This is a genomic window from Pseudarthrobacter sp. 01T43 (genome assembly GCF_056398665.1).
Map to the genome: position 1 here is coordinate 113,138 of NZ_JBFTPV010000008.1, position 56,248 is coordinate 169,385.

Below are 56,248 nucleotides of genomic sequence, written 5' to 3' on the forward strand. Positions count from 1 at the left end.
TTCCCGGGCCACTTGCTTCTGGCTGCCACGGCGGACGTCGCCGTCCTCGAGGGCGCGCAGCCGGTCTACCACTCGCCACTGCGCAGCTGTGCGCTGCTGCACCACGCGTCCGATCAGGCGGAGCACCGCCTGCGCGTTTGCACTGCTCATGGCTCCTTCCCTGGCACCGGGTGGGAGGCCCCGGCCACGTCCAATACTGCCGGACACCACCGACAGTGGCACCTGGGCTGCCGCGCCCTTGGCGAGTTCCACCGCCTTTCGCGCTGCCACAAAACCGCTCCCGCTCCCCTCCCTCGGACTTCCGCCGGGAGCCAGCTGCACGGCACCGATCCCGATTCCGACATACCAATGGCCGTCTCGGAGGGCATGGAGGGCGACGTCCACGACGTCTGCAGCCTGCTCGACGACGCCTTGGAGTTCGTCGCCCACGGAGCGCTCAAACGGGTCCGGCGTGAGGCTGCGCAGTGCGTCGATCAGGCCCGGCACCCGGTCCACGTCAGTGGTGCTGCCGCGCTGGTCGATGGTCAGTACGTACATGCCTTAACCGTACGGAGGTGATGGCTAATAATCAATCGAAATTAGCTGATTATTGAATATCAGCCGAAATAGGCTGATCTACCGAAATCACATGATGTGTCTCTTGCCCGGATCCGAGGCCTTCACGGCCGGCCGGGACCGGCCCCACGCCATCCATGCCGCAGCACCAGCCATGAGTAGTGCACCGGCAGTCTGGGTTGGCAGGCTGCTTCCCGTCGTGGCCTGACCCAGGACCACGCCCAGAACGAAGAACAGCACGGCACCGGCCGCCCAGAGTGCGCCGGCCCAACGCGGCAGGACAGAGGAACGCCATATCGCGAGCCCCAACAGGACGTTACCGGCGAACGCAAGCAGGAGGCCAAGTAGGAATGCCCCGGTCATGGATCCCGGGAATTCCAACTGCATCACGTCCTGGTTTCCGGCCAGGTAAGCCTTTCCAATGGCCGGGGTGGCAAAGGTGGAAATCACGGCCGGCACCAGCAGCAACGCCGTCCCGGCCACGGCTGTGACCATCGCTGTCAGGGCAAGCCGTACCGTCCGGCTGCCGGCCAGGCAGCAGCCCAGGGCGAATAGCCCGAAGATGGCAAGGATGGTGCCTCCAGTGCTGCCAAACAAGTGACGGAACTGGTAGGAGTCTGAACTGACAAAGCGGGCCCAGGCCTCCGGGTCCTTCGTCTGGTCCGGCTGCGGCTCCAGCGTGGAAAAGGCGGTGACGAGCCATGCGACCGCCAGCACCCACAGCCCCGCCCGGATCCAGCGCCTGATCTTCTGCGGGTCCATTGATGTTCACCTTTCTCCACGAGGGCACAAGGCAGCGGCGACGTCTCAGCCGAAGAGGTTTACCGGCTTCACGATGTCGGCGTAGATCAGCAGGACACTCATCCCCATCAGCAGGGCAGCCACGACATAGGTAACGGGGAGCATTTTGGCGATGTCGAAAGCTCCCGGATCAGGCTTACCGAACAGCTTGGCAACCCGTCGCCGTGCACCCTCGTACAGCGCTCCAGCCACGTGCCCGCCGTCGAGTGGAAGGAGTGGGATCAGGTTGAAGACCGCGAGCGCAAAGTTGAGACCGGCCAGGAGCCCCACCAGGGTGGCCAGCCGCGCCTGGAGGGGCACCGCTTCCATAGCCGCCACTTCGCCGGCCACGCGTCCAACGCCCACCACACTGATGGGCCCGTTCGGATCGCGCGGTTCTTCGCTGAAGGCGGCCTTGGCGACCCCCACCACCCTCGCGGGCAGGTTGAGGACGACGCCAGCCACCTGCTTGATGTTCTCCCCCGCCATGGGCAGGACGGACGACGCCGGCTGGGGAACCAGTGCGGTCTGCGCACCGATGCCGAGGAACCCGACGTCCTGGTACAGCAGGTTCCCCGCGTCGTCCTTGGCCTGCCGTCCATCGACGCCCACGACCGGGCGGGAGGACAATACCGGGGTGACAGTGGTGGTGACCGGGCCGCCGTCGCGCTCCACAGTGATGCTGACTTCCCGGCCAGCGGACGCGCGGATCCATTCCGTCAGCTGGTTCCAGTCTGTGACGGCTTTCCCGTCGAAGGAGGTGACCACATCATTCGGCAGGAGTCCGGCGGATGCGGCGGGGGTCAGCTGGCAGTCGGCGGAATCGGGGTCCACCGTCTGGCCGGCGGCCACCTGGCATTTGGACACGTCAGAGATGGTGGTGGTGGCCGTGGCTACGCCGAAGCCCATAAGCAGCACGGCGGTCAGCACCACGCCGATCAGCAGGTTCATGGCCGGACCGCCGAGCATCACGATGACTTTCTTCCAGACCGGCAGGCGGTAGAAGACGCGGTTCCTGTCCTCCGGGCCGACTTCTTCGTGGGCCATGGAGCGGGCTTCGGTGGCCAGGGTCTGGAACATCCCGGTGCTGGAAGGGCGGACGGTCCCGTCCTCCTTGTTGGGCGGGTACATGCCGATCATGGACACGTAGCCGCCCAGCGGGATGGCCTTCACACCGTATTCGGTCTCGCCTTTCCGCTTGGACCACAGGGTGGGGCCGAAGCCGATCATGTACTTGGTAACGCGTACTTTGAACAGCTTGGCGGGTACCAGGTGCCCCACTTCGTGCAGCGCGATGGACACAGCTATGCCGATCGCCACAAAGACGACGCCGAGGATAAAAAGGAGGATGGGGCTCATGCGTGGATCTGCTGCTTCCTAGAGACTGCTTACTGCCAAACGTTCGTGGGCGCGTGTTCGTGCCCAGTCTTCAGCATCCAGCACTGACTCAAGGGTCAGCTCCGAGGATCCTGGGTGTTCGCTGAGGACAGCGTCGATGGTGTCAACGATGTCGGTGAAGCGGATGCGCCCGGCGTGGAAAGCCAGGACTGCTTCTTCGTTGGCCGCGTTGAACACGGCGGGGTACGTGCTCCCCTGCTTGGCGGCATCCTTGGCCAGGTCCACAGCCGGGAACGCCGTGGTATCCAGGGGCTCGAAGGTCCAGCTGGTGGCCTGGGTCCAGTCACACGGGGACGCTGCCTTTGGCACCCGGTCCGGCCAGCCGAGCCCCAGTGCGATGGGCAGGCGCATGTCCGGCGGCGAGGCCTGGGCGACGATGGACCCGTCATAGAACTGGACCATGGAATGGACCACCGACTGCGGGTGGACCACAACGTCTATCCGGTCCAGGGGCACGTCGAACAGCAGATGGGCTTCAATGAGCTCAAGGCCCTTGTTGACGAGGGTTGCTGAATTGGTGGTGACCATCAGGCCCATGTCCCAGGTGGGGTGGACCAGGGCTTCCTGCGGGGACACGCCGTGCAACTGTTCCCGCGTGCGGCCGCGGAACGGACCCCCGGATGCCGTCAGGATGAGTTTCTCCACTTCGGCCGCTGAGCCGGAGCGCAGGCACTGGGCGATGGCCGAGTGCTCTGAGTCCACGGGAACGATCTGGCCCTCGCGTGCCGCGGCCTTGACCAGTGCACCGCCGACGATCAGGGATTCCTTGTTGGCCAGCGCCAACGTTGCCCCGGATTTCAGTGCGGCCAGCGTGGGGGCGAGTCCGATGGATCCGGTGATGCCGTTGAGGACCACATCGGCTTCCACCGCCGCGATGCGCGCCGAGGCGTCGGGGCCGGCGATGATTTCCGGGCGGTAATCCTGCCGTCCTGCGGTGCGGGCGGCCCGGGCGATCAGGTCCTGCAGCAGATTGGGATCGCCGGAGGCGATGCCGACGGCGGCAGCGCCCGTGTGGACAGCCTGGCGGGCAAGGAGCTCCAGGTTCCCGCCGCCCGCGCTGAGTGCGACGACCTCAAAAAGGTGCGGGGCGCCGTCGACGACGTCAATCGCCTGGGTGCCGATGGAACCGGTGGATCCGAGGAGGACGATTCTGCGAGGCTGCATGGTTTAAGTATCCCGCACGCCCGGCCCAGTCCGGATCTGCAGGCCGGCTCTGCCGTTCAGATCTAGGAGCAGGGACGGGCCAGGCGTAACGTTGATGGCGTGGACTGGGTTTCCTGGTTCGATGCTCCGGACTACGAATTCGCTCGGCTGGTGCTGCAGCGAGGCATCGCAGCGCTGTACTTTGTGGCGTTCCTGTCCACCCTGAACCAGTTCCCGGCGCTCCTTGGTGAACACGGGCTGCTTCCAGTGCCCCGTTACCTGGAGGGGTTCAGCGTGCTGCGCCGTCCCACCCTCTTCCGGTGGCGCTACTCGGACAGGCTGCTGCGCTGGGTCTGCGCCGCGGGACTGGCCATCTCAGCGACGCTGGTGGCCGGCCTTCCCCAGCGGGGCCCGCCATGGCTGCCGCTGATTGCGTTCCTGGCCCTGTGGCTGCTGTACATGTCGATATCCAACGTTGGCCAGACGTTTTACGGCTTCGGCTGGGAAATGCTGCTCCTGGAGGCCGGGTTCACGGTCGCATTCCTGGGCTCAGACCAGACGGAACCGCCCCGCACCATCCTGATTTTGGTGGCGTGGCTGGTGTTCCGCCTGGAGTTCGGCGCGGGCATGATCAAGATCCGCGGCGGCAGGGAATGGCGTGACCTGACGGCGCTGTATTATCACCACGAAACCCAGCCGATGCCCGGACCCTTGAGCCGGCAGGCTCATCTGCTGCCAAAGCCGTTTCACCGGCTGGAGGTACTCGGAAATCACTTCGCCCAGCTGGTAGTCCCGTTCTTCCTCTTCGCCCCGCAGCCCCTGGCCAGCATCGCCGCGGCCATCGTGATCTTTACCCAGTTGTGGCTTGTGGGCAGCGGCAACTTTGCGTGGCTCAACTGGATGGCCATTGTGCTGGCCTTCGCCGCTGTCAGCGACCCGGTGGCCCATGCCGTGGTCCCGTTCCTGCCCCTGGACTGGGACCCCGAGTCGGGGACGCGTGGAAATCCCCCGTACTGGCTGGCAATTTTCCTCGCCGCGACCTTGCTGCTGGTGGTCCTGAGCTATTGGCCGCTAAGGAACCTCATCTCCAGGGGTCAACTGATGAACGCCAGCTTCAACCGCTGGCAACTCGTCAACACGTACGGTGCGTTCGGGACGGTGACCAAGCGGCGTATCGAGATCGTGGTCGAGGGAACCCTGGACGCGGAACCGGACGATGCTGCGGACTGGCGAGAGTACGGGTTCAAAGGCAAGCCCGGCGACGTCCGCCGCCTGCCGCGGCAGTGGGCGCCTTACCACCTGCGGCTGGACTGGCTGATGTGGTTCCTGCCCCTGCGCACAGTCCATGAGGAATGGTTTTATGCCTTCCTCGGCAAGCTCCTCGAGGCTGATCCCCGGACCCTGCGGCTGCTTCGTGAAGACCCGTTCGACGGCGAACCGCCGCACTGGGTGCGCGTCAACAGCTACCTGTACCGTTTCGCTACCCGCGCCGAGTTCCGGGAAAACGGTGCCCGGTGGGTGCGGACACTGCTCTATGAGGCCATTCCGCCGCTGTCGCTGCGCGGTACCCACGGGCGGCGGCGTTAAATCGGACCCCCAGTTTCAGGGCCGCGGGTTCAGGAGCCAGGGTTCAGGAGCCAGTGACCCGGGCGTGCGCTCCGGCCCTGCGGAGGGTTGATTCGGCGTGCTTGAGGATGGGGCCGTCGATCATTTTTCCGTTGTGCTTGAAGACGCCGGACCCGGCCGCGGCGGCAGCCCGCAACAGTTCCTGGGCGGCTTCTATGTCGACGGCGGCCGGGGCGTAGGCGGCACGGACCACGTTGGCCTGGGTGGGGTGGATGCACGCCTTGGAGCTGAACCCTGACGCCACGGCATCGGCGGCCTCCACCGCGAGTCCGTCAAGGTCGGGGATGTTGACGTAGACGGCGTCCACGGCTTCCTTCCCGAAGGCGCGGGCGGCGAGCAGTACCGTCGATCGGGCCTGGAGCGCTACCGCGCGGTAACCGCCGTCGTCCGTTCTGCTGGAGGTTCCGCCCAGGGACGCCAGCAGGTCCTCGGCACCCCACATCAGGGCCACCACATTGGGCGCCGCTGCGATGGCAGGCGCGTTGAGGACTCCGGCGGCGGTTTCGCACAGGGCAATGACGTGGAAGTCCTTCAGTGCGTCCAACTGTTCGGCGCTCTCCGCTTTGGCAAGCATGACCGTGCGGTACGGGGTGTGCGCCAGACAGTGCAGGTCCCGGCCAAACTCTTCGGTGCCGGCCGGATTGATTCTGATGATGGTCCGGCTGGGGTCCAGTTCGGGTCCTTCGCCCGCCGCACCGAGTTGGGCGAGGATGGCGCCGCGGGCCCGCTGCTTGTCCGCGGGGGCCACGGCATCTTCCAGGTCCAGGATGACGGCGTCCGCACGCTGGGCGGCCTTTTGGTACCGCTCTGGACGGTCGGCGGGGCAAAACAAGAGGGCGGGTCCCATCACAAATGTCATAGGGATATTGTCCCCTTTTCGCTGCCCTGTTGACTCCCCTGTCCGCTGACCTGTCCGCTCCCCTGTTGGCTCCCCCGGTGGGGATCTGCCGGCTGCCCGCTGTGAGCCTCACGGGTCCACATCAGGCAGCTCCGGGTCGCCAGGGCCACCACAGTGCCGTCCTGGTTCCTGCCGGTGTGCTGCATGGTGACAATGCCTTGGCCCGGCCGTGATTTCGAGAGCCGCTTCTGCGTAATGACGGTCTCTGTGTAGAGCGTGTCCCCGTGGTAGAGCGGATGGGGAAAGGACACATCCGTCAGCCCCAGCTGGGCGATGATGGTGCCTTGGGTCAGCTGCGACACGGACTGCCCCACCACCGTGGACAGCGTGAACATGGAGTTGACCAGCCGCTGGCCGAAGGGCTGGCTTTCGCTCCAGGCGGCGTCGAGGTGCAGCGCCTGGGTGTTCATGGTGAGGGTGGTGAACAGGACGTTGTCCGCCTCCGTCACGGTGCGTCCAGGCCGGTGCGCGTAGACGACGTCCTGCTCGAGCTCGTCGAAGTAGAGGCCCCGCTGTTCAATAACGCGTGGGCCCGTCATACGGTGAGCTCCTGGTCTTCTTCGAAGAGCTCGGCGCCCGTGGCCGCCGCGACCTCCTCGACGGACACGTTGGGTGCCAGTTCACGGAGCACCAGCCGGGACCGTCCGCCCTCGGTGACAATATCGATCACGGCCAGGTCGGTGATGATCCGGTCCACGCAGGCCTTGCCCGTCAGCGGCAAGGTGCAGTTCTCCACGATCTTGGGGCGGCCATTGCGGTCGACGTGTTCCATCATCACGATCACCTTCTTGGCGCCGAACACGAGGTCCATCGCCCCGCCCATGCCCTTGACCATCTTGCCGGGGATCATCCAGTTGGCCAGGTCCCCGTTCTGTGCAACCTCCATGGCTCCCAGCACGGCCACATCCACGTGGCCGCCGCGGATCATGCCAAACGAGGATGCCGAATCGAAAAATGCGGCTCCTTTGTTGACGGTGACAGTTTCTTTGCCGGCGTTGATCAGGTCCGGATCCACGGCATCCTCGGCAGGGTAGGGTCCGACGCCCAAAATACCGTTCTCCGAGTGCAGCACCACTTCAATCCCGGCCGGGATGTAGTTGGGGATCAGCGTGGGCATGCCGATGCCCAGGTTCACGTACTGGCCGTTGCTGAGCTCACGGGCAACCCTGGCGGCGAGTTCGTTGCGGGTCCATCCTTTGGTGTCCGGATTAGTGCCATCGGGGTGGCCGACGGCGGCACGCCGGTATTCGGGCCGGACGGCCTCCGGGCGGGGAGGCGCTCCCTGCGTGCTGTTGGACTCCATGGCTACGCTCCTGCCTGTTGGGTTGCCTGCGACCGGGTTGCCTGCGTCGCGCCGGGTTCAGCGCCGCCCGCCGCGTCCGAGGCCGCTGCCAGGGACACGGTCCGCTTTTCGATGCGTTTCTCCCCGTTGGGTGCAACCACCACCCTCTGGACGAAGATGCCCGGCACATGGACGTGCTCCGGATCCAGTTCACCCGGTTCCACGAGCTCCTCCACTTCGGCAATGGTGATCCTGCCTGCCATGGCGCACAGCGGATTGAAGTTCATGGCGGTGGCGTGGAAGACCAGATTGCCGTGGCGGTCACCCTTCCACGCGTGCACCAGGCCGAAATCGGGCGTCAGGGACTCCTCCAGCACGTAATCAACCCCGTTGAAGGCGCGGACTTCCTTAGGGGCAGATGCGATCGCAACCCCGCCGTCGGCGTCGTACTTCTGCGGAAGACCGCCCTCGGACACTTGGGTGCCCACGCCCGCTTTGGTGTAGAAAGCCGGGATCCCGGCGCCGCCGGCGCGGAGCTTCTCGGCCAGGGTTCCCTGCGGGGTGAGCACCACTTCCAACTCGCCGGAAAGATACTGGCGTGCGAACTCCTTGTTTTCGCCGACGTAGGAGCTCACGGTCCGCCGGATCCGGCCGTCGTGCAGCAGGACACCGAGTCCCCAGTCGTCCACGCCGCAGTTGTTGCTGACCGTCTCCAAGTCTTTGGTTCCATGCCGGTGCAGGGCATCAATCAGGGCCACGGGGATCCCGCACAGGCCGAACCCGCCGACCGCGAGCGACGCGCCGTCCGGGATGTCAGCTACGGCTTCCTCGGCGCTGGCAACAACCTTGTTGATCATCGTTGGTCCTTTCAAGGGTCTCGGCAGGCTCGACCATCGCGTATCGTTCCCGAACCGGCCGGCTTGCTATAGTCCGAGTTCGCGGGCGATCAGCATCAGCTGGACCTCCGTGGTGCCCTCCCCCACCTCCAGGATTTTGGAGTCGCGGTAGTGGCGTGCCACGGTGAATTCGTTGATGAACCCATAGCCGCCGAACACCTGGGTGGCGTCCCGCGCGTTGTCCATGGCTGCCTCACCTGCGACCATCTTAGCGATGGCCGCCTGCGTCTTGAACGGCTTGCCGGCCAGCATTCTGGCCGCGGCGTCGTAGTACGCGAGGCGGGCGGTGTGGGCGCGCGCCTGCATGCGGGCGATCTTGAACGCGATGGCCTGGTGCTTGCCGATGTTCTGCCCGAAGGCGCTGCGTTCCTTCGCGTATTTCACGGACAGGTCCACGCAGCCCTGAGCTGCACCCGTCCCCAACGCGGCGATGGCGATCCGGCCCTCGTCCAGGATGGACAGGAAGTTTGCGTATCCGCGCCCTTCCTCGCCGAGCAGGTTTTCCGCCGGCACGCGGACGTCCTTCAACGTGAGCGGATGGGTGTCCGAGGCGTTCCAGCCCACCTTGTTATACGCCTTTTCCGCCTTGAACCCCGCGGTGTCAGTGGGCACCAGGATGGTCGATATCTCCTTTTTGACGCTGCCGTCCGCGCGTTCTGCCTGGCCGGTGACGGCGGTGACGGTGACCAGGCGGGTGATGTCCGTGCCGGAGTTGGTGATGAACTCCTTGTTGCCGTTAATCACCCACTGCCCGCCCTCGCGCTTGGCGTGGGTTTTGGTGCCGCCGGCGTCTGAACCGGCTTCCGGCTCCGTGAGGCCGAAGCCCGCGAGCGCCTGGCCCGAGGCCAGGATCGGCAGCCACTCCTCTTTCTGCTTTTCGGTGCCGAAGCGGTACACGGGCATGGCGCCCAGCGACACGCCGGCTTCCAGGGTGATGGCCACGGACTGGTCCACCCGGCCCAGCTGCTCCAAGGCCAGGGCCAGGGCGAAGTAGTCTCCGCCCATTCCACCGTATTCCTCCGGGAACGGCAGCCCGAAGAGGCCCATGTCCGCCATCTGCTTCACGATTTCATAGGGGAAACTGTGTTCCTCATCGTGTTTGGTGGACACCGGCGCCACCACACTGTCCGCGAAGTCGCGGACGGTGTCGCTGAGGTCCTGGTATTCCTCGCTGAGTTCAAAATCCGGCATGGTTAGGCTCCCTCGCCTGTGGTGTTTGGTTCGTTGATTGCAATGTTGGTTAGAGCGTGGATAGTGGCCAATACTTGGTCGGCCTTCACCAGATCGCCCGCTTTGACGCTGGTGTGCACGGTGCCGGCCACTTCGGCCACCAGTTGGTGCTCCATCTTCATGGCTTCCACGGAGAGGAGGACTTGGCCGGCTTCCACGGTGTCACCGTTGCTGACGGCGACGGACACCACCGTTCCGGGCATGGGCGAACGGACCTCCGGGTCCGCAATACCTTCCTCGCGCTCGATCGCGGCGAGTACCCGGGCAAGCCGCGACTCCCGAGTCAGTACTTCCAGCCGGCAGGACCACCCGCCGTTGCCCACATACACCGTCTGCGGACTGCCCCGGCGCGGGTAGTCCTCCCAGAAACTGCCCAGTGCGTAGCGGACTTCGGCGCCGTCGATTTCCAAGTAGACGTTGTCACTGGACAGGCCGATCACCTCGACCGTGTGGGCGGGACCGTCATTGACACTGACAAGGGCGTGGCCCAGATCGAGGTTGCTCCGCCAGGTGAGGGCTACGGTGGCAGTCCCGCCGCCGGGAACGCCGAAGCTCATCCGCCAGGACGCCGGCGCGCCGAGTCGCCATCCGAGTGTGGTGTTCCAGGGGGATCCCACGGTGGACGGCCCTTCAGCCAGGACCCAGAACTGCACAGCGGCGGCTATGAGCTCGGCGTCTCCGATGCTCCGGAAGGTAAAGTCCGGCATCTTGCGCTCGATCAGGCCCGTGTCGAGCCGGCCGGCGCGGACGTCGGCGTCGTTGATCAGCAATCGCAGGTATTCCACGTTGGTGTCGATGCCCAGCGCCGTGTAGCGCGAGAGTGCCGTGTCCAGCTTGTCCAGCGCCGCAGTACGGTCCCCGCCCCAGGCAATCACCTTGGACACCATGGGGTCGTAGTCGCTGGAAATTTCGAGACCCTCGCGCAGCGAGGAATCAATGCGGATGTCCGGATCAGCGGACGCCGGGGTGAAAGAATCGGCGTCGTCCATGGCAGTGAAGATTGCGCCACGCTCGTCCAGGAGCACCACTTCGCCCGCCGACGGCAGGAAGTTCCGTTCCGGGATTTCCGCGTAGACGCGGGCTTCAACGGCGTGCCCGTTAAGTTCGACGTCGGCCTGCCGTATCGTAAGTTCCTCGCCGGCGGCGATCCGCACCTGCCATTCAACGAGGTCAATCCCGGTAATCATTTCGGTGACGGGGTGCTCCACCTGGAGCCGGGTGTTCATTTCCATAAAGAAGAACTCGTCCGGGGCTTCATCGGAGACCAGGAACTCCACGGTGCCGGCGCCGCTGTAGTGGACGCTGCGTGCCGCCTGGCAGGCAGCCTCGCCGATCCGCGCCCGGGTGGCGCCGCCGTCGTTCATTCCTTCCAGGAGCGGTGAAGGCGCTTCCTCGATGACTTTCTGGTGGCGGCGCTGCAGCGAGCACTCGCGCTCGCCCAGATGGATGACGTTGCCGTGGTTGTCCGCCAGGACCTGGACCTCGATGTGCCGCGGGGTACGCACCAGCCGTTCCAGGAAGAGCGTGTCGTCACCGAAGGCGCTGGCGGCAACGCGCCGGGCGGTGGCCAGCGTCGCCTCGAGTTCCTCGGGCCGTTCCACGATGTGCATGCCCTTCCCGCCGCCGCCGGCGGAGGGCTTGATCAGTAACGGGAAGCCGACGGCGGGCGCCGCCTCCATCAGTTGCGTGTCCGTCATCCCCGGCTCGGCAACGCCCGGCACCACGGGAACGCCGTAGCCCGCCACGTGGTTCTTGGACCGGATCTTGTCACCCATCACGTTCAGTGATTCGACGCCAGGGCCGATGAACGTGATGCCGGCCTTTTCCAGGGCACGGGCAAAGTCCACGTTCTCGCTCAGGAAACCGTAGCCAGGGTGGACGGCCTCGGCGCCCGTGGTACGGCAGGCCTGGATGATGGCCTCAATCTTGAGGTAACTCTCCGCGGCAGCGGCAGGGCCGATCCGCACCGCGGTGTCAGCCTCGCGCACGTGGCGGGCTGCGGCGTCGGCATCGCTGTAGACAGCCACGGAACGGATACCGAGGGCGCGCAGGGTGCGGATCACACGGCACGCGATTTCGCCGCGGTTGGCGACCAGGACTGTGCCGAAGCGTGGCTTGGCGGTCGCGGGAGTGGTGGGCGAAGAAGCAGTCACAGCGGGCTCACATCCGGAAGAGGCCGAAGGAGGTCTCCGGCAGTGGGGTGCGGGAGACGACGTCGAGCGCCAGTCCCAGGACGGTTCGGGTGTCAGCGGGGTCGATCACGCCGTCGTCCCAGAGGCGGGCGGTGGAGTAGTACGGGCTGCCCTGGTCCTCGTACTGCTTCTTGATCGGGGCTTTGAAAGCTTCTTCGTCCGCGGCTGACCATTCCTCGCCGCGGGCCTCGTACTGGTCGCGTTTGACTGTGGCGAGGACGCTCGAGGCCTGGTTTCCGCCCATGACCGAGATCCTGCTGGCCGGCCACATCCAGAGGAAACGCGGCGAGTAGGCCCGGCCGCACATGGAGTAGTTGCCTGCGCCGAAGGACCCGCCAATCACCACGGTCAGTTTGGGCACGCGGGCCGTGGCCACCGCGGTAACCATCTTGGCACCGTTCTTGGCGATGCCGCCCTGCTCGGAATCCTTGCCCACCATGAACCCGGAGATATTCTGCAGGAAAATCAGGGGGATGCCGCGTTGGTCGCACAGTTCGATGAAATGCGCTCCCTTCAGCGACGACTCACTGAAGAGGACGCCGTTGTTGGCCACGATCCCCACCGGGTGGCCGTGCAGCCGGGCGAAGCCGGTGACCAGTGTGGTGCCGTACTCCTTCTTGAACTCGTGGAATTTGCTGCCGTCCACCAGCCGGGCAATCACCTCGCGGACGTCGTACTGCGCGTTGACGTCGGTGGGCACCGCACCATAAAGCTCGGCCGGGTCCGCGACGGGCTCGACGGCGGCGTCCACCTCCCATGCGGGGGCTGCCGGCCTGGGGAGCGTGGCCACGATGTCGCGGATGATCTGCAGGGCATGTTCGTCGTTCTCGGCGAGGTGATCGGTGACCCCGGAAATCCTCGAATGAACGTCGCCGCCGCCCAACTCCTCCGCGGTAACGATCTCGCCGATCGCGGCCTTCACCAACGGCGGGCCGCCCAGGAAGATGGTCCCCTGGTTCCGGACAATCACCGTCTCGTCGCTCATGGCCGGAACATAGGCTCCGCCAGCAGTGCAGGAGCCCATGACCGAGGCGATCTGCGGGATCTTCGCCGCGGAGAGCCTGGCCTGGTTGTAGAAGATCCGGCCGAAATGCTCCTTGTCCGGGAACACCTCGTCCTGCTTGGGCAGGAACGCTCCCCCGGAGTCCACGAGGTAGATGCACGGGAGCCTGTTCTCCAGCGCGATTTCCTGCGCGCGGAGGTGCTTCTTGACCGTTATCGGGTAATAGGTGCCGCCCTTGACGGTGGCGTCATTGGAGATCACCAGGACCTGCCGGCCGTGCACCAACCCGATGCCGGCGATGACCCCGGCACCTGGCGACTCATCGTTGTACATACCGTTGGCAGCGAGCGGTGCGATTTCCAGGAACGGGCTGCCGTTATCAAGCAACTGGTCGATACGCTCGCGCGGCAGCAGCTTGCCCCGGGCCACATGACGTTCCCGGGACTTCACCGGGCCGCCCAGCGCCGTGGCCGCGAGCCGGGCCCTCAGCTCACCGGCGAGGGTCAACTGCGCTTTCTCGTTAGTCGCAAACGCGTCACTTTCGGCGTCAAGCCGGCTGGTGAGGGTCTCCATCGACGCGGTCCGATCCTGTTGTGTGAGAGCTGCTGCCGCAAGTCCCCCTGCGGAGCTGCCGACATCCACTCGGTTAGTGTTGTGTAACTGAGATTTAGGTTAGTCTTTATTAACTGTGATGTCCAACACATGGATGCATTGCTAGAATTTGCAGGTCCGAGGAGGAAACGTGCCCAGCAGCCGGCCTGCGCAGCCATCGAAGCCGGGTCCGGCAACTAAGTCAGTTGCTGAGCCCCGACCGGTTTCTGTCCCTGGCGCCCACACAGTCCCTGGCGCCCCACCGGTTCCCGGGACGGCACGGGCTCCCGGGACGGCACCGGTTCGCGGGACCCAGCGCAGCCAAGCCAAAGAGATCCGACGCCAGGCGCTACTGACCGCCGCAGCAGCACTCTTCGCGGTGAACGGGTTCAACCGGGTGTCGTTGGAGGATCTCGGTGCCGCGGCGGGCGTCAGTGGACCGGCCGTGTATCGCCATTTCCCGGGCAAGCAGGCGGTATTGAGCGATCTGCTGCTTACGGTCAGCCGGGACCTCTTGGAAGGTGGCCGGCGTGTGGCCGCCGAAACCACCGATCCGCTCGCTGCACTCCGTCGGCTGGTGGGGTTCCAAGTGGATTTTGCCCTGGGCAAGCCCGACGTCATCCGTGTCCAGGACCGGGACTTCAGCAATCTCACCTTCCAGGACCAGTCGGAGGTCCGGGCCCTGCAGCGGAGCTACGTGGAACTGTGGGTGGACGTCCTGGCCCGGCTGCACCCCACCGTCGACGCCGCGGAACTGCGGATGCGGGCGCACGCCACCTTCGGCCTGATCAACTCCACGCCCCACTCGGTGCGCAGCCACGGCCGCAAGATCGCGCCCAAGACTGCCCGCCCTTTGCTGGAGAGCATGGCGCTGGCGGCCCTGACGGTAGACGTCACCCCCGCTTCCTGACTTGAGTTCCCCTGGCCCACACGCACGGTCCAGCCTGCATGGACGGCGCCGGGCAGCACGAGCGGCTCCAGCCCGCATGGACGGCGCCGGGCAGCACGAGCGGCTCCAGCCCGCATGGACGGCGCCGGGCAGCACCGCTCATGCGGGTCAGGACCGCTGACTCCGATACCGGAAGCTCGCCGGCCCCTAGACCATCGTCAGCACCATGCCGGGGTCCGCGAGGATGGCGCCGACGTCAGCAAGGAATCGTGAACCCTGCTCCCCGTCGACCAGGCGATGGTCGAAGGACAGACTCAAAGTCATGACCTGGCGCAGAGCCACTTCGTCCTGGAATTCCCACGGCAACTTCCGGACCGCGCCCACGGCAAGTATGGCCGCCTCGCCCGGGTTCAGAATGGGGGTACCGGCATCAATCCCGAACACCCCGATGTTGGTGATGGAGATGGTCCCCTCAGCCAGCTCAGCCGGCGCTGTCTTGCCKGCCCGGGCTGTTTCCGTCAGCACAGTGAGGGCTTCGGAGAGTCCCACGAGCGACATGGCATCGGCGTCCTTGATGTTCGGCACGGTGAGCCCGCGTGGCGTCGCGGCGGCGATGCCGAGGTTCACGTAATTGAACTGCACAATCTCCTGGTTGGTCTCGTCCCACCGCGAGTTCAGCGACGGGCTCCGCCGGAGCGCGACCAGCAAAGCCTTGGCCACAAGGGTCAGCGGAGTCAGTTTGCGGTCCGCAAAAGCCCGGCTTTTTTTCAGCTTGGCAAGCAAGTCCATGGTGGGGGTGACATCCACCGTGAGGAACTCCGTTGCATGCGGGGCGGTGAACGCGCTGGCCACCATCGCGGCTGCAGTGAACTTCCGGACGCCCTTGATGGGGGTACGGACTTCCCGCGCGCCCTGCCCGCCGGTCCGGTCTGCCGTGGCGGCGGTGCCGGACACGGCAGACAGGTGGCGGGCCGCCACCGGAACGTCTCCCCCGTCAACGAAACTCCTGACGTCCTCCCGGGTGATCAGACCATGGGCGCCGGTGCCGGGGACTGCGGTTAACTCGACGCCCAGGTCCTTGGCCAGCTTCCGTACCGGCGGTGTGGAGCGCGGGCGCTCGAACGACAGGGTTTCAGCGGCCGTGGTTTCGACCTGCGCAACCGCCGGAGCGGCGGCAGGCTTGGGTTGGACGGTTTCGACCACCGGGGCTGCAAAGGTGCGCTGCCGGCGCGCCGGACGGCCGGAACTTTCGACGACGGCGCCATACCCCACGAGGTTGGGCTGGCGCTTAGGGGTCTCCGCCTCAGCCGGGGCAGCGGCGGGTGACGCGCCGGCGTCGTCCGGTACTTCAAACGAGACGATCGGCTTACCGACCTCCACCACCGTCCCCTGCTGTTCGTGAAGTGCGGTGATCACGCCGGCGAAAGGGGATGGCAACTCCACCACAGCCTTGGCCGTTTCAACCTCGGCAATCACCTGGTTCAGGCTCACGGTGTCCCCCACGCCGACTTTCCAGCTGACGATTTCCGATTCCGTGAGGCCTTCACCAAGGTCCGGGAGCCTGAATTCCTTGATCATGGTGGCGCTCATCCTTCCAGCCCGCTGAGTGAGTTGGGCCGCCCCAGTGCACGGTCCACGCCGTCGAGGATCCTGTCCAGCCCGGGCAGGTGATGCATCTCCACCTTTGAGTAAGGGTAGGGAACATCGAACCCGGTGACGCGGACTGGTGCCGCTTCAAGGTGGTAGAAGCACCGTTCGGTGATGCTGGCAGCAACCTCTGCGCCAAGGCCCCCCGACTGGCCGGCCTCGTGGGTGATCACCAACCGGCCCGTCTTCCGCACGGACGCTTCCACCGTGGCGTAATCCACCGGCGCCAGCGAGCGCAGGTCGATGACCTCAATGGAGATCCCTTCGTCGGCGGCAGCAGTGGCGGCGTCCCGGGCTGTCTTGACCAGCGGTCCGTAGGCAACGAGGGTCACATCGGTGCCTTCGATGAGCACACGGGCGGTGCCCATCGGCAGTGCGTTTGATAGGTCGAGGCCCTCGGCCACTTCGCCTTTGTCGTGGTAGCGGCGTTTGGGTTCGAAGAACAGGACCGGGTCATCAGACCGTATGGCCTGCTGAATCACCGTGTAGGCGTCCTGGGGATTGGAGACTGCTACCACCCTGAGTCCGGAGGTGTGGGTGAAGTATGCCTCGGGCGACTCGGAGTGGTGTTCGGGCGAACCGATGCCGCCGCCGAAGGGGACGCGGATGGTGATGGGCATCTTCACCGCACCCAGGGTGCGGTAGTGCATCTTGGCTACCTGGCTGACGATTTGGTCGAAGGCCGGATAGATGAAACCGTCGAACTGGATTTCCACCACGGGCCGGTAGCCCCGGTAAGCGAGGCCGACGGCGGTGCCGATGATGGCCGATTCAGCCAGCGGCGTGTCCACCACGCGATGTGTGCCGAAATCCTTCTGCAGACCGTCCGTCACGCGGAACACACCGCCGAGGGTGCCGATGTCCTCGCCCATGAGGACGACTTTGGGATCATTTTCGAGTGATTTGCGCAGGCCGGAATTGATGGCACGGGCAAAGGTCATCTGGGTCATCAGCGTGCACCTTCCTGTGATGTGGCTTCCGCGGGGTCACCGAAAGAAGCAAGGTAACGGGCGTAGTGATCCTGCTGCCGGTCAAGCCATGAGTTGGGTGAGCTGTACACGTGCTTGAAGACATCCAGCGGCTCCGGCTCGGGCATGCCGATGCAGCCTGCACGCAGCTCGCGGGCGACGTCGTCCGCTTTGTCCCTGACGTGCTGCTGGAACTGGTCCGTGAACAGGCCCTTCCGTTCCAGGAGGGCTTTGATCCGCTCGATGGGGTCCTTCGCGGCCCAGTCTTCGAGTTCATTGGCGTCGCGGTAGCGGGTGGGGTCGTCAGCAGTGGTGTGCGGCCCCATGCGGTACGTGACCGCTTCAATGAACGTGGGTCCGCCACCATGCCGGGCACGGTCCAGGGCCACGCGCGTGGCCGCCATCACGGCCAGGACGTCGTTGCCGTCCACCCGGAGGCTCGGAATGCCAAATCCGGCAGCCCTGTCCGCAAGCTGCACGTGGGACTGCAACCGTACGGGCTCCGAAATGGCCCAATGATTGTTGGAACAGAAGAAGACCACCGGCACCTGGAAGCTGGCGGCAAAGACCATGGCTTCATTGACGTCGCCTTCACTCGTGGCACCGTCGCCGAAGTACGTTACCGCCACCGAGTCGGCGCCGTCGTTCTGGATGCCCATGGCATACCCGGTGGCGTGCAGGGTTTGCGCACCGATGATGATCTGGGGGGTGGCCATATTAACGGTGTACGGGTCCCAGCCGGACGCGGCGTTTCCGCGCCAGACCCGCAAAATGTCAGTCAGTCCCACGCCGCGGCAGTAGGCCACACCGTTTTCCCGGTAGCTGGAGAAGACAAAGTCATCGCTTCGCAGTGCGCGGCCTGAGCCGATCTGCGCAGCCTCCTGGCCCAGCAACGGCGGCCAAAGGCCGAGTTCCCCCTGGCGCTGGAGCGCCGTGGCCTCGACGTCGATGCGCCGGATGACCGTCAGGTCTTCGAAGAGGGAGCACAGCTGTTCATCCCCGACGTCTTTGACCCAGGGATCGAATTCCGGATGGCTGATCCGCTCCCCTGCCGGTGTGACCAGTTGGATGAGGTTCCTGCCGGATCCACCATGGTTTCCTGTACTGCCGGCGGAAGCACCAGCCATTTTTCCGCCTTGGCCCGTTTCGTCTGTAGACACGATGACACGCAACCTTCTCACGTCGTTTGACCGGAGCTTGGAGACTTGTGGTCCCGCCGGCCGCCAGCCGCCCGGGCGCCGTTGCCCCGGATAATTGTGACCCTACTCACAATGTTCAATGGGTACAACTACCGTCGCAAATACTGAGCATTGTGCACTGTTTGGGGCAGCTTCGCCGTGCTAACCTTGCGCATTATGCACCCTTTGGATGGCACCGACACGCGGCTGCTTTCAGCCTTGGCTGGCGACCCCCGGCGCACGGTGGTGGCGCTGGCCCAGAAGCTTGGACTGTCACGGAACACTGTGCAGGCACGCATGGCCCAACTGGAGAAGAAGCACGTCTTCCTGTCCTTCGAGCGACGGATCAACCCGGCGTCGCTGGGGTACCCGCTGATGGCCTTTATCTCGGTCCATGTCCAGCAGCAGAAGCTGGGGCAGCTCGCCCATGACCTTGCCGACATACCGGAGATACTCGAGGGGTATGGCCTGACGGGCTCCGCCGATCTCCTGCTTCGTGTGGTGGCCTTGGACGCCGAGGACCTCTTCCGGATCAACGGAAAAATCCTGGCGTGCGACGGAGTGGACCGGACCGATACTGCCCTGGCCATGGGCGAACTCATTCCCTTCCGCATCCAGCCGCTCCTGGACCGGGGATCCGGCGACAGCCAGGACAGCTAGGCGCCCAAAAACCTGACCCAAAATTGTGTTTCCGCGCTACCCCGGCCGACGCCCGCCCCGCGGCTTCACTATAGGCTGTTCCCAGGTAGATCCGCGGGCACCGCCCAGCGGCCCCCAGCAAAAAGGCAGTGCCACCGCGTTGCCGGAAAGGCTCCATGTGAGCAACCCTCAGGAACCGCACCAGCCGGCGCCCTGGCCCCAACAACCCCGGCAACAGCCAGTGGACGGTCAGCCTGGAACCCCGGAACAGTACGGCACCCCTGGTAAATATCCGGCGCCTGGACAGTACGCAGCGGCCGGACGGTATGCGGCAGCCGGCCAGTACGCGGCGCCGGGACAATATGGCGCTGCCGGCCAGTATGGCACTCCCGGACAACCCCCGGCCGACGGCCCATTTGGGCTGCCCGGGGAGCAGCCCCCAGCGCGGGACCGCCGGCGGTTGTGGACCATCCTGGGTGTGGTGGGCGGCGTCCTGCTGCTGGCGATCCTTGGTGTGGTGATCCTGGCAAATGTTGTTGCTGGACCCACGAACCATGCCAGGAGCCTCGCGGATGACTTCACGAAACTCGTGATCGCCGGCGACACGTCCAAAGCCTACGACGACTACCTTGACCCTGCCCTTCAGGAGCAGGTATCGAAGGAAGCGTTCATTGCCGGCATCAAGACGCTGGAGATGGACAGCTCCTGCAAGCCCAGCTACAACGCGGTCGAGGCCAGCACGGTGAACGGCACCAAAGCGGCCGACGTTGTGGGCCTCATCGCCTGCAACGACGGGAAGAACATCGACCTCGTCTACCGATTCGAAGGCAGCGACGAACTCAAGATGATCAACATCAAAATCAAGCCCAAGGCATAGCGGTCCCACACAGAAAAGCGCTCCGACACAAAAACGGGGTCCGGGCCTGTACAAGGCCCGGACCCCCGCAAGCGGACGACGGCGGCTTCCGGGCCGCCGTCGTTCGTTTGCCTGGTGTTAGTGGTCCACGGCCTTCTCCGCACCGACGCCGGTGAGTGACCGTACTTCCATTTCGGCCTGCTTGCTGGAGTCTTCGCGCTTCTTATCCAGCACGGTGCCGAGCCAGCCGAGCAGGAACGCCAGCGGAATGGACACAATCCCCGGGTTGCTGAGCGGGAAGATGGCGAAGTGGGCGTCCTTGATCATGGACGTCGCACCGCCGGACACAACGGGCGAGAAGATGATCAGGAGGATGGCCGAACCCAAACCGCCGTACATGCTCCACACGGCACCCTGGGTGGTGAACCGCCGCCAGAACAGGGAGTAGACAATGGTGGGCAGGTTGGCCGATGCCGCGACGGCGAAGGCGAGGGCCACCAGGAAGGCCACATTCTGGCCGTTGGCGAGGATGCCGCCCAGGATGGCGAGAATGCCAATGACCACTACGGTGCGCCGCGCCACCTTGACCTCGGTGTCGGCGTCCGCCTTGCCCTTGGAAAGCACGTTGGCGTAGATATCGTGGGCAAACGATGCGGCCGCGGTGATGGTGAGTCCGGCAACCACGGCGAGGATGGTCGCAAAGGCCACCGCCGAGATGAAGCCCAGCAGCAGCGGGCCGCCCAGGTGGAAGGCCAGCAGCGGTGCCGCGGAGTTGACGCCGCCCGGAGCGGTCTTGATGGTTTCAGCACCCACGAGCGCGGCGGCACCGTAGCCCAGGACCAGGGTGAACAGGTAGAAAATACCGATCAGCCAGATGGACCACACCACGGATTTGCGAGCTTCCTTGGCCGTCGGGACGGTGTAGAAGCGCATCAGGACGTGTGGCAGGGCTGCAGTGCCGAGTACCAGCGCGAGCCCCAGGGACATGAAGTCCAGCTTGGACGTTTCGGTCTTGCCGTACTGCAGGCCCGGGTTCAGCACGGCCGGGTTGCCGGAGGTTTCAACGGCTGCGCCGAGGAGATTGGAGAGGTTGAAGCCGTAGATGGCCAGCACCCAGAGCGTCATCACGGCTGCGCCGGCAATGAGCAGGATCGCCTTGATGATCTGGACCCAGGTGGTGCCCTTCATGCCGCCAATCAGGACGTACATGATCATGAGGGCACCCACGACGATGATCACCAGCGCCTGGCCGCCCCAGTCGCTGATGCCCAGCAGGAGTGAGATCAGGCTGCCTGCTCCGGCCATCTGCGCGAGCAGGTAGAAGAAGCAGACGGCCAGGGTGGAAATGGCGGCCGCGATACGGACCGGCCGCTGCTTGAGCCGGAAGGAGAGAACATCGGCCATGGTGAATTTGCCGGTGTTCCGCAGCAGTTCAGCCACGAGCAGCAGAGCCACGAGCCAGGCCACCAGGAAGCCGATGGAGTACATAAAGCCGTCATAGCCGTTGACGGCAATGGCCCCGGTGATGCCCAGGAACGAGGCCGCGGACAGGTAGTCGCCCGCAATGGCGGTTCCGTTCTGGGAGCCCGTGAAGGAACGGCCGGCCGCGTAGTAGTCCGCGGCCGTCTTATTGTTCCGGCTGGCCCGCAGCACGATCACCATGGTGACGGCAACAAACAGAGCGAAGATCCCCATGTTGAGGAGCGTGGTTTCCTTGAGTTGGGTAACGTCAACTGACGTGGCGATCCCGATCATTTGTTCACTCCGGTCACGCGGTTGCCGTCTTTATCAAATTCATGGCCTTCGATTTCGTGGCGGATCTCCGCCGCGATGGGGTCAAGCTTCCGGTTGGAGTAGCTGACGTACCAGCCGGTGATGGCGAACGTGGACACAAACTGCAGGAGGCCAAGGATCAGGCCGATATTGATGTTGCCCCACACCTTGGTGGACATAAATCCGACTGCGTAGTCCGCCAGCAGGACGTACGCGAAGTACCACAGCAGGAACGCTACGGCCATGGGGAATACAAAGCTGCGGTGACGTTTGCGCAGTTCCTGGAACCGCGCCGTCGACTGGACTTCTTCGAAGTCTACGGACGCCGCTGCGTCCGGAGTCCGGGCATCATTACCCATCGTTCCTCCTCATTGAGAGTTTGACTGTCCACCAGCCAGCCACTCCTGCCTGCAGGGTGCCGCCAATGTGACTGCAATCACTGTGCGCGCGCGTAGGGGCTGCATTACATAGCGACGGGCTTAACGGTCGCCCAACGGTCACGATGCTGCGCCTAACGGCAGCCGACGCTACGCTGGCAGCATGCCGGACTCCCCCCTCCTGACTGCCGCCGCAGTTGCAGTGATCACCCTGGCGATCGCCGTCGTCGTTGGTCTGGGAATCAAGCTGCTGCGGTCGTTCCGCGAGCTGGGCACCGACGCCGAGCAGGCTACCTACAAGACCCTCCACGCGGCGTCCCGGGCGGGGCAGCACCTGCGCACAGGACTCAATCCGGCGGGGGCCGCCAAGGCGAGTAAACAACTTCGCGCCCTGCTGGGCTGCGATGCGCTGGCCATCACGGACACGGCGGGCCTACTGGCCTGGGATGGGGCGGCCGAGGAACTGAAGCCGCTGCTGATGGGCCTGGCCGCCGATGTCCTGACGGGCGGACGCACCACGGTGCTTCAAGCCCGGGAGCTGGGCGTGGAGCCTGCCTCAGGCGCCCTGGCCGCAGTCATCGCGCCGGTGCGCGCCGGTTCACGGGTAGTGGGCGCTGTGGCGGCGTTTGCCCCCTCGGCAGGCGCCGGGCTGGTGCGCGCCACCAGCGAAGTGGCCGACTGGGTGGCCGTCCAGGTGGAGCTCGCGGAGCTGGATGCATCCCGGACGCTGCTGATGGAAGCTGAAGTGCGTGCCTTGCGGGCCCAGATCAGCCCGCATTTCATCTACAACTCGCTCAACGCCATCGCGTCGTTCATCAACACTGACCCCGAACGGGCCCGGGAACTCGTGGTGGAGTTCGCGGACTTCACGAGGTACTCCTTCCGGCGGCACGGTGACTTCACCACCCTCGCAGAGGAACTTCGCTGCATCGACCGGTATCTGCTGCTGGAGCGGGCCCGGTTCGGGGAGCGCGTGCAGGTCAGCCTGCGCATTGCGCCGGAGGTGCTGGGCACCGTTATCCCGTTCCTGAGTCTGCAGCCGCTGGTGGAAAATGCTGTGCGGCACGGCCTTGAGGCCAAGGAAGGCGCCGGCCACATCACCATTACGGCCAACGATTCGGGCGCCTTCGCGGAGGTGACCATCGAGGACGACGGCGTGGGTATGGATCCTGCCGAACTCCAGTCCATGCTCGCCGGACACCGGGACGGGGACCACGTGGGGTTGCGCAACGTGGACGCCCGGCTCCGCCAGGTCTATGGGGACCAGCACGGCCTGGTGATAGAGACCGCACCGGGTGAAGGGACGCTGATCACCCTGCGCGTACCCAAGTCCCAACCCGGCCACGATGCCTGAGTCCGGCACCTTGATCCCAGCCGCACACTTCCAGCCGCACGCTTCCAACCGCACGCTTCCAACCGCCTCCGGCGGATATTGTAGGACCATGATTAATGTTCTCGTCGCCGACGACGAGTTACCCGCCGTGGAGGAACTGGCATATCTGCTGGGCAGGGACGAGCGCATTGGCACCATTCACCGTGCCTCCTCCGGTTCCGAGGCGCTGCGGGCCCTCAGCAGCGAATCCGTGGACGCAGTTTTCCTGGACATCCACATGCCCGCCGTGTCCGGCCTTGATGTTGCCCGCGCCATCTCACGCAGCAGCAAGAAACCGGCCGTGGTGTTTGTCACCGCGGACGAGGACTGCGCCCTGGAAGCCTTCGAACTGGCTGCCGTGGACTACCTGCTCAAGCCCATCCGGGCCGAGCGGCTGGCGCGCTCGGTAGGCAGGATCAGCGAGCTCCTGCGCGACGGCGGCGCCGCGCCTGAGATGATCACCGTTGACCAGGGCGGCACCACCAGGATGATCCGGCGCGACGACGTCACGTACGTCCAGGCGCAGGGAGACTACGCCCGGCTGCACACCGCGGACGCCAGCTACCTGATCCGGGTACCGCTGGCCGACCTGGAGCAGCAGTGGGCGGACGCCGGCTTCATTAGGACACACCGGTCCTACCTGGTGGCGCTGAAGCACGTCTCGTCCATGAAGCTGGCTGCCGACAGGCCCAGCGTCTCGGTGGCCGGCGCCAGCCTTCCCATCAGCCGCCGCCACCTTCCCACGGTCAGGGAAAAGCTGGAAGCCACCCGAATCCGGCCTCAGGCATGACACGCGTCCGCGTTACTGCGCCGCGCTCGGCACTCCGCCCGGCCGGCGAAACACGCGAGGCAGCCGAGGAATCAGAGGTGGGACAGGTCTTCGTCAGGTCCCTGATCCGTTCCCAGCTTCGGCTTGCCCTGGTGGTGGCCGTCGGCTTCATGCTGATCCTCGGCGCCTTCCCGGTGCTGCTGGCAGCAGTGCCCGGCCTCGCCGAGGCCCGGATTTGGGGCATCCCCTTCGACTGGCTGCTGCTGGGTGCGGGGATCTACCCGGTCATTGGCCTCAGCGCGTGGCTCTTCATCCGCACGGCCGCCCGGAATGAGGCCCGGTACCGCGACCTGGCCGGAGACAGGTGATCTCCCGATGAATCCCGCGGTCGGTGTGGTGGCCCTCGTTGTCGTCTCGGTGGCGACGGCCGTGATCGGCTTCTACGGGCTGCGGATTTCCCGCACCACCGGCGATTTCTATGTTGCCTCCCGGACGGTCCGGCCATGGTGGAACGCCTCGGCCATCGGGGGCGAGTACCTGTCCGCTGCCAGCTTCCTGGGTGTGGCCGGGCTGATCCTGCTCTCGGGAACAGATGCGCTGTGGTTCCCTGTCGGCTACACCGCCGGGTACCTGATGTTGCTTCTGTTTGTGGCCGCCCCGCTGCGCCGTTCCGGGGCGTATACCATCCCTGACTTCACCGAGGCCAGGCTGGATTCGCGGGCCGTGCGCAGGGTGACCAGCCTGGTGGTAGTGGCCGTGGGCTGGCTGTACATCGTGCCGCAGCTCCACGGCGCCGCCCTTACCATCCGCATCTCCACCGGCTTGCCGCCATGGGTGGGCTCAGCGGCCGTGGTGATTGTGGTGTGCCTGACTGTAGTGGCAGGCGGCATGCGTTCCATCACCTTTGTGCAAGCGTTCCAGTACTGGCTGAAGCTCACTGCCCTGGCCGTTCCGGTCCTGTTCATTGTCTTCACGCTGGCCGGCAACGGGACCGCTGCCGTGGCCCCCGCGGCCGTGAACCCCACCGCGATGGCTCCCGCCGGTGCATACCAGAACGTCTCGCTGCTGGTGGCACTGCTGTTCGGCACTTTAGGACTCCCGCACGTCCTGGTGCGGTTCTACACGAACCCCGACGGCAGCTCGGCGCGACGGACCACGCTGATCGTGCTCGGCCTGCTCTCGGTGTTCTACCTCTTTCCGACCGCTTACGGGCTGGCGGGGAGGATGTTCGCGCCGGAGCTCGCCCGGTCAGGGCGGTCCGACGCGGTGGTTCTGCTGCTGCCCGGACAGCTGATCGGCGGTACTGCCGGCGACCTGCTCTCGGCTTTGGTGGTTGCCGGTGCGTTTGCCGCCTTCCTTTCCACCACGTCGGGGCTGGTGGTTTCACTGGCCGGCGTCATCAGCCAGGATGTGCTGGGCGGCGGCGTCCGCGGTTTCCGGCTCGCCGCCGTCATTTCCGCCATCGTCCCGCTGGGCTTCGCCCTCACCACCGATTCCATGGCCCTCGCCGGCAGTGTGGGGCTCGTGTTCGCGTTCACTGCTTCCACGGTCTGCCCGGTCCTGCTGCTGGGCATCTGGTGGCGCGGCCTCACGGACACCGGAGCCATTGCCGGAATGGTGACGGGCGCCGTTCTCTGTGGCGGCGCCATGGTGTGCGGCGCCGTCCTGGGCGCGGGGACGCCGTTCTGGCTTGCCCAGCCGGCGGCGTGGACTGTGCCCGCCGCGTTCGCCGTGATGGTGTTGGTCTCGCGCCACACAAAAGACCGGATTCCGAAAACCATGACACGGGTCATGACGCGGCTGCACACGCCGGAACGGCCGCTGGTGACAGAGCGCTGAGCGGCCGGAAGCCGGTCAGTCGATGGCGGCCATGAGTTCGACCACGCGGTCCAGGAAGGCGTCAACCTGGGTTTCCTCGTACCCGTCCTGGCCCGCCGCGGGGCGGAAGACGGCCCGGCGGACGCTGTCGACGCTGAGCGGCTTGTCCTCCTCGAGGTATCCGATCAGGTCATAGCAAAGATTGTCCACGTCCAGGATGTTGTAGCTGCGGGTCTTCTTCTTGGTGGGGCGCCGGAAGCGTTCCCCGTCCGGCCGGTGCAGGCGGCCACGAAGGATGCCGGACAGGTTGCCGATCTCGCGGAGCCAGGCATCTTCGCCCCGCGCAGCAATCAATTCGTCCCGTTCACGGCGCGCGAACGCGTCTTCAAGGCGGTCCAAGGCTGCGTCCACGACGGCCGCGGAGTAGCCGCCCTTGACCGGGTCAAAAGAGACGCTCCGGACATCGGCACTGCTGACGGCGTGGATGGTGGCCTTCGGCGTCTCGAGCGCCACCTTGGCCCGCTGCAGGAACTGGTCCACCTGCTTGGCGTTGTAACCAAACTCGTTGCCCCGCACGCGCTCAAACGACGCGGGAATTTTCCGTTGAAAATCCAATGCCACTGTTGTTCCTTTGTTGCTTTTCAGCTGGGTCAGGTTGGGCACCAGTCTATTGGTGCCGCCGATGTCCGGCGAGGTAGGCGGTCGTGATCAGGTGGGTGTGGGCTGGCTCAGGCACCCGAGACGGTGGAGAAGAGGATAAACGCTACGGGCGAGGCAAAGACGATGGAGTCCAACCGGTCCATCACACCCCCGTGTCCGGGCAGGACGCTGCTCATATCCTTGATGCCGAGTTCGCGTTTGACCATCGACTCGGCGAGGTCTCCCGCCGTGGAGGCTGCAACGAGGCCCACCGCCAGGATCACACCCACCCACCAGGGCCTGTCGATAATGAAGATGCAGGCCAGGATTCCGATGAGCATGGCCCCGGCAATCGACCCGGCAAACCCTTCCCAGGATTTCTTGGGGCTGATCTTCGGCGCCATGGGATGCTTGCCGAGGGAGGCTCCCACGAGGTACCCGAACGTATCGTTCGAGACCACCAGCAGAAGCATGACCGCCACTTGCCAAGCTCCCGGCGGAATGGTCCCGCCGGGCCAGAGCCCCACCGGGGTGGCGACACCGACGGCGTGCAGCGGCAGTGCCGCGAAGCTGATGAAGAACGGCACCCAGCCGAGCGTGAAAACTCCGGCAAAGATGCTGTTCGCCGATCCGGCGGGGCTCTCCACCGATCGCCACAGCAGCACCGCCACGCAGCTCAGGAGCATGGCAAAGAGGAGGCTTTCCAAGCCACCAAAGTATGCGGCGAACGGCATGGCGATAGTGCCCACCATGACCGGGACAATAGGCATCCGGGTTCCGTTGGCCTCAAGAGCACGGAAGATCTCCCAGACGCCGAAGACAGCGAACCCCGTAGTGACGGCAACGAATCCGAGCGGGAGGAAAAGCAGTCCCCCGAGCACGCCGATCAGCATGGCCAGCCCCACCACAATCGCCGCCGGAAGATTCCGGCCAGCCTTGGGCGTCGGGTTGCTCCGCGGCTGTTTCCCCCTCGTGCGCGCCCGTTGTGCAGGGGCCTGCTCTGCCTGGCTCATCAGACTTCGAGCAGCTCTGCTTCCTTGCGCTTGAGCAGCTCATCGATGCCGTCGACGTGCGACTTGGTCAGGGCATCCAGTTCCTTCTCGGCGCGGTTGCCTTCGTCTTCGCCCGCTTCGCCGTCTTTGACGAGTTTGTCCAGTGTTTCCTTCGCCTTGCGGCGGATGTTGCGGATGGAGATTTTCGCGTCCTCGCCCTTGGTCTTGACGATCTTCACGTACTCCTTGCGGCGCTCCTGGGTCAGGTCCGGAATGGTGATCCTGATGACGTTGCCGTCGTTGGAGGGGTTGGCGCCCACCTCCGAGTCACTGAGGGCACGTTCGATGTCGCGCAGGGCGGTCTTGTCAAACGGCGTGACGAGGATGGTGCGTGCATCCGGGATGGCGAAGGACGCCAGCTGCTGCAGCGGGGTGGGTGAGCCGTAATAGTCCACCAGCACTTTGTTGTAGAGGCCGGGGTTTGCCCGTCCGGTGCGGATCGAGGCGAAGTCTTCCTTGGCTACCTCGACAGCCTTGTCCATCTTCTCTTCGGCTTCGAGCAAGGTTTCTTCGATCACGGTCTCTCCTCAGAAATCAGTGCAGTACGCATACCGGCTGCACAATCTTGGTTCAGTGTTCCTGGTTCCATCGCTGGTCCTGCCAGCGGGGATGGAACCGTGCTGAAATCATCCTAGCCGTAGCTAGGGGGTCACCAGGGTACCCAGCTTTTCGCCCCGGATGGCGCGGGTAACGTTCCCTTCACCTTCCATCCCGAAGACCACCATGGATAGGTTGTTGTCCTTGCACATGGTCATCGCGGTTTGGTCCATGACGCGGATGTCGCGGCGCAGGGCGTCGTCGTAGCTCAGTGTGTCCAGGCGCTCGGCAGCTGGATCCTTCTTGGGATCCGCGGTGTAGACGGCATCCACGCCACTCTTGGCCATCAGGACGACGTCTGCATGGACCTCCAGGGCACGCTGGGCAGCGACGGTGTCTGTGGAGAAATACGGCAGTCCCGCCCCCGCGCCGAAGATGACGACGCGGCCCTTTTCCATGTGCCGGATGGCCCGGCGCGGAATGTACGCCTCGGCGACCTGGCCCATCGTGATGGCGCTCTGGACCCTGGTTTCGACGCCGGCCTGCTCCAGGAAGTCCTGGAGGGCAAGGCAGTTCATGACCGTGCCGAGCATGCCCATGTAGTCTGCGCGTGAACGGTCCATGCCGCTTTGGGACAGCTCCGCCCCGCGGAAGAAGTTTCCGCCACCCACAACGATGGCGACTTCGACGTCGGGCACTGCTGCAGCGATTTGCTTGGCGACGCCGCGGACAGTGTCAGGATCAACGCCCAGCTTTCCGCCGCCGAAGACCTCACCTGAGAGTTTCAGGAGGACGCGGCGTCGGTTCTTTTCCGGCTGGCTTGAAGTATTGACGGCTTCCATGGGTGCCTTCCCGTTGGTGAACTCTGAAAAAGGTTATCGTGCCTGGCGGTCAAAGGTCTCATTGGCCCTTGCCGGGTGCATGCAAAAGGGGCGGCCACCGAAGTGGCCACCCCTTTAGCGGATTCGACTAGGAGCCGACGCGGAAGCGTGCGAAGGACGTGCCCTTGACGCCGGCCTCTTCGAGGACCTGCGCCACTGACTTCTTGGCGTCCTTGGCGAAGGCCTGGTCAACCAGGACCTCGCCCTTGTAGAAGCCCGTGACACGGCCTTCCACAATCTTGGTCATGGCGGCTTCGGGCTTGCCTTCAGCCTTGGCAGTCTCTTCGGCGATGCGACGCTCGGACTCAACCAGATCGGACGGAACGTCTTCGCGGGTCAGGTAGTTCGGGGACATCGCTGCGATGTGGACTGCAACATCGTGTGCGGCGGTGGCAGCGGCTTCGCCTTCACCGTCGACAGCGAACAGGACGCCGACCTGGGCCGGGAGATCCTTGGAGGTCTTGTGGAGGTAGGCGTCAACAGTGCCGCCCTCGATGCGGGAGATCCGGCGGACAACAACCTTTTCGCCCAGGATTGCGCCTTCTTCGACGACAACCTCGGACAGCGGCTTGCCGTCAACTTCGGTGGCCAGGAGGGTGTCGAGGTCGGCAGCGCCGGACTCAACAGCAACGGTCAGGACCTTGTCGGCCAGCTGGATGAACTTGTCAGCCTTGGCAACGAAGTCGGTCTCGCAGTTGACCTCGATCATGACGCCGACGCCGTTGCTGACCTTGGCAGCAACCAGGCCTTCAGCGGTGGAGCGGCCTTCGCGCTTGGTAGCGCCCTTGAGGCCCTTGATGCGGATGATCTCGATGGCCTTCTCGGCGTCGCCATTGGCTTCGTCGAGAGCCTTCTTGACATCCATCATGCCGGCGCCAGTGCGCTCGCGCAGAGCCTTGATATCAGCGGCAGTGTAGTTCGCCATGTGAACCCCTCTGTCTAGAAAATTTATGTGGTGTACGGACCGACAGGACAGCGGCTCACCGGGTGAGCCGCCATCCTGTCAGTGATCCGGCGCTGCGGACAGCGCCGGATAATCCGGATTTACTTGTCTTACTTGTCCGCGTCGGCGGCGGGAGCCTCGGCAGCGGCCGGGGCTTCCTCGGCAGCCGGAGCAGCCGCAGCTTCCTCGGCAGCCGGAGCTTCTTCTGCCGGAGCAGCAGCTGCGGGAGCTTCAGTCTTGCTTCCTTCGAGGAGCTCGCGCTCCCATTCAGCCAGCGGCTCTTCCGGAGCTTCGGTGGTGCCGGTTGCACGCTGGTTGCGGGCGATGAGGCCCTCTGCAACGGCGTCTGCGACAACGCGGGTCAGCAGGTTYACGGAGCGGATGGCGTCGTCGTTRCCCGGGATCGGGAAGTCGACTTCGTCGGGATCGCAGTTGGTGTCCAGGATGGCCACAACGGGGATGTTCAGCTTCTTGGCTTCGTCGACAGCCAGGTGTTCCTTCTTGGTGTCCACGATCCAAAGCACGGACGGTGCCTTGGTCAGGTTGCGGATACCGCCGAGGTTGGTCTCCAGCTTGGTGAGTTCACGGCGAAGGAGCAGCAGTTCCTTCTTGGTGTACGCGGAACCGGCGACGTCGTCGAAGTCGATCTCTTCCAGTTCCTTCATGCGCTGGATGCGCTTGGAAACGGTCTGGAAGTTGGTCAGCATACCGCCGAGCCAGCGCTGGTTTACGTAGGGCTGGCCAACGCGGGTTGCCTGCTCAGCAATTGCTTCCTGAGCCTGCTTCTTGGTGCCGACGAACAGTACGGTGCCGCCGTGTGCAACGGTGGCCTTGACGAACTCGTAGGCGCGGTCGATGTAGGACAGCGACTGCTGAAGGTCGATGATGTAGATGCCGTTGCGCTCCGTAAAGATGAATCGCTTCATCTTCGGGTTCCAACGGCGGGTCTGGTGTCCAAAGTGGACGCCGCTGTCAAGCAGCTGGCGCATAGTTACGACGGGCATGCCGACGCTCCTTCCGGCAGGTCATTCATGAGAAAGCCTTGCGGCCCTCTTACCCTGCCAATAGTTGACGGTTGATTAGCGTGGCCCGGGACGGGCCGTGCTCCTGGCATCCATTGCGACTCTCATCAGGCCCGCGAGGGTCTGACCGCAAGAGGCGCAATCCTCCTCAAACAAAGCCGGGGCTTCAGAATCGGAGGTCTGGATGCGCGTAGTCAGTCGCTGCTCCCCCGCATTCCTGAATGAGGCGTGCCGACGCAAGAGCGTTGAGGGCACAGCAAACTGCTCCACCAAGTGTACTACAGGCGCCGATACCAACCGGACAGCAGCGGGGCCTCCCGCAGGCGTTTTCCACATGGCAGAGCCGGGCACTCCCGGCGGCTAACCCGGCACGGAAAGCTGGGTGAATGAAAGCAACACTTATGCTCGCCGCCTTGGTTCTGCTGACCGCGTCCCCGTCCGCGGCCCCGCGGCCTGATTGGGATTGGCCGCTCTCCCCCAAACCGGCAGTGCTGCGCACTTACGATCCGCCGGACAAGCCGTGGATGAGCGGGCATCGCGGCGTGGACCTTGAGGCAGCCCACGACGGCGACCCCGTCACCTCACCGGCTGCAGGCACCGTGAGCTTTGTGGGGGTCGTCGTGGACCGCCCCGTGATCACCATCGATCACGGCGGCGGACTCCGCAGCAGTTTTGAGCCTGTTGAGAGTCCGCTGGCAGCCGGAGCCGTGGTGGCGAAGGGCGGGATCATCGGCACCCTGCAGCCGGGACACTGCGGAGCGCTGCACTGCGTCCACTGGGGCGTCAGGCGGGCCGACGACTATGTCAATCCGCTGGAATTCGTGACGGACCTCCGCCCGTCCATCCTGCTGCCGGTCAGTGGCGCCGCCCCGGCAGCCCTAGACGATCGCTGAAATCCCCGTGATGGCGCGGCCTGTCACCAGCGTGTTGATCTCATGGGTTCCCTCGTAAGAGTAGATGGCTTCCGCATCAGCGAAGATCTTGGCCATTTCGAAGTCGGTCACGATCCCGTTGCCACCCAGGAGGCCCCGGCCGATCGCCACGCTTTCGCGCATCCGGGTTGTGGTGAATGCCTTAGCCAGAGCGGACTGTTCGTCCTTGGCCTGGCCGGCGTCCTCCAGTTGGGAAAGCCTCACCATCATGCCCATCGAGCTGACCGCGTTGCCTAGGATCTGCACCAGCTGACTCTGGACAAGCTGGAAGGACGCCAGCGGCCGGCCGAACTGCTGGCGCTCCACGGCGTACCGGCGCGCCACATCGAAGGCGGCAAGCTGCTGGCCCACCGCCTGCCAGGCGACAGCCAGCCGGGTGACCTTGAGGACCTTGTTGGTGTCGCGGAAGCTGTTGGCACCAGCGAGCTTATAGAAGTCGGGAACCACCACGTTGTCCAGGACAATGTCTGCATTCTGGACGGTCCGTAGTGAGATCTTGTTTTCAATCTTGGTGGCGCGGAAGCCGGGAAGCGCCGTGTCGACCAGGAATCCCTTGACCTGGTTGTCTGCGATGTCCCGCGCGTAGATGACCACCCAGTCGGAGAAGGTTGCGTTGCCAATCCACCGCTTGGCGCCGTTGAGGATCCAGGTGTCGCCGTCGCGCCGTGACGTGGTGCGGGTGCCGCCGGCCACGTCGGAGCCGCCAAGGGGTTCAGTGAGGCCGAAAGCGCCGATCTTCTTAAGCGAATAAATGTCCGGCAACCAGGCTTCCTGCTGTTCCTGGGAGGCAAGGGCCTCGATTGAGCCGGTGAAGAGTCCGTCGTGGACGCCCAGGAAGGTGGCAATGGAGGCATCGGCACGGGTGGCCTCAGCGTGGACCAATCCGGCAAACAGGTTTGAATAACCCTGGCGACGTACGGGGCTCACCAAGTCGATTTCAGCCAGTTTCGGGATGAGGTCCATCGGGAATTCACCGCGGTTCCAGCAGTCCACAGCAATCGGCCGGACTTCGCGGGCCAGAAAGCCCCGGATCTCGGCCAGCCGGTCCTGCTCCTTGCCCGTAAGCAACTGCTCAAAGGCGAAGAAGTCGCCATCAGCGTACGGAAGGTCGTTGACGTCAATGGATTTCCTGGACATGGGTTCCTCGCTGGGGATGAGTGCTGACGGAAGGGCTCCAAGGGATGGAGGTCCCCGAAGTCCAATAAGTTACTGGTGAGTAACTTACCGCATACGCCGTACCCTCTGCAACGGTGTTCATGGACGGAAGCTGCAGCCAACAAGGCCACCAGCGGAGGGTACCTACAGCCGCAACGCTGCAGCACGCCAGCCGCGCGGCGAACTTTCGGTATGGTCGGGGTGCAAGGATGTTGCACTCTTTTGCTGGGGGGATTCGCCATGACTGACCCGCGCCGCGAGGCCGTTCTCATCCGTCGCCAGGATCAGTCGGGTTTTGACGACAAAACTTCGGAAGTCTTGGACTACGTGGCAGGCGCAGACTTCACCTACTTATCTTTCCAGCTCGCCGGCGGCCCGAAGAGGTACAGGTATGCGGCCCGGAAAGTGATGATCCTCCGTAACCCGGTACGGGAACCCCTGGGCGAAATGGACTATGTCAGCATCCGTGGCCAACCCGTACAGGGCGTGACGGAAGTCTGGCGCTTCGATGGTCCCGGCCAGACGCGGTGGCGGATTTTCTCGTCAACCGGCGGACGCGAGACTTATCAAATCTGTGGGCAGGACGAGTTCAGCATCGTCCGGGCCGCTGATCTCGACGCCGACGCCTATGACGTCCTCCACTACTGGCACGACCTGGTGTCCCATCTCGGGCCGAACGACCCGCTGCGCTCGTTGTACAGGAATTTTCGGGCAGTCCCCCAAGGGAGCGTCCTGGACCTCTATCTTCGCGGGGAAGCCTTGGAGGCCTCGGCCGCGGTCGAAGAAGTTATCTTTCCGTTCTCCTCCAACCTCAGCCAGCGCGAAGCCCTCCAGAAAGGGCTCACCCACCGCATCTCCGTCATCGACGGGCCGCCTGGCACAGGAAAGACGCAAACAATACTCAACCTGGTTGCCAACATCATTAGTTCCCCGGGCAAGACTGTAGGCATTGTCTCTTTCAACAACGCAGCGGTGGAGAACGTTGGTGACAAGCTTGCCAGGGAAGGGTTCGGCCACATCGTTGCAGATTTGAGGAAGAGCGACTTCCGACGTGAGTTTTTCGCGGGACAACACACTGCAAACGTCGAGGTGCACCGCAGGGTAGGAGGCTCTCCCGTTCCGATGCCGGCGGCCGGCCGGATTTCGGACCTGGACGTGCGTCTTCAGCACCTCCAGGCGGTGGCGAGGGAATTGGCGTTGCGGCGGCAGGAACTGGATGCCTACCGGCTGGAGCGGCGTCACTTCAGCCTCCACGTCGACAATCACGGGCTGCCCCCGCTCCCAGCTCTGACGCTCTTGAAGCTGCCGTCCAGCCGTATCCTCGAGTTCCTGGCCGAGACGGCGGCCGTCCCCGTCAACGAAGGCCCCGCCAAAAGGTTCTTCCGACGGTTTACGGGCCGTTTCCGGTATGGCTCAACACGAAACATCGATCCCAACGACACCGATGTTGTCCTGCGGCTTCAGGCTTCCTACTACGACAACAAAATCACGGAGCTGGAACAACAGATCGGGAAAGCGGAGGGACAGCTCTTTCAGGACGACTACCCCGGTCTCGAAGATGAACTGAAGCAGGTGTCACGGCAGGCTCTTGAAGCAAGCCTGTATCAGCGGTACGCCGGTTCCCGGTCGCCAGGTTATTCGGACGCCACCTATTTACGGCACTTCACGTCGTTCACCAACGATTACCCAGTGGTTTTGAGTACCTGCCACTCGCTGCGGCGAAGCATCCCGCCTGGCTTCCTGCTGGACTACCTGATCATCGACGAAGCGTCCCAGGTGGACCTGCTGGCCGCGGGCCTGGCACTCTCCTGCGCACGGAATGTCATCGTCGTCGGTGACCTGCGGCAGCTCCCGCACATCCCGGAGAAGAGTGCTTCCGAGCGCGCCCGGCCGGCACCGGCCCCCAGTTATGACTACGGGCGGCACAACATCCTGTCCTCCATAATCGAACGCTTCGGCACCGGGCTCCCCCGCACGATGCTCCGCGAACACTACCGCTGCGATCCCTCGATCATCGACTTCTGCAATAAGAAGTTCTACGGCGGCCAACTGGTCCCTTATACCACCAGTGATCCGGGAAACAGGGCGCTCGTGGTGGTACGTACCGCCGAGGGAAACCACATGAGGCAGCATGCCGGTGGCCGCACCAATCAACGGGAAGCGGACGTCATTGCGAAGGAAGTGCTGGCACAATTCTGCGCCGGTACGCTACACGAAGACATCGGGGTGGTCACGCCGTACCGCCGGCAGGTCGATAAAGTCGCGGAAGCTCTCCAGAACAAAATCGAGGCCGACACAGTCCACAAATTTCAGGGCCGTGAAAAAGAAATCATCATCATGAGCACGGTCTTGGACGAGACCAAGGGCGGACGTTCCGGCGTTGAGTTTGTTGATAACCCGCAACTGGTCAACGTGGCAGTCTCCCGCGCGGTGAAACGCTTTGTGCTGGTGACCAATCACGACATGCTGCCAGCCAGCCGCCACCTTCGCGATCTGGTCCAATTCATCCAGTACCAGGACCCCGGGAACGATGTCTTTGACAGCGCAGTCCTCTCCGTATTCGACCTCCTCTACAAGGAATACTCCGCGCTGCTTAAGCCCCTGGCTGCCCGCCTTCAGAACACGTCCGAGTTCGCTTCTGAAAACATCGTGTGGACGGTGCTCGTCGAGATCCTTGCCGAGGAACCCTACAAAGATTTTGCCGTTGCGCAGCAGGTCGTCCTGCGCAATCTGCTCCCCGACCTTTCCAGGCTCACGCCCGAGCAAGTTTCCTATGTGAGGAACCGCGCCACAGTCGATTTCGTCGTTTACAACCGCATCACCAACATGCCGGTCCTTGCTGTGGAAGTCGACGGTTTCGCCTTCCACGAGGCTGACGCCCGGCAAGGGGTCCGGGACGGCCTCAAGAACGCGATCTGCCTCGCGCACAGCATTCCGCTCCTGCGGCTGCCGACCACCGGCAGCGGCGAAGAACAGGTGATTCGCCGGCGCCTCGCCACTGCGATTCTTGAAAAGGCAGCATTCTGACACTGATGCCCTCCGGACTGCGTTCCCGCAGACCGGACGGCACCGCACGGTAGGGCTACTCGGACTTGAACCGAGGACCTTAGGATTATGAGTCCCGCGCTCTAACCAGCTGAGCTATAGCCCCATGCGCTCCGCCTACCCGGTCCGATGAGGACTTTGGTTTCAGCAGGGCAAAAACACTCTAGCAAACCGGGACGCCTTCCCAGACCACTGCTGCCGTCCGCCAAAGGCGCTGCCGCCCTCCGCCAAAGGCACTGCCGCCGGCGGCCGGGTCGCCTGGATCAGGCATGCAGGCACCCTGCCCGGCCTCAGACCACTTTGTCTTCGAAGCTTGCGCCGCGGTACAGGTCCTCAAAGGTTTGCAGGGTTCCCTCGATGCTGTGCCGTTCCACCATCCGCCTGCTGGCCTGGCCCATCGCGGCGCGCTCCTCGACAGGCAGCTCCAGGATACGGGTGATTTTTTTCGCGAGGTCGTCGCTGTCGTTGGGGATGAACAGGTAACCGTTCTCGCCGTCGCGCACCAGATGTGGGAGGGCCATGGCGTCCGCGAGCACAACAGGGGTGGAGGCGGACATGGCTTCAAGGGTTACCAGGGACTGCAGCTCAGCAGTACCCGGCATGCAGAAGAGATCGGCTTTGATGTACGCCTCCCGGAGGTCTTCATCACTGGCCAGGCCCAGGAACTTAACCCGGTCCTCGAGGCCCAGCCGTTTGGCCTGCGCTTCGAGGGCCGGACGGACTTCCCCGCCGCCCACAATCTCCAGATGGACATTCAGCTCTGCCGGCGTCTTGGACACCGCGTTGATCAGGACGTCAACGTGTTTCTCTTCCGCCAGCCGGCCCGCAAAGACCACCGTCGGGTTGGCGTGCGGTTCGATGACCTCACCGGGCTGCAGCTCATAGGCGGCGGAATCAATGCCGTTGGACAGGGGCAGCACCTTGCGGAGGAAGGCGTGCTGGTGCATGGCCTTGGCAGCCAGGGGCGTGGGCGTGGTGACGACATCGGCCTGGCCCATGACCTTGCCCATGTCCTTCCAGGAGATCTTGCCGATGATGTCCTTGAGCCACTGCGGGAACGGCAGGAACGGGTTCAGGTTCTCCGGCATGAAATGGTTCGTGGCCACGACCCTGACGCCGCGCTTCACGGCTTCATACAGGACGTGTTCGCCAATCATGTAGTGGCTCTGGATGTGCACCACATCAGGCTTGACCCGATCAAAAAGGAGGCTGATTTCCTTTTTGATCTCCCACGGAAAGCAGATGCGAAAGTACTCGTGGGTGAACACGCCGTGCGAGCGGAGCCGGTGAACAGTGGCCTCGGAGCGGAACTCGGTGAAACTCGCGCCATTGTCCGCGCGGCAGGCCAGCACATTCACGTTGTGGCCGCGGCCGGTCATGCCCTTCGCCAGGCGGTAGCTGAACTGGGCGGCCCCGTTGACGTGGGGCGGATACGTATCCGCGGCTATCAGGATGGTCAGGGGACGCTGGTCGGCGGGCTTTGTCACGTGGAGAGCTCCTGAAGGTCACGGTGCGCAGCTGACGCTGAAAGCACCGGGTGGCCGCCGGCGCGGTGGCGCGGGGCCTCTTGGAATCGGCTGGGTGAAATCGGCTGGGTGGAAGATTCGCGGGTGGAAACGTCTGGTGATGGAAACGGACTGATCGGGCCAACAGGCTAGTGGGACGCCCTGCCCGCAGCCTTCCGCGCTTCTTTCTTGCGCTTGGTGACCTCGGGGTGGTGCCTGGAAAGGGCGATCACCCCCACGATAGCAAGGGATGCTGCCGTAGCCATGGCAATCGCCATCACGGCGTGGACGTCAGGGCGCAATTCACCCAGGATCACGATGCCGATGGCAATTCCCACGATCGGATCGATGACTGTCAGGCCGGCGATGACCAGGTCCGGCGGCCCGCCCGAGTAGGCGTTTTGGACAAACCAGGAGCCGAGGCCGCCAGCTGCGGCGATGGCCACCACCGAGTACCACTGGACATTGAGCAGGAACAGTCCGTTCGGATCCAGCAGGTGTTTGCCGATGATGCGTGTCAGAACAGCCACAAAGCCGAAAAGGACACCGGCGCCGAGGATGTAGACAAATGCGCTCATCCGGTGCCGGAACATCACCGCAAGGGTGCCGAACACGCCGACTGCCAAGGCGAGCAGCAGGACTATGGTGAGCTCGTCCTCCTGGTTCACGTGGTGGTTCTCCTGGGTCACGTTCACGGCAAGAAGGACAAACAGCGCCGAACCGGTCACGCAGGCCGCAATGGACACCATGGTGGCCCGGTTGATGGTGATGTCCTGGTCGCGCGAATTCACCACGGTGGTGATGACCAGCGCGATGGCACCGATCGGCTGCACCACGGTCAGCGGCGCGGAGACCAGCGCCACCGCGTTCATTCCCATCCCGAGGCACAGGAGGAGCAGCCCGAACATCCACCGCGGATTCCGCAGCAGGCGGAGGAATCCGTTTGAATTCAGTGCCAGACCCCCGGTATCGGCTTTGACCGCGCTTCCCTGCTTCTGCGCACCCAAGGCAAGGCAGAACGCCCCAAGCACCGCTAGCAGGACCGCCACCCACACCATCAGGCCGTGCCGCCGTCGTTCTTTTCGCCGCCGAGCTGCGCACGGCCGTGCCCCGCGGCGTCGTGCCCTACAGCGTCGTGCCCTGCGGCGTCGTGATGTGACTGCATTCTGCCCTTCCGCAGAATGGCCCAGAAGTAGTTGTAGGCAGCAATCCAGTGGCCGACGAGGCCGACGCCCAGGACGGTCCAGGCGGCTATGAACAGCGGGCCGCCGAACGGTGAATCAAGTCGCGACAGGACCAGCAGCGGTGTGCCGAGCAGCAGAAGCCCGGTGCGGACTTTGCCGATCCGGCTCACGGGGAGATCCGGATGGCCTCGGAAAAAGGACAGGGTCAGGGCCAGGAGCACGGCGTCGGGCACCAGGAGTGCAGCCAGGTAGAGCCAATGGAGGACGCCTGCGATCACCAGGGTGACTGCCACCGCGATCAGGGCAAGCCGGTCAGCAAGGGGGTCCATAACCCGGCCCAATTTGGACGCCTGGTCGAAGCGGCGTGCAACATAACCGTCGATCCAGTCGGACCCCGCCATGACGGCCAGGACAACCACGGCGACGCCGTACTCCTGCTCCGCGAGGACCAGCCAGATGAAGAGCGGCACACCCATGAAGCGCAGCACCGTCAGGGCGTTGGGTACGGTGAAAACGCGGTCGTGATCGATCTGGGGGCGGTCGGGACGCGCACCAGCGCCGATGAACCTCACTCCGCTCCCTTCCTCCTAAAGCACAGCGTGAACGTGGAACCAAAGCACAGCGTGAACGTGGCGTTCAGTTACGGATTCCGGAGCAGCCTGCGCAGCAACACCGCGAAGATGGTGGCTGAAGCCGCGAGGGCGGCAAGGGGCTTCCAGCGGACGCCGGCACCCTCCGTGGAGTCTGACAACGCGGCGAACTTCTGGCCGGCGGCGGCCTTGCCCTGCGCCAAAACGGCTTTGCCCTCGCCAAGCTTTTCCTTGGCCGCACCAACCAGGAACTGGACCTGGGGCTTGACGTCCAGCTCGGTGTCCAGTTCATCCCGGACTTCGGCGATGTGCCGCCGCCGCTGTTCCAGCCGGCGGTGAAGCTCGGGCTCGGACGCGTGCGGGAACTCCGCCTTGTGCGCTTCGGCTTTGGCTTCCTTCTCCGCCTTGGCCTTCGCAGCGGCCTCATCCTTGGCGGCCTTTGCGGCCTTGGCCTCGGGGCTGGTTGGATCAAGCAGGGCGGCGTTGAAACCCGTGCCTTCCTTGGCGATCCCCAGATCGTATTTGATGCCCCGGATAGTTTCCGCCGGCACCAGGGGCATGGCCTTCTTAAGTTTGCGCACGCCGATCAGGGCCCCAATAAGGGCGATGATCAGGAACAGCGCGCAGACCAGCAGGGCCGCAAGCCAGGCGGGCATGATGGTGGCAAGGCCCATGATGGCTGCCACGATGAGGCCAACTACCAGGAAGGCCACGAAAACGAGGGCGACGGCGAGGAAGGCGGCTGCTACCCCTACCTGGATGCCCTTGCGCTTGAGCTCGACCTTGGCGAAGGCGATTTCGTCGTTGAGTTGGCGGGGCGCGAGGCGAAAAAGTAGTTTCAGCGTTTTGGGCAGCGCGGTGACGCGCAGTCCCTGGCTGGTGCGCCCGGTGTGACGTCCGCTCATCGGTTCCCGCCTTACATGTTGGATGGTCGATTCGGCTTCCCTGTTTTGCGGGAGCGTGCGCCAGCATGGTCCCGCCCCCAAAACTACCATTCAGCTTCAGGCCAGACTTCCGGGTGGCCCCACGGCGCGCCTGTCACACCATAAAGATCGACCACCCGGGCCTAGGATTGGTCTCCGTGACCCTTCACTCCAATCCGGGCGACGCCCTGAGCCGCCGACGGAAACTGCTGTACATTTTCCTGCTCGGCGCCCTCACAGCTTTGGGACCCTTCACGATCGACCTCTACCTGCCGGCCTTCCCTGCCCTCGAGGCCAGCCTTGGAGTCTCCGAGGCGCAGGTCCAACTGACGCTGGCCGGCACCACCATCGGCTTTGCCGTGGGACAGCTGATAGTGGGACCCTTCAGTGACAAGTTTGGCCGGCGGCTCCCGCTGATCCTGGCCACCGCCGTCCACATCGCTTCCTCCGTAGGGGCGGCACTGTCCACCGACATCGCCACGCTGGGATTCTTCCGCGTCCTGATGGGGGTGGGCGCCGCCGGCGGCGGCGTGGTGGCCATGGCCATGGTCCGGGACCTGTTCTCCGGCTACGCCATGGTGAAGATGTTCTCCCGCATGGCCCTGGTGAATGGACTGGCGCCGATCCTGGCTCCCGTGATCGGATCCCAACTTCTCCTGGTCATGCCCTGGCCCGGCATCTTTGTCTTCCTGGCCTGCTACGGGGCCCTGGTGATCGTTGCATCGCTCCTCCTGGTCCAGGAAACCCTGCCGCCGGAAAAGCGCGGCCTGTCAGGCATGACCGCAGGCCAGCGCTACAAGGCTCTCTTCACAGACCGGATATTCGTCGGCCTGCTGGTAGTGGGCGGCATGAACTTCGCCGGTCTCTTCACCTATCTGTCTGCCTCGCCGTTCCTGTTCCAGGACATTTTCGGCTTCTCCCCGCAGGAGTACGGCATGCTCTTCGGCATCAACTCCCTGGGGATCGTGGCCGGCGTCCAGATCAGTTCCAGGCTTATCAGGCGCGTCCCGCCGCAGTGGATCCTTGCCTGCTCGACAGCCTGGATGTTCCTGATGGCTTTGTTGATCGTGATTTTCGACCAGGCCGGCCTGGGCCTCTGGGGCGTGCTTGTGCCGCTCTGGTTCTACATCATGGGCACCGGCTTTACCTTCCCCTGTGTGCAGGTCCTGGCCCTGTCCAGCCACGGCGCACAGGCCGGGACGGCGGCCTCCCTCCTAGGTGCCGCGACTTTCATGACGGCTGGCCTGATCTCGCCGGTGGTGGGCTGGCTGGGTATCACCAGCGCCACTCCCATGGGCGCCGTCCAGGCGGCTTGCATCCTGATGGCGATCGCGGGTCTCTGGCTGATCGTCAGGCCGCGCACTGTCCCTTCCATAGACTGAGTCCGCCGCATACGCAGCACTGTTTCCCCTGCCGTGGCGCACGCTCCCGCGATAAAATAATTCCGTGCCCAGCTGGCAGTACTCCTCCCCGCTCCCGGCCACATGGCAACGTTGCGACTCCGGCATCCTGCCACTGTGGTGGGACCGGCTGTGCGCGCAGACCGGTCAGCAGTCCGCGGCCCTTTATGCGGCCGGGCTCTTTACTGAAGACCGACGCCGGCCCATCGCCCAGTGGTTCAACCCCGCCTTCAGCGCAGCCCTCCTGGTAGCGCCGGAAACCTCCCCTGAGTGGCCGGTGCAGCGCTTCGGCATCTTCTACGCGCCGCCGGGCGCCGGCTTCGCCCGTGTCCACTCAGCGCCGCACGAATGGCACCCTCGGGAACCGCGGAAGGCCCCCACCGAGCACGATGCCTTCCTGGCCGCCATCGCGGAGGCCGAACGTTTCCTGCAGGTTGAAATGGACTTCGTCTAAAGGCAAAAAAGCCCCGCCCTCACACGGAGGACGGGACATTTTTGGTGTTGGCTCCTCCTGCTGGACTTGAACCAGCAACCCTTCGATTAACAGTCGAATGCTCTGCCAATTGAGCTAAGGAGGAATGAAGCAGGTATGACATTAGCAAAGGATTCCCGACAATGTGAAATCGGCTCCGGGAAGGGATGGAATACCCGCCCCTGGCATAAAAAATCCCCGTTCCGGTAACCCGGAACGGGGATTGCGCGCTCCTCCTGCTGGACTTGAACCAGCAACCCTTCGATTAACAGTCGAATGCTCTGCCAATTGAGCTAAGGAGGAATGAAGCGGGTATCAGCCTAGCAAACACCCCGGCTGGAAGCGAAATCAGGAAGCGAAATCAGGAGATCGGGAAGGGGAACGGGCGGAGGCTAGGCGTCCGAGCGCAACGCCCGGCGCTCCATTTCCAGCATCATCAGCTCGCGGTTGAGCCGCTGATAGTCGTCGGGATTGGCTGCGGGGTCCAGCCGCTGCAGCTGTCCCATCTTGTCCGCCTTCACGCGGGTGATCTGGAGCTCGAACAGCCGGGCCAGGATGTCCTTACAGTACTTCTGGACGGCTTCGGCGGTGCTGGCCGGCAGCGGGACCACGGCGAGTTCGGATACCAGCGGACGCAAGGGTTCGGGGACTTCGTTCATGATCTGCTCCACCCAGCGCACCGGCTCGCCGATCAGTCCCGGACCCGAGGCGCGCATGGCGTCGTGAACGGCCTGGAATGCGGGCGTCACGAACCGCGCAGCCGAGAAACGCTCCCAGATGCCGCCGCCGAGGGATGCGGGCTCCTGCAGCGCCACCTCCAGCGCCTGCCGCTCCATGGACGCTACCGGATCCCGGGGATCGGGGCGGTGGTACGAAGGGACAGCGCCCGACGCCGGTCCGGCAGCGACGCCGGGTCCGCCGGCTGGGGTGCCACGCACCGGTGCGGAAGCTCCGGATGGTGTGGCCTGCGACGCAGGGGCCCCGCTGCCTTCACGCTTCATCGCGACGGCCACCGCCCGGCTGACCTCTTCAACGGCAATGCCGAGCCAGCCGGCCAGTTGACGGGCATAGGCGGGCCTGATGGCGGCATCGCGGATCTGGGCCACCACCGGAGCAGCTTCGCGCAGCGCCGCCACGCGGCCCTCCACGGTGTCCAGGTTGTGGCGCTTCAACGTGGCCTTAATGGCGAACTCAAAAAGCGGACGCCGGCTGTTGATCAGGTCGCGAACGGCGGCGTCGCCCTTGGTCTGCCGGAGGTCGCAGGGGTCGGCGCCGGTGGGGTCCACGGCTACATAGTTCTGCGCCACGAAGCGCTGGTCCTCCTCAAAGGCGCGCAGCGCGGCCTTTTGCCCGGCGGCATCCCCGTCGAAGGTGAAGATGACCTCTCCCCCGCTGCCGTCGTCGGACAGGAGCCGGCGGGCGATCTTGATGTGTTCGGTGCCGAACGCGGTGCCGCAGGTGGCCACCGCCGTCGGAATTCCCGCGAGGTGGCACGCCATCACATCTGTGTAGCCCTCCACCACCACCAACTGCCGGTCCTTGGCAACATGCCGTTTGGCGAGATCGATCCCGTAAAGCACCTGCGATTTCTTGTAGAGCGTGGTTTCGGGGGTGTTGAGGTACTTGGGGCCCTGATCGTCCTCGTAGAGTTTCCGGGCGCCGAAACCGATCGTGTCACCGGCGATGTCGCGGATGGGCCATATGAGGCGGCCGCGGAACCGGTCGTAGATCCCCCGGTTGCCTTCGGAGAACATCCCGGTCAGCTTGAGTTCAGCGTCCGTAAAACCGCGCCCGCGCAGGTGCTTCAGGAGGGCATCCCAGCCCTGTGGCGCGTAGCCCACTCCGAACTGCTCCGAGGCGGCACGGTCAAAACCGCGGTTGTAGAGGAAGTTCCGGCCCTCGGCGGCGCCGGGCGTCAGCAGTTGTGCGCGGAAGAACTCGTCGGCGATCTTGTGGGCGTCCAGGAGGCGCTGACGCTTGCCCACCTCTTCGCGGCTGGGGCCGGTTCCGCCGTCCTCGTAGCGCAGTTCGTAACCGATGCGGGCGGCCAGCTTTTCGACTGCCTCGTGGAAGGAAGTGTGGTCCTGCTTCTGGACAAACGAGATAACGTCGCCATCTTCGCCGCAACCGAAGCAGTGATACCTGCCCACCTGAGGGCGAACGGTGAACGACGGCGAGCGCTCGTCGTGGAAAGGGCACAGTCCCTTGTACGTTCCCAGCCCGGCACCCTTGAGCGTGACATAGCCGTCAACCACTTCTTTGATGTCCGTGCGCTGGCGTACTTCGTCAATATCTTCACGTTTGATCAGGCCAGCCACAGAGCCATCTTAGTCCCCGGACGAAAATGCTGGCCCCGCGGTTGAGCTACCGGCGGCCTCGTTGCGACCGTCCCGAAGCGCTCTCACGGCGGGTGCCCTGCTGCAGGGTGAGTGCAAGCACAGGACAGAGGGCGACGGCGTCGCGCGCGGCATCGACGTCGGTGTCCGCCAGGGGAACGTCCGTGCGGTCGCGGCCCACCCTGCCCCGGGCCACGGGGTAGCCCCAGTCGTCCCTGTCGAGCACGCCGGCGAGCAGTTCGGTGCACAGTCCGCGGCCGTCGCACCTGGTCCAGTCGATGTGAAGGGAGGTGCTCATGCCGGCCTGCCTCCGACAGCGATGCAACGGCCGCCCAGGTGTGCCCGGACTTCGTCGCCGAAAACCTCCAGCGCGCTGGCCACCAGGCCCACCGTGCCGTCAGGATGCCGGCACGCGCCCCGGCCGGAGACCAGCTTGGCCAGCCGGTCGAGTTCGCCGGGAAGCCGGGGATTCCGCTCCCCGCCGGCGATCCGGTTGAGGACAGACGCCATCGCCGGCAGCCCGAACATACAGGGCCCGCACTGCCTGGCGGATTCGCCGGCCAGGTAGGTGAGGATTCGAGCCGTGACCTGGAGTCCGCAGGTTTCCGCGCCCAGGGCGTGGACAACTCCGGCGCCGGGCCTGACCACCTGTCCCGGCGGGCCGACCGGGCACAGCTGATACGGGCCGGGCCGAACCCAGCGGCCGTGATACCCGCCAACGAGCACGGCGGACACGGAAGCCGGCTCCATGCCGGCGGAGGCGAGGACGTCGTGGAGGTTGGCCCCGCCGGGCACTTCCAGGACAACATCGTGAACCGGGGGCGGACCGGAGACGGACACGAGCCGCGTACCCGGATCGGCGGGGGTGCCCACTTCCCGGAACCACGCGGCGCCGTACCTGGCGATCAAGGCCACTTGCGCCAGGGTTTCGACATTGATTACCAGCGTGGGACGCCCGTCGAGTCCGGCCTCACTGAGCCGGCGCCGCTGGTCCAGTGGCAGCGCAGAGCCGGTGGCAATCCTGTTGACGACCGCGCTGGACTCGCCGGAGATGAAGGTATCGGGTGCTTCCACGATCTCTATCCGGCGCGTCCCCGGATGTTCCGCGAGCGCCTGGCGCGCCCCGGGAATGCTGCCGGCCGGCACGTACAGGTACATCTGAGTGCCTGACAGGGCTCCGCTCAAGGCAAGCAGGCCGTCGATCACCAGGTGGGGCGCGTAGGCCAGCAGTGTCCGGTCCTTGAAACTGAGCGGTTCTCCCTCGGCGCCGTTGGCGATCACTACCGGCCGGGTAGGGAACAGCCCCTTGCGGCCGGACTGGGCCGCGGCCATGGCCTTCCGCCAGGTTTCGAAGGCGGCCCCGCCACGGCCCGTCAGTTTCGAGGCCTCCAACTCCTGCAGGAATCCACCGGTGAGGGCACCGAGGTCCAAGGGACCGAACGTTTCCAGGTGCCGGGTCAGCGACGGATCCGGACCGGCGGCCAAGAGCCGGGACAGCTGTGGCTGTGCCGGCGGGACCGGCTGTGCCAACACTTCCGGGAGCGCGTTCACAGGAAGTTCCCTTCACGGGCCTTGGATGTTTCGAGGAACGCTGCGGAGAGCCGCCAAACCACCGCTCCTGCGACGGCGAGGGCCGAGGCTGCCGCCAGAAGGAAGAACAGCATGCTGCCAACATCGGTACCGTTTCCGATGGCGTGGGCCATCGCCACCGGCCAGACGCCGTAGCTCAGCCAGTGGACTGTCTTGAAGGCACGCTGGCCCACCCGGCGCCGCAGCAGGGCGGTAGCTATCACCGCGGCTACAAGGTCCAAGGCCACCGTCCCGAGCCCCTGCCAGAACGGCTGGAACGAGCCCAGGAACGGAACCAGGATATCCACCGGGCGTAGCTTGGCGAAGGGGTCCAGCAGCAGCGAACCGACGTGCAGTCCCAGGAACACCGCGGCCAGCAGTGCGATGTTCCGGTGGAGGAGGCTGATGGAGAACCGGGGCAGCACCAGCAGCGGCCTGCCCGACCGGTTGAGGATGCCCAACAGGACTGATGCGGTGAACAGTGCCAGCGCAATAAATCCGCTGGCCCGTCCGAAGGCCCACATGGCCTCATCCACGGGAAGCACCTGCCTCAACACTGGGACGCCCGGCCGGCCAGCCGCCCGTTGTTATGGTCCGTCCCTGCCGGTCCACGAAACGGCCCGGGATGCCCGCAGACCTGAACCACTCAAGGGCCGCCGAACCGCGGACAATCGCTGCCGTGCTGTATGCATTGGCCTCCAGGCACGTGGGAGCCGCCGCCGTCACCGACCGCCACACGGCGTCGGCGGGAAGTCCAAAGCGGGGGTCAAGGATGTGATGGACATCGGCTCCGGCATGCTTCCATCGTCTCTTCTGCGTGCTGGAGGTGGCGAGCGCAAATCCAGGTTCGAGGGCAACGTGCTCGCTCGGGTCCCCGGGAAGGTCCTGGACGAGGACCTGCCAGGGCCCCGGTTGTCCCGCGACGAGGGGGCCCGGGCCGGCAGTGGCCAGGTCTCCGCCCAGGCTGACGAGTGCCCCGCAGCCCAGGCTGGCCTGCACCTGTGCCGCGGCAAGGTCCGCCGCCGCAGCCTTGGCCGTCGCTCCGAGGTCCAGGCGCAGGTCCGCGGGAACGCTCAAGGTGCTGCCGTCCAGGCGGACCCGCGTCCAGCCGGGAACCCGCGGCGCTCCCAAGCGGCTTTCGGCCAAACGCTCAGGCGGCTCCGCCGAAGGATCGGTGTTGACGATCGGCACGGGCACGCTGGCGATTCCCTGGCCGTACCCTAAGCTTCCTTGGCCGTACCCCAGAGCGTCCAGATCGGCGCCGAGGGTCGGATCGACGTCGCCCTCCGTCAGGTGGGCTGCAAACAGGGCCCGTTCCATCAGGTGCCGGAAGGTTGCGCTGATCGTGACACCGTCGGCCACGCTGGGGCCGAGCATCATCAGCTCGGAATCGTTCCGGAAGCGGCTGCATGCCAGGTCAACGCCCGTTACTACGGCCCGCACAAGCTCTTCCGCTTCTGCCAGCATCCCCTTGTCAGTGACGGTCAGGGAAGCCTCAAGACCCCACACCGACCATCTGGCTTGGGCCTCCACGTCAGGATCCCGACGATCGCCCATGGGTGACGCTGCCGTTGCCAGGTTGGACAGGGCTGGTTCCAGTGAACCCCCGGGGGCGGCGGGCACTGTTGTCCTGGGTGCTGCCGGAGGAGCCTCCGGGAGAGGAGGTGGCGCCTCCAGAAGAGGAACTGCCAGGCGCAGAGGACCCGCCGGGCGTCGTCGAAGTGGAGGAGGCGGAACCGGCCTTGGACAGGACCGACGGTGTGGAGGAATAGATTGCGGCGGCGGCAACACCGGCAGTTGCGAGACTGCCCACGGCCACGGCCGCGGTAATGCCGCCGGCGAGGCGCTTGCCCCTGTTCCGGGTACTCATGACCTTCTCCCGCCTCTGACACTCGGCTTCCTGGATCTGCCGTTGACTCCATCTTCCTCGCGGTTCCTGTGTAATTGCTTAGGACTGGCTGTACGTCTTCGTCACCAAAGCGACGGCAGGCTCCCCACGAGCCGTTCGTACATGGCCAGCGCCGATCCATCCGTCAGCGACGCCACCTGGTCGATGACCACCCTGAGCCGTGCGCCGTCGTCGGCCGCGTCCCGCCAGTCGGCCGCAAACATCGGCTCCAGGTGGCGGTCACCCGTCGCGTTCAGGGCGGTCACCAGGGCGTGCAGGACTTCGCGCTGGCGCTCGTAAATGGGCTGGCGGTGTTCGGTGGTCATCACGAAAGTGGTGGCCAGCCCCTTCATCACCGCGATCTCCATCACCGTTTCGTCCGGGACCACCAGCTCGGCGTTGTACCGGGTGAGGTTTTCCGGACCGTAGAGGGCCCGGGTGGTCTCCAGCGCGCGCTGGCAGAACCGGCCGATCAGCTGGCTGGTCATGTTTTTCAGGGCGGCCATGGATTTGCGGCTGCCATCGGCCTCGCGGACCCAGACGTCGGTGGCCTCGAGCCGGGCGAGGGCGGCGTCGATGGCGGCCGGGTCATTGTGCGGCAGATACCACTGCTTGGCGTAGCCCACCACGCGGGCGCGGTGGTCCGGGTTGTCCATCCACCGCAGCTGGAAGTGCCCTGCCACGATCGCGTCCTCGACATCGTGCACGGAGTAGGAAATGTCGTCGGCCAGGTCCATGACCTGGGCCTCGAGGCAGGTCCGGCGCGCCGGGGCGCCTTCCCGGATCCAGTTGAAGATGGGCAGATCGTCCTCGTAGGCGCCGAACTTGCTGGTGCGCTGCCCGTGGATCACCGGGGCGTCCAGGGCGGACCAGGGGTATTTCGACGCCGCGTCCAGGCTGGCGCGGGTGAGGTTCAGTCCTGCGGGGCGTCCGTCCTCCGTCAGCACCTTGGGTTCGAGCCGGGTGAGCAGGCGGAGGGTCTGGGCGTTCCCTTCGAACCCGCCGATGGCGTGTGCCACCTCGTTGAGGGCGGATTCCCCGTTGTGCCCGAAGGGCGGGTGCCCCAGGTCATGGCTGAGGCATGCGGTGTCCACCACATCCGGATCGCAGCCCAGCGCACGGCCCAGCTCCCGGCCCACCTGCGCCACTTCGAGGCTGTGGGTCAGGCGGGTGCGGACGAAGTCGTCGGTGTCCGGAGCCACCACTTGGGTTTTTGCGCCAAGCCTGCGGAGCGCGGAGGAATGCAGCACGCGGGCACGGTCACGCTCAAAGTCGGACCGGTAGGTGCTCTTGGGCGGCTCCTCCACCCAGCGGGCGGAGTCCCGGGCCTCGTAGCCGGGCAGCACCGGCGCAGTGGTGCGCGTTTCAGCCACCGGAAACATCCAGCTCCGCGGCGGAGATGTCCTTGGACTGTGCATCGTTCAGGGCCCGGGATTCCAGCCAGTCTTTCGGCAGCGCAGGCTTCTTGGGCGAACCCGCACGGCCGCGCGGGCCTTCGGCGTCGACGCCGGGGTACGGCGAGTCCAGGTCCAGCTGGTCGAGGGTCTCTCGGAGGACCTCCAGGCTGGTCACCAGCGCCAGTTTGGTCCGCAGTTCCCCGCCCACCACGTAGCCCTTGAAGTACCAGGCGATGTGCTTGCGGATTTCACGCAGCGCCTTGCCCTCATCGCCGAACGTCTCCACCATCAGTTCGGCGTGCCGGTAAACACTGTCCGCCACTTTCCGGACGTCCGGCCTATGCCTGACATCGGACCCCTCGAAGGCAGCCATCAGGTCACCGAACAGCCAGGGCCGTCCCTGGCAGCCGCGGCCCACCACAACACCGTCCACTCCGGTCTCCTGGACCATGCGGACGGCGTCCTCGGCGGACCAGATGTCCCCGTTGCCCAGGACCGGGATATCGGGGAGGGTTTCGCGGAGCCGGGCGATCGCGGACCAGTCTGCCTCGCCGGAGTAGAACTGTGCGGCTGTCCTGCCGTGAAGCGCGACGGCGGCAACACCGGCATCGCGGGCAATCCGGCCTGCGTCGAGGTACGTCAGGTGGTCATCGTCGATGCCCTTGCGCATTTTGATGGTGAGCGGGACGTTGCCCTTGGAGGCCTCCCTGACCGCTGTCTGGACGATGGAGGTAAACAGATCGATCTTCCAGGGCAGGGCCGAGCCGCCGCCGCGCCGGGTCACTTTGGGAACGGGGCAGCCGAAGTTCAGGTCGATGTGGTCTGCCCGGTCCTCGTCCACCAGCATGCGCACCGCCTGGCCGACAGTAACGGGATCCACGCCGTAGAGCTGGACGGAGCGGACCTTTTCGTCGTCGTCGTGGGAGATGATCCGCAGGGATTCGGGGGTGCGCTCAACGAGGGCACGCGAGGTGACCATCTCTGCCACGTAGAGGCCGCCACCGTATTCACGGCACAAGCGACGAAAAGCGGAGTTGGTGATGCCCGCCATGGGAGCCAGGATCACGGGGGTGTCCACCGTGATGTTGCCCAGCTTCAGGGGCGGGAGTTCCAGCTTGGGGGCGGGAGGGGTTGCGGTAACAGTCACCTGTCCATTGTCGCAAAGGCGGGCAAATCGGCGGGAATCGGCGGAAATTACCGGGAATCCGCGGAAATCAGCCGGGGCAGGATCAGCCGCGGTCCGCGCGGCGGCCCCTCCGGGTTTCCGGCGCCGTGCCCGCCCCTGCATGCTCCGGCCCACCCGGCCCCGCAACTGCCAGCGTTGCACGGCGGAACCGGCCAGCCTCAGCTGCCGCTGCCAGCGCACCGGTGTCGCCGACGTCGTCCGGGTTGATTTCCGGCACAGTCTTTTCCGGCGCAGCCCTTTTCGGCGCATTCCCGGCGCCGGCTTCCGGCTGGGCCACCGGCCGGACGCCGGTGGCCTTGACCACCAGCACCGCAATCAGGGTGGTCACCGGAATGGCGAGCACCAGCCCGATTGAGCCGACGAGCGTACGGATGACCTCCTCGGAAAGCTCCGCGCTGGTCAGGGTGTCCCCCAGCGGCCGGTTGTAGAGCATCACGATGATGAGGATGGGAAGGGCTGCGCCGGCGTAGGCGAACGCAATGGTGTAGACCGTGGAAGCGATGTGGTCGCGGCCGATCCGCATGGCCGACGTGAACAGTTTTCGGGCGCTCGTGCCCGGCGCCAATTCGTACAGTTCCCAGACAGCGGACGACTGCGTGATGGTGACGTCATTCAGGACACCCAGCCCCGAAATGATCAGTCCGCACAGGATCACCCCGGAAATGGAAATGTTGGCCGAGGTATTGATCAGGGTGGTGGCATCGTGGCTGCCCACGCCGGCGAGGTTCGCGGCGTCGGTGGCCCAGGCAGCCAGGAGTGCTGTGATGCCCAGCCCGAACATGGTACCCAGCAGCGCCGTCGAGGTCCGGGCGGAAAAACCGTGGGCGAAATACAGGACCCCGACCATGATCACCGTTGATCCCACCAGGGCCAGCAGCAGCGGTGGTTTACCCTCCACCAGCCCGGGCAGCATAAACCCGGCGAGGACGAAGTACGCGCCCACCAGTCCCAGGAGCGCCCGCAAACCGCGCCAACGCGCCACAACGATCACCACCAGCGCGTAAAGCAGGGCCAGCACAACGATGGGCAGTGTTCGGACGAAGTCGACAAAGATGTAGGCCGGAGACCCCTGCGCCGATGCGCCCTGGGCATTGGAGAGGTTCAGGTACCTGATCTGGTCCCCGGGCTTCACGCCGTGGGATTTTGCCACGTCCGGGTTGATCACCACCTTCACGGGGCTGCCGCCCTGGTCGGGCTGGGTGAAGGCGAACATACAGTCCGAGCCTTGCGGGGCGGGCTGTCCGGAGGCGCCCGGGGCCGGACCCGCAGCGGTGGAGCCCTGCATGCAGCTTTCCTGGACCACGCTTTGGATCTTGCCGGTATCGAAGGTGACTCCGGGGGCTGCTGAGTACGGGCTGGCGAGCGTAATCCCCTCTTTGGACCCGGACGGCCACAGCATCGCCATGCCGGCCAGGGTCAGCAGCGTCAGCGGCACCAGGATGGCGGCAAGGATGCGGTTCGCCTTCCGGCGGGCGGCAATCGCTTCTGCAGTTGGCTCCGAATGACCTGTTGAATCGTGGGAGTGACCGGATCCCATCAGCAGCTAATCCTCATACCTTGAACTCTACGTCCGGAACCTCAGGGTTGATAAATGGTAGGAAGCGGGAAGGATCCAGGCATGACGGACCGCAGCACCGAAGGCAGCCGCACTCCCCCTGGCGGGGCACACCATGCCGGGGCAGGCACCGCCACGCACCCGTCCGGAGCAGGGCGGACCACTCAGCAGCCGTCGCTTACCGTGCTGGAAGCTGCCGGGCCCACGAGGGGCGTGGCCCTGGTGCTGCATGGTGGCAAGGCGCACAGCTTTGAGACGGTGGAAGCCTGGCAGCTGAGCCCGCTCCGGATGCTGCCGTTCGCCCGCCACCTGCACCGCGCCGGAAAGGACTACGGGCTGGCTGTTTGGTCGCTGCGGAACAGCGTGCGGGGCTGGAACGGACCAGCCATGTCGGCCCTCCATGACGCCCGCTGGGCCCTTCAGCAGATCAACGCCCAGCACCCCGGTGTTCCCGTGTATCTGGTGGGCCACTCCATGGGCGGCCTTACCGCTGTCTGCGCGGCGGACGACCCGCAGGTGGAAGCCGTGGTGGCCCTGGCCCCGTGGCTCGGTCCGGAGGCGCCTGCCCAGCGGGTTGCCGGGCGCAAGATCCTGATCGTCCACGGCACGGGCGACCGGATGACCAGCCCGGCCCAGTCCCTGAAGTTTGCCCGCCGTGCTGCCAATGCGGCGGTGTCCATGCAGTACGTTTCGCTCAACGGTGCCGGCCACTTTATGATCCGCCGGGTGCGGCTATGGCACACCCTCGCCACAGGATTCGTGATGAAATCCTTCGCCGAGCGCACCGGCTTCACGTACCCGGCGTCCCGCACACTGGACCACATCCTGCCTGAATCGGCCACCCAGGTCAGCCTGTGAGCCCGTTTCCCTGGTCGGAATTTACCGCTTCGCTGCCATGGACGGCGCTGGCCGTGGTGGTGGTCCTGGCGGTGACCTTTGTGGTGGCCGTCCGGCAGCGCCGGCATTCGGTGATGGACGTCGCCTGGGGCCCGGGGTTCGTTGCGGTGGCGGTGGTCTCCTGGTTCCTTGCCGCCGGGCAGGGGGACGACACGCGGCGCCTGCTGCTTGTCCTGCTGACGGCTGCCTGGGGCCTGCGGCTCGGAGTCCATATTGGCTGGCGGGCGCGGGACGGGCATGAGGACCCGCGCTACAAGGAATTGTTGAAGGCAGCACCGGGCTCCCGGAACGTCCATGCCCTGCGCCGCGTCTACCTGCCGCAGGGGCTGGTGATGTTCTTTGTGTCCCTGACGCTCCAGGTCGGAATGTTCGCCACCGGCGCCGTGGGCTGGGTTGCTGTCCTGGGCATCATGCTATGGGTGACGGGGTTTGTGTTCGAGACGGTTGGCGACTGGCAATTGGCCCGGTTCAAGAAGGATCCGGCGCGCCGCGGGACGGTACTGAACACTGGTTTGTGGCGGTACACCCGGCACCCGAACTATTTCGGTGATGCTGCGGTCTGGACGGGCCTCTTCCTTGTGGCCGCAGATTCCTGGCCGGGCATCCTCACTGCACTGTCGCCGGCCCTGATGGTTTGGACGCTTACGGCCAAGACCGGCAAGCCCCTCGCCGAGAAGGCAATGTCCGGCCGGCCCGGCTATCAGGAATACCTTGAGACAACCAGCGGCTTCATCCCGTGGCCGCCCAAGCGCCGAAAATTTCCCCCAACTGGGTAGCAGCAGATGTCGGTTTGAGAGCTCAAAACGACATCTGCTGCGACCTACTTGGGTAGGTTGGGGTCAGTCAGAAACGACTAGTGTGTCCGTCCCCTGCTGGTGCGCTCTGCCGCTTTCCAGCAAGGGCTCGACGGCGGCTCGCAGCGCAGCCATCGAATCGTCCAGTTCCAGCATGACCGGGTGCTGGTACGCGAGGAGCGCGAGCAGGTCGCGGACCGCGGCGGCGGCGTCTTCGGGGTCCAGTGCGGGTTCGTGGCCCACAAAGACGTCCGTCGGCTGGGTTCCCTGGGCGGGAGCCGCGGGGTCCTGGGCCGGCTCCGCGTAGCTCACGGCAAAAGCCCGGATGCGTCCCTTTTTGCTGGGGGCAACACCGGCGCCGAAAGCGGACTCCGGCTTCGCGCGCAGCACAATCGCACCATGGGCGCCGGTGAGGTCGTCCAGGAACAGCTTCTGCACCTGCCCCACCGACAGCACCCCCGGCGAATCCCAGCCGTGGATGGCCGTGTAGTAGCGGCCTACGACGTCGGTCAGCTCCACCGAACCTGTGGCGAGGTCCATCACGACGTCGGAGCCGGCGTTTTCGTCGTTCGCCAGGCCGCCCGCTTCGTTCTTCGCGGGGAAGACCGGCAGCTTCAGGGCCCCGGGCTCCACCACGACCAGCCGGGAGCGCTGGATGGGCCTCAGCCCGTATTCCCCGGCGAACGCGGCCCCGGGGCTTCCGGGCTGAACCTTGGCGCGCAACTTGAAAACGCCCGACGGCGCCTGCTCAACTTCGCGGCGCAGCATGGTCAGGAGCGTGGCACCGATGCCTGCGCGCCGGTGGTCCCGCGCCACTTCGATATAGGCCCACAGCCGCTCCGGGTGCAGGGACGCCTCGTAGACCACACCGGCCCCTACCGGGATACCGACGCCGTCGATCACGTCCTCGGCCACGATGCAGCGGCGCCACGGGGTGCCGTCCGTCCCGGCCGAGGAAACGGTGAGGGCACCGCGGAACTGCCGTGCCTGTTCGGTCTCCGGGCCGCCCCAGATTTCGAGCAGCGCCAGGTCGTCTCCCTCGCGCCATTCGCGGTATTCGATGGCCATGCTCAGGCGCCGATCAGGCGGGCGGCCAGGTAGCCTTCAACCTTGTCCAGTGAGACGCGTTCCTGGCTCATGGTGTCCCGTTCACGGATGGTCACGGCCTGGTCGTCGAGGGTGTCGAAGTCCACGGTGATGCAGAACGGCGTGCCGATCTCATCCTGGCGGCGGTAGCGGCGGCCGATCGCGCCGGCGTCGTCGAAGTCGATGTTCCAGTTCTTGCGCAGCTGCGCGCCCAGGTCCTTGGCTTTCGGTGAGAGGTCCTCGTTGCGGCTCAGCGGCAGCACTGCTGCCTTGACCGGCGCCAGCCGCGGGTCCAGCTTCAGGACCGTGCGGACGTCGACGCCGCCCTTGGCGTTGGGTGCTTCGTCTTCCGTGTAAGCGTCCACGAGGAACGCCATGAAGGACCGGGTCAGGCCCGCGGCCGGCTCGATCACGTACGGTGTGTAGCGCTCGTTGGTGGCCTGGTTGAAGTAGCTCAGGTCCTGGCCGGATGCCTTGGAGTGCGTGGTGAGGTCAAAGTCGGTGCGGTTGGCGATGCCTTCCAGCTCGCCCCATTCCGAGCCCTGGAAGCCGAAGCGGTATTCGATGTCCGTGGTGCCCTTGGAGTAGTGGCTAAGCTTCTCCAGCGGGTGCTCGAAGAAGCGCAGGTTCTCCTCGCGGATGCCCAGCCCGGTGTACCAGGACATGCGCTCCTTCATCCAGTACTGGTGCCACTCTTCGTCCGTGCCGGGCTCGACGAAGAATTCCATTTCCATCTGCTCGAACTCCCGGGTGCGGAAGATGAAGTTGCCAGGTGTGATCTCGTTCCGGAAGGACTTGCCGATCTGGCCGATGCCGAACGGCGGCTTCTTGCGGGAGGTGGTCAGCACGTTGCTGAAGTTCACAAAGATGCCCTGGGCCGTTTCGGGGCGCAGGTAGTGCAGGCCTTCCTCGCTCGCCACCGGGCCCAGGTAGGTCTTCAGGAGGCCGGAGAATTCCTGCGGCTCGGTCCATTCACCACGGGTGCCGCAGTTGGCGCAGGCAATGTCCTTCAGGCCGTTCTCGGCGGGACGGCCCTTCTTTTCCTCGTACTCTTCCTCGAGGTGGTCAGCACGGTAGCGCTTGTGGCAGGAGAGGCACTCCACCAGCGGATCGGAGAAGACCTCCACGTGGCCGGACGCTTCCCACACCTGGCGGGGCAGGATGACGGAGGAGTCCAGGCCAACCACGTCTTCGCGGCCGCGGACCATGGACTGCCACCACTGGCGCTTGATGTTTTCCTTCAGCTCGGCACCCAAGGGCCCGTAATCCCACGCGGAACGCGAACCGCCGTAGATCTCACCGGCCTGGAACACGAAACCCCTCCGCTTGGAGAGGGAGATGACCTGGTCGAGAACGGACTTTGGTGCCATGGTGGAACTC

52 protein-coding genes and 3 tRNA genes (1 of these 55 only partly in view) are annotated in these 56,248 nt (G+C 65.0%); 14 read left to right on the plus strand and 41 right to left on the minus strand.

What is annotated here, in order from left to right; translation table 11 throughout:
• The 4 genes from AC1DIM_RS10095 to dxr form a co-directional block, all read right to left on the minus strand.
• Positions 1–537, minus strand: the 5' portion of a protein-coding gene (locus tag AC1DIM_RS10095) for a MarR family transcriptional regulator (protein ID WP_477710344.1). It extends 150 nt beyond the left edge of the window; only the first 537 of its 687 coding nucleotides appear in the window; it begins with the start codon at positions 535–537; its stop codon lies beyond the left edge, outside the window.
• 87 nt (positions 538–624) lie between these two features.
• The gene (locus tag AC1DIM_RS10100; RefSeq protein ID WP_477710345.1) at positions 625–1,317 is read right to left on the minus strand and encodes a hypothetical protein; all 693 of its coding nucleotides are present in this window, start codon (positions 1,315–1,317) and stop codon (positions 625–627) included.
• A 45-nt stretch (positions 1,318–1,362) separates the two neighbouring features.
• Positions 1,363–2,694, minus strand: a complete 1,332-nt coding sequence (locus AC1DIM_RS10105; RefSeq protein WP_477710346.1) for a M50 family metallopeptidase — start codon at positions 2,692–2,694, stop codon at positions 1,363–1,365.
• An 18-nt stretch (positions 2,695–2,712) separates the two neighbouring features.
• A complete protein-coding gene (gene dxr, locus AC1DIM_RS10110) occupies positions 2,713–3,897 on the minus strand; it encodes a 1-deoxy-D-xylulose-5-phosphate reductoisomerase (protein WP_477710347.1) in 1,185 nt (394 codons plus the stop codon).
• Between the two features lie 99 nt (positions 3,898–3,996).
• Here dxr and AC1DIM_RS10115 point away from each other — a divergent pair, with 99 nt between their 5' ends.
• Positions 3,997–5,463: a lipase maturation factor family protein gene (locus AC1DIM_RS10115; protein ID WP_477710348.1), complete on the plus strand. Its 1,467-nt coding sequence runs from the start codon at positions 3,997–3,999 to the stop codon at positions 5,461–5,463.
• A gap of 43 nt (positions 5,464–5,506) precedes the next feature.
• Here the strand turns inward: AC1DIM_RS10115 and AC1DIM_RS10120 are convergent, their stop codons facing one another.
• The 7 genes from AC1DIM_RS10120 to AC1DIM_RS10150 form a co-directional block, all read right to left on the minus strand.
• A complete protein-coding gene (locus tag AC1DIM_RS10120) occupies positions 5,507–6,361 on the minus strand; it encodes an HpcH/HpaI aldolase/citrate lyase family protein (protein ID WP_477710349.1) in 855 nt (284 codons plus the stop codon).
• Positions 6,358–6,939, minus strand: a complete 582-nt coding sequence (locus AC1DIM_RS10125; protein WP_477710350.1) for a MaoC family dehydratase — start codon at positions 6,937–6,939, stop codon at positions 6,358–6,360. Before AC1DIM_RS10125 ends, AC1DIM_RS10120 begins: the two co-directional genes overlap by 4 nt.
• Positions 6,936–7,703, minus strand: a complete 768-nt coding sequence (locus AC1DIM_RS10130; RefSeq protein WP_477710351.1) for a CoA transferase subunit B — start codon at positions 7,701–7,703, stop codon at positions 6,936–6,938. Before AC1DIM_RS10130 ends, AC1DIM_RS10125 begins: the two co-directional genes overlap by 4 nt.
• A gap of 2 nt (positions 7,704–7,705) precedes the next feature.
• Positions 7,706–8,539 (minus strand): CoA transferase subunit A, encoded by an 834-nt coding sequence (locus AC1DIM_RS10135; RefSeq protein WP_477710352.1) that lies wholly within the window; start codon positions 8,537–8,539, stop codon positions 7,706–7,708.
• A 66-nt stretch (positions 8,540–8,605) separates the two neighbouring features.
• Positions 8,606–9,769: an acyl-CoA dehydrogenase family protein gene (locus AC1DIM_RS10140; RefSeq protein WP_477710353.1), complete on the minus strand. Its 1,164-nt coding sequence runs from the start codon at positions 9,767–9,769 to the stop codon at positions 8,606–8,608.
• Between the two features lie 2 nt (positions 9,770–9,771).
• On the minus strand, positions 9,772–11,961 hold the full coding sequence (locus AC1DIM_RS10145) for an acetyl/propionyl/methylcrotonyl-CoA carboxylase subunit alpha (RefSeq protein ID WP_477710354.1): 2,190 nt from the start codon (positions 11,959–11,961) through the stop codon (positions 9,772–9,774).
• A 7-nt stretch (positions 11,962–11,968) separates the two neighbouring features.
• Positions 11,969–13,576 carry a carboxyl transferase domain-containing protein gene (locus AC1DIM_RS10150; protein ID WP_477710425.1) on the minus strand — a complete coding sequence of 536 codons (1,608 nt, stop codon included), beginning with the start codon at positions 13,574–13,576 and terminating at the stop codon, positions 11,969–11,971.
• Between the two features lie 169 nt (positions 13,577–13,745).
• Here AC1DIM_RS10150 and AC1DIM_RS10155 point away from each other — a divergent pair, with 169 nt between their 5' ends.
• Positions 13,746–14,504, plus strand: coding sequence for an SACE_7040 family transcriptional regulator (locus tag AC1DIM_RS10155; protein ID WP_477710355.1), 759 nt, complete (start codon positions 13,746–13,748; stop codon positions 14,502–14,504).
• Between the two features lie 186 nt (positions 14,505–14,690).
• Here AC1DIM_RS10155 and AC1DIM_RS10160 read toward each other — a convergent pair whose 3' ends face one another.
• The 3 genes from AC1DIM_RS10160 to pdhA are packed head-to-tail and all read right to left on the minus strand — an operon-like array spanning position 14,691 to position 18,258.
• Complete coding sequence (locus tag AC1DIM_RS10160; protein ID WP_477710356.1) at positions 14,691–16,061, minus strand: dihydrolipoamide acetyltransferase family protein; 1,371 nt, start codon at positions 16,059–16,061, stop codon at positions 14,691–14,693.
• 8 nt (positions 16,062–16,069) lie between these two features.
• On the minus strand, positions 16,070–17,080 hold the full coding sequence (locus tag AC1DIM_RS10165; protein WP_477710357.1) for an alpha-ketoacid dehydrogenase subunit beta: 1,011 nt from the start codon (positions 17,078–17,080) through the stop codon (positions 16,070–16,072).
• Positions 17,080–18,258 (minus strand): pyruvate dehydrogenase (acetyl-transferring) E1 component subunit alpha, encoded by a 1,179-nt coding sequence (pdhA, locus tag AC1DIM_RS10170; RefSeq protein ID WP_477710358.1) that lies wholly within the window; start codon positions 18,256–18,258, stop codon positions 17,080–17,082. Before pdhA ends, AC1DIM_RS10165 begins: the two co-directional genes overlap by 1 nt.
• 195 nt (positions 18,259–18,453) lie before the next feature.
• On the opposite strand from pdhA, the gene AC1DIM_RS10175 reads away from it, so the two are divergent.
• Both AC1DIM_RS10175 and AC1DIM_RS10180 read left to right on the plus strand, forming a co-directional pair.
• Positions 18,454–18,936 carry an Lrp/AsnC family transcriptional regulator gene (locus AC1DIM_RS10175; RefSeq protein ID WP_477710359.1) on the plus strand — a complete coding sequence of 161 codons (483 nt, stop codon included), beginning with the start codon at positions 18,454–18,456 and terminating at the stop codon, positions 18,934–18,936.
• 157 nt (positions 18,937–19,093) lie between these two features.
• On the plus strand, positions 19,094–19,792 hold the full coding sequence (locus tag AC1DIM_RS10180) for a hypothetical protein (RefSeq protein WP_477710360.1): 699 nt from the start codon (positions 19,094–19,096) through the stop codon (positions 19,790–19,792).
• A 117-nt stretch (positions 19,793–19,909) separates the two neighbouring features.
• Here the strand turns inward: AC1DIM_RS10180 and AC1DIM_RS10185 are convergent, their stop codons facing one another.
• Positions 19,910–21,526, minus strand: a complete 1,617-nt coding sequence (locus tag AC1DIM_RS10185) for a solute symporter family protein (RefSeq protein WP_477710361.1) — start codon at positions 21,524–21,526, stop codon at positions 19,910–19,912.
• Positions 21,523–21,903, minus strand: a complete 381-nt coding sequence (locus AC1DIM_RS10190) for a DUF485 domain-containing protein (RefSeq protein ID WP_255769630.1) — start codon at positions 21,901–21,903, stop codon at positions 21,523–21,525. The genes AC1DIM_RS10185 and AC1DIM_RS10190 overlap by 4 nt, the downstream gene beginning before the upstream one ends.
• 181 nt (positions 21,904–22,084) lie before the next feature.
• Here AC1DIM_RS10190 and AC1DIM_RS10195 point away from each other — a divergent pair, with 181 nt between their 5' ends.
• The 4 genes from AC1DIM_RS10195 to AC1DIM_RS10210 all read left to right on the plus strand — a co-directional run bounded on the left by AC1DIM_RS10195 (position 22,085) and on the right by AC1DIM_RS10210 (position 25,901).
• Complete coding sequence (locus tag AC1DIM_RS10195; RefSeq protein WP_477710362.1) at positions 22,085–23,275, plus strand: sensor histidine kinase; 1,191 nt, start codon at positions 22,085–22,087, stop codon at positions 23,273–23,275.
• Positions 23,276–23,363: 88 nt separating this feature from the next.
• The gene (locus tag AC1DIM_RS10200; protein ID WP_477710363.1) at positions 23,364–24,083 is read left to right on the plus strand and encodes a LytR/AlgR family response regulator transcription factor; all 720 of its coding nucleotides are present in this window, start codon (positions 23,364–23,366) and stop codon (positions 24,081–24,083) included.
• Entirely contained in the window at positions 24,080–24,430 is a 351-nt protein-coding gene (locus AC1DIM_RS10205; protein WP_477710364.1) for a DUF485 domain-containing protein, read from the plus strand. The genes AC1DIM_RS10200 and AC1DIM_RS10205 overlap by 4 nt, the downstream gene beginning before the upstream one ends.
• A 7-nt stretch (positions 24,431–24,437) precedes the next feature.
• A complete protein-coding gene (locus AC1DIM_RS10210) occupies positions 24,438–25,901 on the plus strand; it encodes a sodium/solute symporter (protein ID WP_477710365.1) in 1,464 nt (487 codons plus the stop codon).
• A gap of 15 nt (positions 25,902–25,916) precedes the next feature.
• Here AC1DIM_RS10210 and AC1DIM_RS10215 read toward each other — a convergent pair whose 3' ends face one another.
• The 6 genes from AC1DIM_RS10215 to rpsB form a co-directional block, all read right to left on the minus strand.
• The gene (locus AC1DIM_RS10215) at positions 25,917–26,501 is read right to left on the minus strand and encodes a DivIVA domain-containing protein (RefSeq protein WP_477710366.1); all 585 of its coding nucleotides are present in this window, start codon (positions 26,499–26,501) and stop codon (positions 25,917–25,919) included.
• A gap of 107 nt (positions 26,502–26,608) precedes the next feature.
• Positions 26,609–27,532: a phosphatidate cytidylyltransferase gene (locus tag AC1DIM_RS10220; protein ID WP_477710367.1), complete on the minus strand. Its 924-nt coding sequence runs from the start codon at positions 27,530–27,532 to the stop codon at positions 26,609–26,611.
• Complete coding sequence (frr, locus tag AC1DIM_RS10225; protein ID WP_477710368.1) at positions 27,532–28,089, minus strand: ribosome recycling factor; 558 nt, start codon at positions 28,087–28,089, stop codon at positions 27,532–27,534. Before frr ends, AC1DIM_RS10220 begins: the two co-directional genes overlap by 1 nt.
• A gap of 123 nt (positions 28,090–28,212) precedes the next feature.
• On the minus strand, positions 28,213–28,950 hold the full coding sequence (pyrH, locus tag AC1DIM_RS10230; protein WP_477710369.1) for a UMP kinase: 738 nt from the start codon (positions 28,948–28,950) through the stop codon (positions 28,213–28,215).
• 127 nt (positions 28,951–29,077) lie between these two features.
• Positions 29,078–29,914 (minus strand): translation elongation factor Ts, encoded by an 837-nt coding sequence (gene tsf, locus AC1DIM_RS10235; protein ID WP_190988617.1) that lies wholly within the window; start codon positions 29,912–29,914, stop codon positions 29,078–29,080.
• A gap of 128 nt (positions 29,915–30,042) precedes the next feature.
• Positions 30,043–30,936 (minus strand): 30S ribosomal protein S2, encoded by an 894-nt coding sequence (gene rpsB / locus AC1DIM_RS10240; RefSeq protein WP_477710370.1) that lies wholly within the window; start codon positions 30,934–30,936, stop codon positions 30,043–30,045.
• Positions 30,937–31,340: 404 nt separating this feature from the next.
• Between rpsB and AC1DIM_RS10245 the strand changes: the two genes are divergently transcribed.
• Positions 31,341–31,847, plus strand: coding sequence for a M23 family metallopeptidase (locus AC1DIM_RS10245; RefSeq protein ID WP_477710371.1), 507 nt, complete (start codon positions 31,341–31,343; stop codon positions 31,845–31,847).
• Here AC1DIM_RS10245 and AC1DIM_RS10250 read toward each other — a convergent pair.
• Complete coding sequence (locus AC1DIM_RS10250; RefSeq protein WP_477710372.1) at positions 31,833–33,023, minus strand: acyl-CoA dehydrogenase family protein; 1,191 nt, start codon at positions 33,021–33,023, stop codon at positions 31,833–31,835. The two genes, AC1DIM_RS10245 and AC1DIM_RS10250, sit on opposite strands and share 15 nt — an antisense overlap.
• 258 nt (positions 33,024–33,281) lie before the next feature.
• Between AC1DIM_RS10250 and AC1DIM_RS10255 the strand changes: the two genes are divergently transcribed.
• A complete protein-coding gene (locus tag AC1DIM_RS10255; protein WP_477710373.1) occupies positions 33,282–36,068 on the plus strand; it encodes an AAA domain-containing protein in 2,787 nt (928 codons plus the stop codon).
• A 50-nt stretch (positions 36,069–36,118) separates the two neighbouring features.
• Here AC1DIM_RS10255 and AC1DIM_RS10260 read toward each other — a convergent pair.
• From AC1DIM_RS10260 to AC1DIM_RS10280, 5 genes are all read right to left on the minus strand, one after another.
• Positions 36,119–36,192, minus strand: a tRNA-Ile gene (locus AC1DIM_RS10260).
• A 184-nt stretch (positions 36,193–36,376) separates the two neighbouring features.
• A complete protein-coding gene (locus AC1DIM_RS10265) occupies positions 36,377–37,573 on the minus strand; it encodes a glycosyltransferase (RefSeq protein ID WP_477710374.1) in 1,197 nt (398 codons plus the stop codon).
• 167 nt (positions 37,574–37,740) lie between these two features.
• Positions 37,741–38,649: a DMT family transporter gene (locus tag AC1DIM_RS10270; RefSeq protein WP_477710375.1), complete on the minus strand. Its 909-nt coding sequence runs from the start codon at positions 38,647–38,649 to the stop codon at positions 37,741–37,743.
• A complete protein-coding gene (locus tag AC1DIM_RS10275; protein WP_477710376.1) occupies positions 38,649–39,347 on the minus strand; it encodes a CDP-alcohol phosphatidyltransferase family protein in 699 nt (232 codons plus the stop codon). Before AC1DIM_RS10275 ends, AC1DIM_RS10270 begins: the two co-directional genes overlap by 1 nt.
• Before the next feature lie 68 nt (positions 39,348–39,415).
• Positions 39,416–40,270: a phage holin family protein gene (locus tag AC1DIM_RS10280; protein ID WP_477710377.1), complete on the minus strand. Its 855-nt coding sequence runs from the start codon at positions 40,268–40,270 to the stop codon at positions 39,416–39,418.
• Positions 40,271–40,446: 176 nt separating this feature from the next.
• On the opposite strand from AC1DIM_RS10280, the gene AC1DIM_RS10285 reads away from it, so the two are divergent.
• The gene (locus tag AC1DIM_RS10285) at positions 40,447–41,670 is read left to right on the plus strand and encodes a multidrug effflux MFS transporter (protein WP_477710378.1); all 1,224 of its coding nucleotides are present in this window, start codon (positions 40,447–40,449) and stop codon (positions 41,668–41,670) included.
• 64 nt (positions 41,671–41,734) lie between these two features.
• Positions 41,735–42,142 (plus strand): hypothetical protein, encoded by a 408-nt coding sequence (locus AC1DIM_RS10290; RefSeq protein ID WP_477710379.1) that lies wholly within the window; start codon positions 41,735–41,737, stop codon positions 42,140–42,142.
• 48 nt (positions 42,143–42,190) lie between these two features.
• Here AC1DIM_RS10290 and AC1DIM_RS10295 read toward each other — a convergent pair.
• From AC1DIM_RS10295 to AC1DIM_RS10345, 11 genes are all read right to left on the minus strand, one after another.
• Positions 42,191–42,266, minus strand: a tRNA-Asn gene (locus AC1DIM_RS10295).
• Between the two features lie 124 nt (positions 42,267–42,390).
• Positions 42,391–42,463: transfer RNA gene (locus tag AC1DIM_RS10300), tRNA-Asn, on the minus strand.
• A gap of 89 nt (positions 42,464–42,552) precedes the next feature.
• Positions 42,553–44,478 (minus strand): DNA primase, encoded by a 1,926-nt coding sequence (gene dnaG / locus AC1DIM_RS10305; protein ID WP_477710380.1) that lies wholly within the window; start codon positions 44,476–44,478, stop codon positions 42,553–42,555.
• Between the two features lie 46 nt (positions 44,479–44,524).
• Entirely contained in the window at positions 44,525–44,794 is a 270-nt protein-coding gene (locus tag AC1DIM_RS10310) for a ferredoxin (RefSeq protein WP_477710381.1), read from the minus strand.
• A complete protein-coding gene (locus AC1DIM_RS10315) occupies positions 44,791–46,047 on the minus strand; it encodes an NADH-ubiquinone oxidoreductase-F iron-sulfur binding region domain-containing protein (RefSeq protein WP_477710382.1) in 1,257 nt (418 codons plus the stop codon). Before AC1DIM_RS10315 ends, AC1DIM_RS10310 begins: the two co-directional genes overlap by 4 nt.
• Positions 46,044–46,601 carry a ferric reductase-like transmembrane domain-containing protein gene (locus AC1DIM_RS10320; RefSeq protein ID WP_477710383.1) on the minus strand — a complete coding sequence of 186 codons (558 nt, stop codon included), beginning with the start codon at positions 46,599–46,601 and terminating at the stop codon, positions 46,044–46,046. The genes AC1DIM_RS10315 and AC1DIM_RS10320 overlap by 4 nt, the downstream gene beginning before the upstream one ends.
• Positions 46,594–47,598, minus strand: a complete 1,005-nt coding sequence (locus AC1DIM_RS10325; RefSeq protein ID WP_477710384.1) for an FAD:protein FMN transferase — start codon at positions 47,596–47,598, stop codon at positions 46,594–46,596. The genes AC1DIM_RS10320 and AC1DIM_RS10325 overlap by 8 nt, the downstream gene beginning before the upstream one ends.
• 1 nt (position 47,599) lies before the next feature.
• Positions 47,600–47,935 (minus strand): hypothetical protein, encoded by a 336-nt coding sequence (locus tag AC1DIM_RS10330; protein ID WP_477710385.1) that lies wholly within the window; start codon positions 47,933–47,935, stop codon positions 47,600–47,602.
• Between the two features lie 101 nt (positions 47,936–48,036).
• Positions 48,037–49,335, minus strand: coding sequence for a deoxyguanosinetriphosphate triphosphohydrolase (locus tag AC1DIM_RS10335; protein WP_477710386.1), 1,299 nt, complete (start codon positions 49,333–49,335; stop codon positions 48,037–48,039).
• Positions 49,319–50,497, minus strand: a complete 1,179-nt coding sequence (gene dusB, locus AC1DIM_RS10340) for a tRNA dihydrouridine synthase DusB (protein WP_477710387.1) — start codon at positions 50,495–50,497, stop codon at positions 49,319–49,321. Before dusB ends, AC1DIM_RS10335 begins: the two co-directional genes overlap by 17 nt.
• An 82-nt stretch (positions 50,498–50,579) precedes the next feature.
• The gene (locus tag AC1DIM_RS10345) at positions 50,580–52,073 is read right to left on the minus strand and encodes a YibE/F family protein (protein WP_477710388.1); all 1,494 of its coding nucleotides are present in this window, start codon (positions 52,071–52,073) and stop codon (positions 50,580–50,582) included.
• Between the two features lie 81 nt (positions 52,074–52,154).
• Between AC1DIM_RS10345 and AC1DIM_RS10350 the strand changes: the two genes are divergently transcribed.
• Together AC1DIM_RS10350 and AC1DIM_RS10355 are read left to right on the plus strand one after the other, a co-directional pair.
• A complete protein-coding gene (locus AC1DIM_RS10350) occupies positions 52,155–52,949 on the plus strand; it encodes an alpha/beta hydrolase (protein ID WP_477710389.1) in 795 nt (264 codons plus the stop codon).
• Complete coding sequence (locus tag AC1DIM_RS10355) at positions 52,946–53,764, plus strand: DUF1295 domain-containing protein (protein ID WP_477710390.1); 819 nt, start codon at positions 52,946–52,948, stop codon at positions 53,762–53,764. Before AC1DIM_RS10350 ends, AC1DIM_RS10355 begins: the two co-directional genes overlap by 4 nt.
• A gap of 63 nt (positions 53,765–53,827) precedes the next feature.
• Here the strand turns inward: AC1DIM_RS10355 and AC1DIM_RS10360 are convergent, their stop codons facing one another.
• Both AC1DIM_RS10360 and AC1DIM_RS10365 read right to left on the minus strand, forming a co-directional pair.
• Positions 53,828–54,850: a GNAT family N-acetyltransferase gene (locus AC1DIM_RS10360; protein ID WP_477710391.1), complete on the minus strand. Its 1,023-nt coding sequence runs from the start codon at positions 54,848–54,850 to the stop codon at positions 53,828–53,830.
• A 2-nt stretch (positions 54,851–54,852) separates the two neighbouring features.
• Positions 54,853–56,238, minus strand: coding sequence for a glycine--tRNA ligase (locus AC1DIM_RS10365; protein WP_477710392.1), 1,386 nt, complete (start codon positions 56,236–56,238; stop codon positions 54,853–54,855).
• Positions 56,239–56,248 lie beyond the last annotated feature (10 nt).

What these genes read in the sequence shown, in the direction of transcription:
- AC1DIM_RS10175 (WP_477710359.1), top strand. Translation starts at nt 18,454, where the DNA reads ATGCACCCTTTGGATGGCACCGACACGCGGCTGCTTTCAGCCTTGGCT.
- AC1DIM_RS10335 (WP_477710386.1), bottom strand. Translation starts at nt 49,335, where the DNA reads ATGTTTCCGGTGGCTGAAACGCGCACCACTGCGCCGGTGCTGCCCGGC.
- AC1DIM_RS10255 (WP_477710373.1), top strand. Translation starts at nt 33,282, where the DNA reads ATGACTGACCCGCGCCGCGAGGCCGTTCTCATCCGTCGCCAGGATCAG.
- AC1DIM_RS10245 (WP_477710371.1), top strand. Translation starts at nt 31,341, where the DNA reads ATGAAAGCAACACTTATGCTCGCCGCCTTGGTTCTGCTGACCGCGTCC.
- AC1DIM_RS10125 (WP_477710350.1), bottom strand. Translation starts at nt 6,939, where the DNA reads ATGACGGGCCCACGCGTTATTGAACAGCGGGGCCTCTACTTCGACGAG.
- AC1DIM_RS10330 (WP_477710385.1), bottom strand. Translation starts at nt 47,935, where the DNA reads ATGAGTACCCGGAACAGGGGCAAGCGCCTCGCCGGCGGCATTACCGCG.
- AC1DIM_RS10250 (WP_477710372.1), bottom strand. Translation starts at nt 33,023, where the DNA reads ATGTCCAGGAAATCCATTGACGTCAACGACCTTCCGTACGCTGATGGC.
- AC1DIM_RS10220 (WP_477710367.1), bottom strand. Translation starts at nt 27,532, where the DNA reads ATGAGCCAGGCAGAGCAGGCCCCTGCACAACGGGCGCGCACGAGGGGG.
- AC1DIM_RS10100 (WP_477710345.1), bottom strand. Translation starts at nt 1,317, where the DNA reads ATGGACCCGCAGAAGATCAGGCGCTGGATCCGGGCGGGGCTGTGGGTG.
- AC1DIM_RS10350 (WP_477710389.1), top strand. Translation starts at nt 52,155, where the DNA reads ATGACGGACCGCAGCACCGAAGGCAGCCGCACTCCCCCTGGCGGGGCA.
- AC1DIM_RS10280 (WP_477710377.1), bottom strand. Translation starts at nt 40,270, where the DNA reads ATGAGCGGACGTCACACCGGGCGCACCAGCCAGGGACTGCGCGTCACC.
- AC1DIM_RS10360 (WP_477710391.1), bottom strand. Translation starts at nt 54,850, where the DNA reads ATGGCCATCGAATACCGCGAATGGCGCGAGGGAGACGACCTGGCGCTG.
- dxr (WP_477710347.1), bottom strand. Translation starts at nt 3,897, where the DNA reads ATGCAGCCTCGCAGAATCGTCCTCCTCGGATCCACCGGTTCCATCGGC.
- AC1DIM_RS10210 (WP_477710365.1), top strand. Translation starts at nt 24,438, where the DNA reads ATGAATCCCGCGGTCGGTGTGGTGGCCCTCGTTGTCGTCTCGGTGGCG.
- AC1DIM_RS10365 (WP_477710392.1), bottom strand. Translation starts at nt 56,238, where the DNA reads ATGGCACCAAAGTCCGTTCTCGACCAGGTCATCTCCCTCTCCAAGCGG.
- AC1DIM_RS10130 (WP_477710351.1), bottom strand. Translation starts at nt 7,703, where the DNA reads ATGGAGTCCAACAGCACGCAGGGAGCGCCTCCCCGCCCGGAGGCCGTC.
- AC1DIM_RS10135 (WP_477710352.1), bottom strand. Translation starts at nt 8,539, where the DNA reads ATGATCAACAAGGTTGTTGCCAGCGCCGAGGAAGCCGTAGCTGACATC.
- tsf (WP_190988617.1), bottom strand. Translation starts at nt 29,914, where the DNA reads ATGGCGAACTACACTGCCGCTGATATCAAGGCTCTGCGCGAGCGCACT.
- AC1DIM_RS10150 (WP_477710425.1), bottom strand. Translation starts at nt 13,576, where the DNA reads ATGGAGACCCTCACCAGCCGGCTTGACGCCGAAAGTGACGCGTTTGCG.
- AC1DIM_RS10185 (WP_477710361.1), bottom strand. Translation starts at nt 21,526, where the DNA reads ATGATCGGGATCGCCACGTCAGTTGACGTTACCCAACTCAAGGAAACC.
- AC1DIM_RS10120 (WP_477710349.1), bottom strand. Translation starts at nt 6,361, where the DNA reads ATGACATTTGTGATGGGACCCGCCCTCTTGTTTTGCCCCGCCGACCGT.
- AC1DIM_RS10165 (WP_477710357.1), bottom strand. Translation starts at nt 17,080, where the DNA reads ATGACCCAGATGACCTTTGCCCGTGCCATCAATTCCGGCCTGCGCAAA.
- AC1DIM_RS10270 (WP_477710375.1), bottom strand. Translation starts at nt 38,649, where the DNA reads ATGGTGTGGGTGGCGGTCCTGCTAGCGGTGCTTGGGGCGTTCTGCCTT.
- AC1DIM_RS10205 (WP_477710364.1), top strand. Translation starts at nt 24,080, where the DNA reads ATGACACGCGTCCGCGTTACTGCGCCGCGCTCGGCACTCCGCCCGGCC.
- AC1DIM_RS10200 (WP_477710363.1), top strand. Translation starts at nt 23,364, where the DNA reads ATGATTAATGTTCTCGTCGCCGACGACGAGTTACCCGCCGTGGAGGAA.
- AC1DIM_RS10345 (WP_477710388.1), bottom strand. Translation starts at nt 52,073, where the DNA reads ATGGGATCCGGTCACTCCCACGATTCAACAGGTCATTCGGAGCCAACT.
- pyrH (WP_477710369.1), bottom strand. Translation starts at nt 28,950, where the DNA reads ATGGAAGCCGTCAATACTTCAAGCCAGCCGGAAAAGAACCGACGCCGC.
- AC1DIM_RS10190 (WP_255769630.1), bottom strand. Translation starts at nt 21,903, where the DNA reads ATGGGTAATGATGCCCGGACTCCGGACGCAGCGGCGTCCGTAGACTTC.
- AC1DIM_RS10195 (WP_477710362.1), top strand. Translation starts at nt 22,085, where the DNA reads ATGCCGGACTCCCCCCTCCTGACTGCCGCCGCAGTTGCAGTGATCACC.
- AC1DIM_RS10140 (WP_477710353.1), bottom strand. Translation starts at nt 9,769, where the DNA reads ATGCCGGATTTTGAACTCAGCGAGGAATACCAGGACCTCAGCGACACC.
- AC1DIM_RS10310 (WP_477710381.1), bottom strand. Translation starts at nt 44,794, where the DNA reads ATGAGCACCTCCCTTCACATCGACTGGACCAGGTGCGACGGCCGCGGA.
- AC1DIM_RS10105 (WP_477710346.1), bottom strand. Translation starts at nt 2,694, where the DNA reads ATGAGCCCCATCCTCCTTTTTATCCTCGGCGTCGTCTTTGTGGCGATC.